Source organism: Streptococcus suis YS56 (genome assembly GCF_000440115.1).
GTDB classification, from domain to species: Bacteria; Bacillota; Bacilli; order Lactobacillales; family Streptococcaceae; genus Streptococcus; species Streptococcus suis_L.
The window spans coordinates 1-56,391 of sequence record NZ_ALMY01000052.1 but is presented as its reverse complement, the minus strand read 5'-3'; the positions used below and the strand labels follow the sequence as shown (position 1 = coordinate 56,391).

The following is a 56,391-nucleotide window of genomic DNA, read 5'->3' as shown; positions in this document are numbered from 1 at the left end:
TTTTCAGCCTGTTACTTGAAAATATGAAAAGTAACAGAGTTCTATCTGCACTATAGAGACACGAACGTTGTTCGCTCTATTTCCAACCTCCAAAGGTTCCCCAAACCTTTGGAGCTAGCCTGATTTTGATTTTCATTGAGTAGTAGTCCTAAGGAGTTAAATTATGAATCTGTTTCCTTCAGTATTTCAATCTGTTTTTAAAAGACGTGATGTGAATATTCTTTTAGCCTTCACCTTCCTGCCCTTGTTGGTAACTAGCTTGTCTGGGATAGGAGACGCTCAAATCAACACAGATGTGACAAGTAGTTGGCTTTCCTTTATCGTGTCGGCTTTGGAGTTGCAATTCCAGATGGTCTTACCTGCCTTAATCATGGGCTTTATCGTATCGTCGGTCTTTCGTGATGAGATTGGTTCAGGAATCCTGTTTCTTTACAAGGATATCAAGAAATCTAGCATTCTTCATGCCAAGTTACTCAGTCTCTTTGCTGTCTATGTGATTTACTTTTTTGGGACAGTCCTTATCGCTAGCCTGACCTATGTCCTTTCCATTGCTCCCCAGTATGGTTTCCACTGGTTTCCTGCTCATCAAGTTGCTTATAGTTGGCTTTATATCTTGACGATGATTGGCTTAAATCTGATTTTAATCAGTCTGGTAGCGGCAGTATCCATCAAGCGAACAACCATACTGGCTGTCTTGACTGGGGTACTTTTTAACCTTTTTGCTCAAATCGCTCCACTTTTAAATGGTTTTCGCTATACTTTCCCACAGACCTATGCGACCAAACTGGCTGGACAGTTTCCATTTGGAGTTGCCTTTGCTATTAGCCTAGGTTTGCTCCTGCTATATTTTGGATTGGCCTATCGTTCGGCACGCAAGAATTTTGAAAAAATTGAATATTAAAAGATACCTAAGAAAGAGAGAATAACTATGCTTACAATCAAGAACCTATCAAAACAATTTGCTGGAAATGACTTTTACTCATTAAAAGATGTGAGTTTGGAGATTAAAAAAGGCGAAATCGTCGGCTTGATCGGTAAAAACGGTGCTGGGAAATCAACTCTGATGAAATTGATGGCCAAATCCCTCAAGCCGACAACAGGAACCATTACTTATAATGGTGTGGATATTCATACGGCAGATAACTTGCTCAAGGATTTTGGGATTATGATTGACCCTGTTTTCTATCCAGAGATGTCGGTTATTGATAATTTGAAGTTTTATCTGACTTTGCACGGTAGGACAGAGATGTTTCAAAATATTGAAAAGACCCTCAAGCTCTTAGACTTGTGGGAGGCTCGCAACCGTAAGCCAAAAGGGTTCTCATTTGGTATGAAACAGCGGACGGCCTTGGCTATTGCGATGGTAGCAGAGCCAGACTTCCTTATCTTAGATGAGCCCTTTGTGGGCTTGGACCCTGTCGGTGTTCAACAGTTGATCGATATTCTCAAGTCTTGGTCACAGGAGCGCAATATCTCTATGCTGATTTCCAGTCACCAGCTTGGCGAGTTGGAAGCTCTCTGTGAGCGTTATGTCTATATCGAAAAAGGTCAGTTGGCAGATGAGTTTGCTGGGCAGTCAGCTCCGAGTGTCTTGGTAGAGGTCAATGGCAGAGCAGATAAGGAAGCTCTCTCAGCCTATCTGACAGAAGCGATTACTCTGGATGGGGATGTGCTAGAGATTTCCACTCAGGCAAATAGCGGAGAACTCAATGCTGTCCTAGCCTACCTAGCTAGTCAAAACTTGATCAGCAAGCTCCATGTAAAAGAAAACCACTTGAAAGAAATTTTTAGTCGAGGTGAATAGTATGTTAGCAATTTTTAAACCTGTTTTTGCCAGTGTTTGGAAGAGGAAGGAAACCAAGATTTTCCTTGCCTTTGCCTTCCTCTTTCCGACCCTTTTTCTGGCTTCAACCTTTTTACCAAAAGGTTCCAACTTCATGGTACCTGGTGCAAGTGACGGCTATCTTTATTCATTTGTAGCTTTGACTGGTAGTTTATTTAAGTCTTCAAATGACTTTACTCTACCTATCCTTGCCCTTTTCTATCTAACCTATACAGTCTTCAAGGGTGAGGCGGATAGTCATACTATGTTTCTCTATAAGGACATCAAGCGTCAGGACATCTTTTGGGCCAAGGTCTTGAGTCTGGTGACGATTGTCCTTATTTATACAGGAATCTTCCTATTGGTGATGGTGCCTTATTACTACACACGTATTGGTCATCTGGACTATGCGACCTTGACTTTCTTGGATTATCTGGCGGATGAAAATGCAGGATTTGCTCAAAGTATCCTTGGCGGCATGCTAGATATGTTGGTCTGTGTCTTGCTGGCTGCTTGTGTTTCCTTGTACTCAGGAGTTGGAGCAACCATGGCAGTTGCCTTTGGTTACTCACTTGGGTCAAGTATTTTAGCAGTATTTGGTTTAGCTAGTTTCTTTCCAACTGGTAACATTAATGCCTTGTATGAAGGAGCAAGTCTGTTTTCAACATTAGGAACATCTGTTTTGGTTACCTTGGTTTATTCGACAGTATTAGCCTATCTGACCTTGAAGTATTTTAAAAAGATGGAATTTTAAGGTCTTATCCCCTTTCTAGTGATTAGAAAGGGGATTTGTTTTGCTCTGCTATTTTCAATAATAGGAAAAAAGTTGAAATCGTGCTATAATATCTCTAAGACTAAAGTGAAGGAACTAGATAGATGAAACGTATTGCAGTAGATGCTATGGGTGGGGACCATGCCCCTCAGGCAGTGGTAGAAGGTGTTAATCAAGCCCTGACTGCCTTTCCAGATATTGAGATTCAACTTTATGGTGATGAGGCTAAAATCAAGCAGTATTTGACAGCGACAGAGCGTGTCAGCATCGTCCATACGAAGGAGAAAATCAATTCAGATGATGAGCCTGTTAAGGCTATTCGTCGGAAAAAAGAGGCTTCTATGGTCCTAGCGACCAAGGCTGTCAAGGATGGTCAGGCAGATGCGGTCTTGTCGGCTGGAAATACAGGTGCTCTTTTGGCGGCAGGTGTCTTTGTAGTCGGTCGTATCAAGAACATTGATCGTCCTGGTTTGATGTCCACTTTACCGACTATGGACGGTAAGGGATTTGATATGATGGACTTGGGGGCAAATGCTGAAAATACAGCTCATCACCTCTATCAGTATGGTATTCTTGGCTCATTTTACGCGGAGCACGTGCGTGGTGTCAAACAACCTCGTGTGGGACTTTTGAACAACGGTACGGAAGATACCAAGGGCACGCCAGTTCACCAAGAAGCCTATAAACTCTTGGCGGAAGACAAGTCGATCAACTTCATCGGGAATGTGGAGGCGCGCGAGTTGCTTAACAGCGTGGCGGATGTGGTCGTGACGGATGGTTTCACGGGAAACGCTGTGCTGAAAACAGTTGAAGGGACTGCAAAATCCATCGTCGGTCAGTTGACGGGCTCAATCAAGAATGGTGGTCTGCGTGCTAAATTGGGTGGTCTCTTGGTCAAGCCAACCTTGAAAAAGGCCTTGGGGGCTATGGACTATAAAACTGCTGGCGGTGCTGTCTTGCTTGGTCTGAAGGCACCTGTTATCAAGGCTCATGGGTCTAGCGATGCTCAGTCGATTTTCTATACGATCAAGCAGACACGTTCCGTTTTGGAGGCTGGCATTGTCGAAAAATCGGTTGCCAAATTTTCAGTAGTGGAGGAAAGTCATGACTAGAGAGCAGGTCTATCAGCGGGTTGTTGAATTGATTCAGGATGAGAAGGGGGAAGACTTCCACGTTCAACCTGAGTCAACTTTGGCAGATAATATTGCTGCAGATTCGGTGGAAATCATGGAATTTGTCCTAACCTTAGAGGATGAGTTCGGAGTAGATGTGCCGGATGCGGCCATTGAACGCTTTGAAACCCTATCTGATATTGTGGATTTTATTTATGAAGAATTACAAAAACGTTCGTAGTTTACGGGCGTTTTTCTTTGTTTTTCGATGAAATACCGCGAAAATCTTGTATAGACGAATGTTCTGTGATAGAATAAACAAAAAGACTAGAATATTTTATGAAAGGCGAACATTCTCATGAAAACAGACCTTCTCTATTCAGGAAAAGCCAAAGACATCTACGCAACGGCTGACCGCGACCAGATTGTTGCGGTTTACAAGGATCAGGCGACGGCTTTTAATGGTGGTAAGAAAGAACAGATTATAGGCAAGGGCCGGCTGAACAATCTGATTTCATCTTTGATTTTTGAAAAGTTGAATAAAGCGGGAGTCCAAACACATTTCATCAAGCGCTTGTCGGATACGGAGCAGTTGAATAAGAAGGTGGAGATTATTCCTCTTGAGGTGGTTTTGCGAAATGTGACAGCTGGTTCTTTCTCAAAACGCTTTGGGGTGGAAGAAGGGATTGCCTTATCTACTCCTATCGTGGAATTTTACTATAAAAAAGATGAGTTGGACGATCCTTTTATCAACGATGAACATATTGCCTTTCTTAATCTAGCTAGTTCAGAAGAAATTGCCTATATCAAGGAAGAAACAAGACGAATCAATGGGTTCTTGAAGGACTTGTTTGCACAGATTGGGCTGACTTTGGTGGACTTCAAGTTAGAATTTGGGGTTGACTCGTCTGGTCAGATTTTATTGGCGGATGAGTTTTCTCCTGATAATTGTCGTTTGTGGGATACGGATGGCAATCATCTGGACAAGGATGTTTTCCGTCGGGGTCTCGGGGAGTTGACCGAGGTTTACGAGGTCGTATTGGCAAAGTTACAAGAAGTGAAGTAAGGATTGGAAAAAATGGCGAAGCGGATTTTTGTTGAGAAGAAGGCGGATTTTCAGATTAAGGCGGAGGCTCTTCGCAAGGAGTTGACACATAATTTACAGTTGACAAGTCTGTCAAGTTTGCGTTTGGTGCAGGTTTACGATGTTTTCAATCTTGAGGAGGACTTACTGGAGCAGGCGATTAAGCACATCTTTACCGAGCAGGTGACGGACAAGGTCTTGTCAGAAGCTGAGCTTGACTTGGAGGGGGCTGCTTATTTTGCGATTGAGGCTCTTCCTGGGCAGTTTGATCAGCGGGCGGCCAGCAGTCAGGAGGCCCTTCTCTTATTGGGCAGTCGTCAGGAGGTGCGTGTCAATACAGGTCAGCTCTATATCTTGAATGGCAATGTGCAGGAAGAAGAGTTAGCTGCTATCAAGAACTATTTGCTGAACCCTGTGGATTCGCGTTTCAAGGACTTGGATGCTCCTTTGGTGGCTCAGGAGTTTTCGGTGTCAGATGCGACTATTCCAAACTTGGATTTCTTTGCTAGTTATGGGGCGGAAGAATTTGCGGCTTATAAGCAAGAAGCTGGCTTGGCTATGGAAGTGGAAGACCTGCTCTTTATTCGGGACTATTTCAAGTCAATCGGGCGAGTGCCAACTGAAACAGAGCTCAAGGTCTTGGATACTTATTGGAGTGATCACTGCCGTCATACGACTTTTGAAACAGAACTGAGGTCTATTGACTTTTCAGCTTCAAAATTCCACAAGCAATTGCAGGCGACTTATGACAAGTACTTGGCGATGCGGACAGAATTAGGTCGGACAGATAAGCCGCAGACGCTTATGGATATGGCGACCATTTTTGGTCGTTACGAGCGGGCAAACGGTTGTCTGGATGACATGGAAGTGTCGGATGAAATCAATGCCTGCTCGGTGGAGATTGAAGTGGATGTGGACGGCGTGAAAGAGCCGTGGCTCCTCATGTTCAAGAATGAAACCCATAATCACCCAACAGAAATCGAGCCTTTCGGTGGAGCCGCAACCTGTATCGGTGGAGCCATTCGTGATCCTTTGTCAGGTCGTTCTTATGTTTATCAGGCCATGCGGATTTCAGGTGCAGGCGATATTACCCAACCTCTGACAGCTACTCGCTCAGGGAAATTGCCACAGCAAATCATTTCTAAAACGGCAGCACATGGTTATTCTTCGTACGGTAACCAAATCGGTCTTGCGACCACCTATGTGCGTGAATATTTCCACCCAGGATTTGTCGCAAAACGTATGGAACTAGGTGCCGTAGTCGGAGCTGCTCCTAAGGAAAATGTGGTCCGTGAAAAGCCGGTCGCAGGTGATGTGGTCATCTTACTGGGTGGCAAAACAGGGCGTGATGGTATCGGCGGTGCAACCGGCTCGTCCAAGGTACAGACAGTTGAGTCTGTCGAAACAGCTGGTGCGGAAGTCCAAAAAGGAAATGCTATTGAAGAACGCAAAATCCAACGCTTGTTCCGCAATGGTGATGTGACTCGCTTGATTAAAAAATCAAATGACTTCGGTGCAGGTGGTGTCTGCGTAGCTATTGGGGAACTAGCAGACGGTTTAGAAATCGACTTGGACAAGGTTCCACTCAAGTATGCAGGTTTGAATGGAACGGAAATTGCTATTTCGGAATCACAAGAGCGGATGAGCGTGGTTATCCGTCTGGAAGACGTAGACGCCTTCATCGAAGCCTGCCGTCAGGAAAATATCCATGCGGTTGTCGTAGCCAAAGTGACGGAAAAACCAAACCTAGTCATGACTTGGAATGGACAAACCATTGTTGATTTGGAACGTTCCTTCCTTGATACCAACGGTGTGCGTGTAGTCGTTGATGCCAAGGTAGTTGACAGTCCTGTCAACTTGCCAGAAACACGTAGAACTTCCGCTGAAACGCTACAGGAGGACTTGAAAGAACTTCTATCAGACCTCAACCATTCTAGTCAAAAAGGTTTGCAGACGATTTTCGACTCATCTGTTGGTCGTTCAACCGTCAACCAGCCACTCGGAGGTCGTCACCAGTTGACTCCGACAGAAAGTTCGGTACAAAAGTTGCCTGTCCAACACGGTGTGACCACAACGGCTTCTGTCATGGCTCAGGGCTATCATCCTTATCTGGCAGACTGGTCACCTTACCACGGTGCTGTCTATGCGGTCATTGAAGCGACAGCTCGCTTGGTGGCAACAGGTGCCAACTGGTCCAAGGCTCGTTTTTCTTATCAAGAATACTTCCAACGCATGGACAAGCAGGCAGAACGTTTCGGTCAGCCAGTAGCAGCACTTCTGGGCTCTATCGAGGCTCAAACTCAGCTTGGTCTGCCTTCTATCGGTGGCAAGGACTCCATGTCGGGTACCTTTGAGGACTTGACCGTTCCGCCGACCCTGGTTGCCTTTGGTGTGACCACGGCTGACAGTTGCAAGGCCCTCTCGCCTGAGTTCAAGGCGGCTGGCGAGTACATTTACTACTTACCAGGTCAGATTTTGTCTGAAGATATTGATTTTGCCTTGATCAAGTCTAATTTTGAGGCTTTTGAAAAATGGCAGAGCGATTATGCGATTACGGCTGCGAGTGCAGTCAAGTACGGCGGTGTCTTAGAAAGCCTAGCCCTCATGTCCTTTGGTAACCAATTCGGAGCAAGAGTCGAACTTGCAGACCTTGAAACCAGCTTGACAGGTCAGCTTGGCGGATTTGTCTTTACATCGAAAGAAGACATTCCAGATGCTGTGAAAATTGGACAAACCACTGCTGACTTTACACTGCTTGTCAACGGTGTCAACCTAGCTGGGGAGGACTTGCAAGCAGCCTTTGAAGGTAAGTTAGAAGAAGTTTACCCAACAGAATTTGAACAGGCAACAGAGTTGCAGGATGTTCCGGCAGTCACAAGTTCAGCGGTTATAAAAGCAAAAGAATCCGTTGAGGTGCCTGTAGTTTACATTCCAGTCTTCCCAGGTACCAACTCAGAATATGATTCTGCCAAGGCCTTTGAACAGGCTGGTGCAAAAGTCAATCTGGTTCCGTTTGTGACCTTGGATGCAGAGAGTATTGAAAAATCGGTTGACACTATGGTTGACAATATTACCAAGGCACATATTCTTTTCTTCGCAGGTGGCTTCTCAGCTGCGGATGAGCCAGACGGGTCTGCTAAGTTTATCGTGACCATCTTACGAAACGCCAAGGTCCGCTCTGCTATTGACCAATTTATAGAAAAAGGTGGCCTCATCATCGGTATCTGTAACGGCTTCCAGGCCCTTGTAAAATCGGGCTTGTTGCCGTATGGAAACTTTGAGGAAGCAGGTGAAAGCAGTCCGACCCTCTTCTACAACGATGCCAACCAGCACGTTGCCAAAATGGTGGAAACGCGGATTGCCAATGTCAATTCTCCATGGTTGGCGGGTGTCCAAGTCGGCGATATTCACGCTATTCCAGTTTCTCATGGGGAAGGAAAATTTGTGGTGACCGATGAAGAGTTTGCCATCTTGCGGGATAATGGTCAAATTTTCAGCCAATACGTTGACTTTACTGGTCAACCAAGTATGGATTCTAAGTACAATCCAAATGGATCCAGTCATGCCATTGAAGGTATTACCAGCCGCAACGGTCAAATTATCGGGAAAATGGGGCATTCGGAGCGGTACGAGGACGGTCTTTTCCAAAACATTCCAGGTAAGAAAGACCAAGGGCTCTTTGTTTCAGCAGTTCGCTATTTTACAGGAAAATAAATATGACATACGAAGTTAAATCACTCAACGAAGAATGCGGTGTTTTCGGTATTTGGGGACACCCACAAGCTGCTCAGGTTACTTATTTTGGTCTCCATAGTTTGCAGCACCGTGGGCAAGAAGGGGCAGGGATTTTAGCCAATGATGGTGGGCATTTGCGTCGCCATCGCGGAACAGGCCTGATTGCAGAAGTCTTCAAAAATCCAGCAGATTTAGAAGCCTTGACAGGAAGGGCTGCCATTGGCCATGTCCGCTATGCAACTTCTGGCTCTGCTTCTATCAATAATATCCAGCCCTTCCTCTTTGATTTTGCAGATATGCAGGTGGGTTTGGCACACAATGGGAATTTGACCAATGCGGTTAGTTTGAAGGCTGAACTTGAAAAAAATGGTTCCATTTTCTCTTCTTCTTCTGACACTGAAATTCTCATGCACTTGATTCGCCGCAGTCATAATCCAGACTTTATGGGCAAAATCAAGGAAGCCCTCAATACTGTTAAAGGTGGCTTTGCCTACCTGATTATGTTGGAAGACAAGCTGGTCGCAGCTCTGGATCCAAATGGCTTCCGACCACTTTCAATAGGCAAAATGAAAAATGGTGCCTGGGTTGTTGCTAGTGAAACCTGTGCTTTTGAAGTAGTGGGGGCTGAATGGGTGCGAGATGTGGAGCCTGGTGAAATTGTCATCATTGATGATTCAGGGATTCAATATGATAGCTATACACGAGATACGCAACTGGCAGTTTGTTCTATGGAGTATGTCTATTTTGCTCGCCCAGATTCGGTGATTCATGGGGTCAATGTCCACACGGCTCGTAAAAATATGGGACGTCGTTTGGCCCAGGAATTTCAACAGGAAGCAGATATTGTTGTCGGCGTGCCAAACTCCTCTCTATCTGCGGCTATGGGATTTGCAGAGGAATCTGGTTTGCCAAATGAAATGGGGCTGATTAAAAACCAATATACCCAGCGGACCTTTATTCAACCGACACAGGAATTGCGGGAGCAGGGTGTGCGCATGAAGTTGTCAGCCGTTTCAAGTGTTGTCAAAGGCAAGCGCGTGGTCATGATTGACGACTCAATTGTTCGCGGCACAACTAGCCGCCGCATTGTCCAGCTTCTTCGTGATGCAGGGGCAAAAGAAGTCCATGTGGCTATCGGTAGCCCAGAACTCAAGTACCCGTGTTTCTATGGCATTGATATTCAGACCCGTCGTGAACTGATTTCAGCCAACCATACTGCTGAGGAAGTTTGTGAGATTATCGGGGCAGACAGTCTGACCTACCTTTCTCTTGAGGGGATGATTGAAGCCATCGGCATCGAAACCGATGCACCAAAAGGCGGGCTCTGTGTGGCTTACTTCGACGGAGAATTTCCAACGCCTCTCTATGACTATGAGGAAGAATACCTCCGTAGCCTAGAAGAGAAAACGAGTTTCTACATTGAAAATGTCAAGTAAGTGACAGAGGTGTCAATGTTACTTGACAGACCTGTAAACTGTTGAAAGGAATCAAAATGACAAATAAAAATGCCTACGCCCAGTCGGGCGTTGACGTCGAAGCGGGATATGAAGTTGTCGAACGCATCAAGAAACATGTGGCTAGGACAGAACGCTTGGGTGTTATGGGAGCCCTCGGTGGTTTTGGCGGGATGTTTGACCTGACCAAACTGGATGTCAAAGAACCAGTCTTGGTATCAGGAACAGACGGAGTCGGCACCAAGCTTATGCTGGCTATCCAGTACGACAAGCACGACACCATTGGCCAGGATTGCGTGGCCATGTGTGTCAACGACATCATCGCAGCAGGTGCGGAGCCACTTTACTTCCTTGACTACATCGCGACAGGAAAAAATGAGCCAGCCAAGCTAGAGCAGGTTGTGGCCGGTGTGGCGGAAGGCTGCGTCCAAGCTGGTTGCGGCCTGATTGGCGGTGAAACGGCTGAAATGCCTGGTATGTACGGAGAGGATGACTATGACCTGGCTGGCTTTGCTGTCGGCATTGCGGAGAAGTCTCAGATTATCGACGGCAGTAAGGTCCAGGAGGGCGACATTCTCCTCGGCCTAGCGTCCAGCGGCATCCACTCCAACGGCTATTCCTTGGTCCGCCGCGTTTTTGCAGAGGTTTCTGGCGACGCTCTGTTGCCAGAGCTCAATGGCAGAGCTCTGAAGGATGTCCTCTTAGAGCCGACACGTATCTATGTCCAGCAGGTATTGCCTCTGGTAAAAGCAGGGCTGGTCAATGGTATTGCCCATATCACAGGCGGTGGCTTTATCGAAAATATTCCCCGTATGTTTGCTGATAACCTAGCAGCTGAAATTGAAGAGGAAAAGATTCCAGTCCTCCCAATCTTTACGGCCCTTGAAAAATACGGCCATATCAAGCATGAAGAAATGTTTGAAATCTTCAATATGGGTATCGGATTGGTCCTGGCTGTCAGTCCAGACAAGGTTGACAGTGTCTGTCAACTAGTTGATGAGGAAGTTTACACTATTGGCCGCATCATCGCCAAGGAAGACAAGAGCGTGGTCATCAAATGAAACAAATAGCAGTGTTTGCATCAGGCAACGGCTCCAATTTCCAAGTCATCGCAGAGCAGTTTGAAGTAGCCTTTGTCTTTTCAGACCGCAGAAATGCCTATGTCTTAGAACGAGCTGAAAAACTAGGTGTGCCAGCCTTTGCTTTTGAACTAAAAGAGTTTGCGGATAAGCAAGCTTACGAAGAAGCTATCATCCAACTATTAGACCAGCACCAGATTGACTTGGTGGTCTTGGCAGGCTATATGAAGATTGTGGGACCAACCCTGCTGGCTCAGTACGAAGGTCGGATCATCAATATCCACCCCGCCTACTTGCCAGAATTTCCTGGTGCTCATGGGATTGAAGATGCCTGGCAGGCAGGTGTATCTGAAAGTGGCGTAACAGTCCACTGGGTTGACAGTGGCGTTGACACTGGACAAATTATCAAACAAGTCCGAGTACCAAGGCTGGCTGAGGATACCCTAGAAACCTTTGAAGCCAGAATACATGAAGCGGAATATCAGCTTTATCCAGAAGTTATTCGCTCTCTTATCTAAATAAAAAGATATATAAAAATAGAATGCTACAGGAGGAGGTTACATGCCAGTTAATGACTATGGTCAAACTATTGGAGACTTGGTTGAGGACTTTTCAGGAGGGAGTATTCCAAAGATTACAGAACTGCTAGGTAAGACTGTTAAAGTGGAAAAATTAAGTGACAAGCACATTGCTTCGCTTTATGAGGTTTATGGACCGAACTCTCCAAAAGAAAATTGGACCTATTTACCAATTGAGCGTTTTGAATCTTTTACAAATTACCAAGAGTTTATTGGAGAGAAAATTGATTCACAAGACCCTTATTATTTAGCTATCGTTGATCTGAAAACGAATCAAGCATTGGGGACATTTGCGTTAATGCGTAATGACCAAGTGAATGGCGTGATTGAGATGGGCTGGGTAATCTATTCTAACCAACTTCAAAGAACACGTATGGCTACTGAAGCGCAGTTTTTAGTGATGAGATATGTTTTTGAAACGATGGGGTATCGTCGTTATGAATGGAAATGTGATCATTTGAATAGACCATCTCATCAAGCTGCACGACGTTTAGGGTTTACTTATGAAGGAACTTTTAGACAAGCACTCATTAATAAAGGTCGAAATCGTGATACCGATTGGTTTTCGCTGTTAGATAGTGAGTGGAAAGTAAATAAATTAAGACTTGAAAAATGGTTATCTGATGATAATTTTACAGCAGATGGTCGACAGATTGTTTCGTTACAAGATATTCATGTATGAAAGGAAAAATAAATGACTAAACGCGCACTGATTAGCGTATCAGACAAGGTGGGCATTGTGGAGTTTGCCCAGGAACTGACCAAACTCGGTTGGGAAATTATCTCCACCGGTGGTACCAAGGTTGCCTTGGATCAGGCTGGTGTAACTACCATCGCCATTGATGATGTGACAGGTTTTCCAGAGATGATGGATGGTCGTGTCAAGACTCTTCATCCGAAAATTCACGGTGGTTTGTTGGCACGTCGGGATTTGGACAGCCATTTGCAAGCTGCCAGCGACCATGAAATTGACTTGATTGATTTGGTGGTAGTCAACCTTTATCCATTCAAAGAAACAATTCTTTGCCCGGATGTAACCTATGATTTGGCAGTGGAGAACATTGACATTGGTGGTCCATCTATGTTGCGCTCAGCGGCCAAGAATCATGCCAGTGTGACAGTTGTGGTAGACCCGGCAGATTATCCAACAGTTTTAGGAGAAATAGCAGAGCGGGGGGAAACTAGCTACTCAACGCGTCAGCGATTAGCAGCGAAAGTCTTTCGTCATACCGCAGCTTACGACGCTTTAATAGCTGATTATTTCACTAAGCAAGTAGGTGAAGAGAAACCTGAGAAACTTACTCTTACTTATGACCTTAATCAGCCAATGCGCTATGGAGAAAATCCACAACAAAATGCGGATTTCTATCAAAACGCACTTCCGACTGCATATTCCATTGCATCTGCTAAGCAGTTAAACGGGAAGGAACTATCCTTCAATAACATTCGTGATGCGGATGCCGCTATTCGTATTATCCGTGATTTCAAGGACCGTCCAACTGTTGTAGCTCTTAAACATATGAATCCTTGTGGTATCGGACAAGCAGATACTATTGAAAATGCGTGGGATTATGCTTATGAGGCTGATCCAGTATCGATTTTCGGAGGAATCGTTGTACTCAACAGGGAAGTAGATGCTGCGACTGCTGAAAAGATGCATCCGATTTTCTTAGAGATCATCATCGCACCGAGCTACTCGGCAGAAGCGTTGGCAATTTTGACCAATAAAAAGAAAAATCTTCGCATTTTGGAATTGGCTTTTGATGCTCAAGATGCTAGTGAAGTAGAAAAGGAATTCACAGGCGTTGTTGGTGGTCTCTTGGTGCAGGATCAGGACGTGGTGGTGGAAAACCCAGCGGACTGGCAGGTTGTGACTGAGCGTCAACCGTCCGAGCAAGAGTGGGCGGCCATGGAGTTCGCTTGGAAGTCCTCCAAGTATGTCAAGTCCAATGGCATCATCATCACCAATGACAAGATGACCTTGGGAGTGGGACCAGGGCAAACCAACCGTGTGGCTTCCGTCCGTATCGCCATCGAGCAGGCTAAGGACCGTTTGGAAGGAGCCGTTTTAGCGTCGGATGCCTTCTTCCCATTTGCTGATAACGTGGAAGAAATCGTTGCGGCAGGCATTAAAGCTATCATTCAGCCGGGTGGCTCTGTCCGTGACCAAGATTCCATTGACATGGCCAACAAGTATGGCTTGACCATGGTCTTTACGGGAGTAAGACATTTTAGACATTGAGAATTTGGAGAAAGAGGAACACCCCAGCTGGAGAAGTTGGGGTGGTTTTTGGTATAATGAACTTAATAATCGGTAGTATCTTAGATGGAGGGAATATTGGATTTACAGCTTAATATAGATTTGGTTTCAGGTTACCACAGTAACAGTCAAAAAGCTAGAGTTTTGACGGAGAATTGGGTAAACCAAAATAGTTACTGTCCACATTGTGGGCAGAAGCCATTAGTTCATTTTGAAAATAATAGACCAGTTGCTGATTTTTTCTGCAAAGCGTGTTCAGAAGAGTTCGAGTTAAAGAGTAAGAAAGGGAACTTTTCTTCCATCATCAGTGATGGTGCTTACGAAAGTATGATAGAGCGTGTTCAAGCAGATAACAATCCTAACTTTTTCTTTCTAACCTATTCAAAAGAGTTTGCAGTTACGAATTTTTTAGTTTTGCCTAAACAGTTCATTACGGTGGATACAATTATCAGACGTAAACCACTTGCTCCTACTGCCAAGAGAGCAGGTTGGGTGGGATGCAATATTGATTTATCACAGGTTCCATCATACGGTCGTATTTTTTTAGTGAAAAATGGCCATGTTAGAGAACCTGATCTTGTTTCCAAGGAATTTTCAGAAACATTGTTTATTCGAAAGCAAAGTATTGCGACGAGAGGCTGGTTATTAGAAATTTTAAAATGTTTAGATAAAATTGAAGAAAAAGAGTTTACATTGGAGAGATTTTACCAGTTTGAAAATGATTTGAAACAGAAGTTTCCAAATAATAAACATATCAAAGATAAAATTCGTCAGCAGTTGCAAATTTTACGTGACAAAGGTGTCATAGAATTTTTAGCAAGAGGAAGGTATAGAAAGCTATAATCAGATTTACGTGGAGAATTGCAGTAAGAAGTAGAATATGGTTTAAAATTGATGTAATAGCACTGAAAGGATGGTCAATGTGAAGGTATATGAAATCGTTTTTACTGAAACCTTGTCAAAAGTAATCAAGATTGAAGCGAAAAATCTTGAGGAGGCACTGCAAGTAGCTCATAGTATGTATATGTCGGAAGAAATTATTCTAGATGCGAATGATTTCCAAGAATATAGTTATGGACTTTTGAAGCAAAAATGTTGAAAGAAGATAATACTATGTGGACTTGACGCTATGTTTTCAATCTCGACATGCTAAAACAAGGTTACTTATATGATTTGTTTAGATAATCAAGTTTGCTCACCTCGGGGAGCTTTTTCTATTCCCGAACATTCTTCTATTCTTTCTGTCAAAATCCGTCTGTTTTTGCTATACTGTTTATAGAAAATCCGTTTTTGAGGTATAATAAATGAAACTTTTGGTTGTTGGCTCTGGTGGTCGTGAACACGCTATAGCAAAGAAATTGTTAGAGTCTGATCAGGTAGAAAAGGTCTTTGTCGCTCCTGGAAATGATGGAATGCTTTTAGATGGGATTGAATTGGTAAATATCGGTATTTCCGAACATTCTGCTCTCATCAACTTTGCTAAGAAAAATGACATTGCCTGGACTTTTGTTGGTCCAGACGATGCTTTGGCAGCAGGTATTGTCGATGATTTTGAACAGGCAGGATTAAAAGCCTTTGGTCCTAAAAAGTTAGCCGCGGAGTTAGAGTGGTCAAAAGACTTTGCCAAGGAAATCATGGTCAAGTACGATGTTCCAACAGCAGCCTATGGCACATTTTCAGATTTCGAAGAAGCCAAAGCCTATATCGAAGAGCAAGGCGCACCAATTGTGGTGAAGGCAGATGGCCTAGCGCTAGGAAAAGGCGTAGTGGTTGCAGAAACTGTTGAGCAAGCGGTCGATGCAACGCGTGATATGCTTTTAGACAACAAATTCGGCGACTCAGGTGCGCGCGTGGTCATCGAGGAGTTCTTGGCAGGTGAGGAGTTCTCTCTCTTTGCCTTTGTCAACGGTGACAAGTTCTACGTTATGCCGACTGCTCAAGATCACAAACGTGCCTTTGACGGTGACAAGGGACCAAACACAGGTGGTATGGGAGCTTATGCGCCAGTTCCTCATCTTCCTCAAAGTGTGGTGGACACGGCAGTTGACACCATCATCAAGCCTGTTCTTAATGGGATGATCGCAGAAGGTCGTCCCTACCTTGGGATTCTTTATGCGGGCTTGATTCTGACGGAGCAAGGACCTAAAGTTATCGAGTTTAACGCTCGCTTTGGGGATCCTGAAACCCAAATTATCTTGCCGCGTTTGACATCAGACTTTGCCCAAAACATCACTGATATTTTAGAAGGTAGAGAGCCACAGATTACTTGGTTAGATGGTGGCGTGACGCTTGGCGTAGTTGTAGCTTCAAACGGCTATCCTCTGGACTACGAAAAAGGCGTAGAGTTGCCAGCAAAGACCGAGGGCGACATCACGACCTACTATGCAGGGGCGCGTTTTGCGGAAAATAGCAGAGCACTGCTGTCAAACGGCGGTCGAGTTTACATGTTAGTCACCACAGCAGATACCGTCCAAGAAGCACAAGAAACTATTTATGCTGAACTGAAAACTCAAGATACGACAGGTCTCTTTTATCGGACAGATATTGGAAGTAAGGCCGTAAAATAAGGTATAAAGAAAAGGAAGTACAAACATGAACATTCCAATTTCCATCATCATGGGTTCTAGTTCCGACTGGAAAACCATGAAAAAAGCAGCCGATGTGCTGGACAAATTTGGCGTAGCCTATGAAAAGAAAGTAGTCTCTGCCCACCGCACCCCAGACCTCATGTTCCGTCACACCGAAGAAGCTCGTGGCCGTGGCATCAAGGTCATCATCGCAGGTGCGGGTGGTGCGGCTCATTTGCCAGGTATGGTAGCAGCCAAGACCACCCTGCCTGTTATCGGTGTTCCTGTTCAATCTCGTGCCCTCAGCGGTGTGGATTCGCTCTACTCTATCGTGCAGATGCCGGGCGGTGTGCCTGTTGCGACTATGGCTATTGGTGAAGCAGGTGCGACCAATGCGGCTCTGACAGCCCTTCGGATTCTCTCCATTGAAGACCAAACCATTGCGGCTCAGCTGACAGACTTTGCCAAGGAGCAGGAAAAAATTGCGGAGGCGATGACAGATGACCTCATCTAAGACAATCGGAATTATCGGCGGCGGTCAGCTGGGGCAGATGATGGCTATTTCCGCTATTTACATGGGCCACAAGGTTATCACGCTGGATCCTGCGGCGGACTGCCCAGCCTCCAAGGTCAGCGAGGTCATCGTCGCTCCCTATCACGATGTGGCAGCCCTCAAACAGTTGGCGGCGCGGTGCGATGTCCTGACCTACGAGTTTGAAAATGTCGATGCCGACGGACTGGACACGGTCATCAAGGATGGCCAGCTCCCTCAAGGCACAGACCTCCTCCGCATTTCCCAGAACCGCATTTTTGAGAAGGATTTTTTGGCAAAAAAAGCTGGCGTGCAAGTCGCCCCCTACAAAGTCGTCACATCTAGCCTAGATTTAGAAGGTCTGGACCTCAGCAAAAACTACGTCTTGAAAACAGCCACTGGGGGCTATGATGGACATGGCCAGAAGGTCATTCGAGAAGAGGCGGACTTGGTAGAGGCTAGTCAGTTAGCCAACTCTGCCGAGTGTATTTTGGAAGAATTTGTGAATTTTGACCTGGAAATCTCCGTCCTTGTGTCTGGCAATGGCTCCGACTACACCGTCTTTCCTGTACAGGAAAATATCCACCGCAATAATATTCTTTACAAGACTATCGTGCCTGCTCGTATTTCTGACGACCTAGCTGAAAAAGCCAAAACCATGGCCCTGCAAATCGCCGACAAGCTCCATTTAGCAGGCACCCTCTGTGTTGAAATGTTTGTGGCAGGTCAGGATATTCTGGTCAACGAAATTGCTCCTCGACCACACAATTCAGGGCATTATTCCATTGAGGCCTGTGATTTCTCACAGTTTGATACCCATATCCGAGGCATTCTAGGGGAGCCTTTACCTGCTATCCGCCTGCTTTCACCAGCAGTTATGATTAACGTTTTGGGACAAGACATGGAAACAGTTCAAACCTTTCTTCAAGAAAATCCTACCGCCCATCCCCACTTTTATGGTAAACTAGAAGCGAAGCACAATCGCAAAATGGGACACGTGACGGTGTTGACGGATGACGTTGAGGTGGAGTTTGGAAAGGATAGACTAGTGTGTATGAAATAGTTACAATTTTTATTTTTTTGCTTATTATTTCGAGTTATATAGTTTATAAACAAAAAAAGAATGATAAGTATAATAACTCTCCCATAAATTTATTGATTGAGAGAGCGTATTCTATTTGGTATTCTAATAGTGGTAGAATCATTAATAAAAAGTATTCAACTGTTTTTGAATTTGATAAGGTTCAATTAGAACTTAAAGAAGATTTAGTGAGCAAGGGAATAACAATCGAAGATATTAAAAAGTATTTGGAATTCTTAAAAAATGGAACAGGAAGTTACTTTACTTCACGAGATTGGCTGGTTACACTTATCAGTGGAATTGGAAGCTTAGGCTTGACTTCTATTTTTAAAGAATTATTCCCAGAATTTCAATTACCTACCATGGATAAAATGGTTGAATTATTTTCTGATAAAGAGGTAGTAACTAATGTAAAGTTAGGATTTTTATTTGTGCTTTCAATAGCAATAATAATAATGTTTTTGTGGGTAATGATCAAAATTTCGAAAATTGATGTTATTTATAAAGATAAGCAACGAGTGTTTTTATTAGAAAGATTGATAGAAATATGGTCATTTGGAGTTAATGAAGAAGTCGGTACACTGGAAGAGATTTTAGAACTAGAGAAAACTAAAGATAGAAGAGATACTGTTTATAAAAAAATGGCATTTACTCAAACTAAACTGGAAAAACTGCAAGTAGAAGCCTTGGGTGAGACGCTAAGAGATAATTTCCTATTTATTTCAGAAATACTAAAGATTAGTTTACTAAGAAGGAAGATTAAACAGTGTTTGAAATTTATTTTGAGTTATACGGTATCTTTTTTACTAGTGGCAGGTATAGTATGTCTAGAGCTGTCTATCCGACATTTGAATATATTTTTTTATGTAGCTTACATTATTGTTGGAATGTTACTATGTATTCTCTGGATTCCATTTTATTTTTCACAAATGGATATGTATACCGATGATTTAACTGCTTTAAAAACAATCTGGTCTGTCAGAGGATTTAATCTTGTGTTGTTAAAAAGAGGTTGGCTAGCAAGCTGTATTCCAATTGTTTATACTATCCCATTTATTTTTAATTGGTTTATATCAAGAGAAAATTTTGCGATTGTAAGTTTTGTGGTAGTTATACTGCTCGGGATATTGGGACTATTTTGTAGGATTGAAAGGCATAATGTAAATCCTTAGTTCGATAACTAGCAATCAGGAAATATAAATTACTTTAACATATTAATTATAAGGAGAAACAATGATCAATCGTTATTCCCGTCCAGAGATGGCGGCTATTTGGAGTGAAGAGAACAAGTACAAGGCTTGGTTGGAGGTGGAAATCCTCGCGGATGAGGCTTGGGCTGAGTTGGGTGAGATTCCCAAGGAAGATGTGGCCTTGATTCGTGAGAAGGCGACTTTTGACATCGACCGCATTTTAGAGATTGAAGAGGAAACTCGTCACGATGTGGTGGCTTTCACGCGTGCGGTTTCGGAAAGTCTTGGTGACGAACGCAAGTGGGTCCACTATGGTCTGACATCGACCGATGTGGTGGATACGGCTTACGGTTACCTCTACAAGCAGGCCAACGACATCATCCGTCGTGACCTTGAAAACTTTACAAACATTATCGCTGACAAGGCTCGTGAGCACAAGTACACCATTATGATGGGTCGGACCCACGGTGTCCATGCGGAGCCAACGACCTTCGGTCTTAAATTAGCGACTTGGTATAGCGAAATGAAACGCAATATGGAGCGTTTTGATGTGGCGGCTAAGGGTGTTGAAGCTGGTAAAATTTCGGGTGCAGTTGGAAACTTTGCCAACATTCCTCCATTTGTGGAAGAGTATGTTTGTGACAAATTGGGCATTCGTCCGCAGGAAATTTCGACCCAGGTCCTTCCTCGTGACCTCCACGCAGAATATTTCTCAGCCCTAGCCTTGATTGCAACGTCTATCGAACGTATGGCGACAGAAATCCGTGGGCTACAAAAATCTGAGCAACGTGAAGTCGAAGAGTATTTCGCCAAAGGCCAAAAGGGCAGCTCTGCTATGCCCCATAAACGCAACCCTATCGGCTCTGAAAATATGACCGGTCTGGCTCGTGTGGTGCGTGGTCACTTGGTGACGGCTTTTGAGAATGTGGCTCTCTGGCACGAACGTGATATTTCTCACTCGTCAGCGGAGCGGATTATCACGCCGGATACGACTATCCTTATTAACTACATGCTCAATCGTTTTGGCAATATTGTTAAGAATTTGACGGTCTTCCCTGAGAATATGAAACGCAATATGGAGTCGACTTTTGGCTTGATTTACAGCCAGCGTGTGATGCTCAGCTTGATTGAAAAAGGCATGACCCGTGAGGAAGCCTATGACTTGGTGCAACCAAAAACTGCGCAGTCTTGGGATAATCAAGTGGACTTCAAGCCCCTTCTCGAAGCGGATGAGCGTGTGACAGCCAAACTCAGCCAGGAAGAAATCGATGAACTCTTCAACCCAGACTACTATGCTAAGCGGGTGGATGACATCTTTGAACGACTTGGATTATAAAAAAATTAAAATTCTTTGGATTTTCCAGAGAATTTTTTGTTTACTTGCGAATAAATAGGTGAAGGGGAAAACAAGCTCCTTACGCTAGACAATCATTCGTGAGTAAAAATAAATTATTTTTTACAAAAGTTTACGAATAGATAAGTGTAGGGAAGCCAGCTCACAACTTATTCAAAAAAATAACATTTTTTCAAAAAATGACAACGATTTGCGAATAAGTAAGTGAGAGGGAAAATTCCCCTCAAGGAGATACACACTTGAAAAAATAAATCATTTTCCAAATGATTTACGAATAAACAAGTGTAGGAAAAATGAAAGGAGAAGAAGGATGATTATAGCACCAGTTTTATGGATTTTATCATGGTGGAAAAAATAAGTTTGTTTTAATTTAGGGGAGTAGAGATGATAACAGTTCAACATATCCATAAACAGTTTGGAGACAAGGTTGCCTTAGACAACATTAGCTTTGACATTCAAAAAGGACAAATCTTTGGATTCTTGGGTCCCTCTGGCTCGGGAAAGACAACCATGATTAAGATTATTACCGGGCAGCTACCAGCAGATAGCGGAAAATCTTATCTACTAGGTAAAGAATCGACCCTATTGTCGCCAGAGGACTTTGAAGCAATGGGGTTGGTCAGTGATTCAAGTGGTTTCTTCGAGAAGATGACCTTGGAAAATAATTTGTTGTTCTATGCAAAATTCTTTGGTGTCAGTTCGAAAGAAGTAGAGGTTATTCTACAAAAAGTAGGATTGCTGGATAGTAAAAAGACAATTGCAGAAAAACTATCTACAGGCATGAAGCAACGAATGTTGCTTGCAAGAGCCTTAATCAATTCACCAAAAGTATTGTTTCTTGATGAGCCGACAAGCGGTCTAGATCCTACAACTTCAAAGCGGATTCATGAACTCTTATTGGAGCTAAAGGGTAAGGGGACGACGATCTTCTTGACCACGCATGATATGGCAGAAGCGACATTCTTATGTGATCAATTGGTTCTATTGAATCAAGGAAATTTGGTTGAAAAGGGAAGTCCGCAGGATTTGATTCATAAGTATAATGTCACTAAAAAAGTGAGGGTTACTTTTGAGGACGGTAGTGATCATGAGCTATTGTTTAGTGAATTGACACCTGAAAAGTTAGCTCAGGCGACAACTATTCACTCTTGTGAGCCAACTTTGGAAGATATTTTTATTCAACAGACAGGAGCAACCTTAAATGTATAAACGATTTTTAGCCTTACTTTGGCTTCGAACACAAGTCTTGGTGACCAATAAGAACATTCTATTGCCAGTATTGATGCCCTATTTCATGTTACTACTGTTTAAGTTTGTGATGAAAACAGATGATACCAAGGCAATGGATTTAATGGGAATTTGTTTTTCAATGGCTATTGGTATGTCAGTAGGAAGTCCTATATCAGCAATGATTTCTGAAGAAAAGGAAAAGAATAATCTGTCTACCTTGTTACTGACAGGTGTTCGCCCGAGTGAATATGTGCTGTCTATTTTGTGTTATCCTGTTGTCATTAGCTTTGTCAACCTCATTCTATTTCCAGCTATCACACAGGCTGATGTATCAGGATATATTTTTAGTTATTCGGTTATCATGCTTTTGACATCACTGGCTTCCATTTTAATCAATCTTTTAATCGGGGCAACTTCCCAATCTCAATCCAAGTCACAGGTTACCTCGATGCTTATCACAATGGCAGTGTCTATGGGACCTAGCCTGTCTTTGATGAATGAGACAGTGGGGCAGATTTTGAAATATAGTTTTCTAGGAGCTTATATTGAATTTTTCAAAAATCCCCATTCTGAACTTTGGAATCAGGAACTCTATTACCTATTGGGGTGGATTGTCCTGATTAGTTTGGCCTTGATTCTCTACTTGGGAAATTGGCGGAAATATTTTAGGAACTCCCTATCAGGAATAAAAGAAAAAATCCAATATTCTTTATAATATGAGTAAATTAGAAAGGAGAAATTTATGGTACCAGCATTCATTATCGGTGTCGGTGTAGGAATTATTGTTTATTGTATTCAAAACTAATAGGAAATTGAAGAAAGAGTATTATATTATGAAGGAGGAGAATTATATGTTAGTAGCTGCAGTTGCAGGTTTCGTTGTAGGATATGTGGCGGCACATTATTTGAGACCATAATTGGTAGTGAGATGATAAGAATTTAAATTCTTTGGATTTTCCAGAGAATTTTTTTGCTTTCCTTAAATGTGGTGAATCGGTTGTTTTTCTATAAATTGATAAAAAGTCTTGACTCACCCCTAGGGGAATGGTGTATGCTAGGACTATCAAAGCAGATGGAGGTTGCTTATGCAGGTCAAGGATGTGGAGAAGTTGACAGGCTTGTCAACCAAGGCGATACGCCTGTATGAAGAAAAGGGCTTGATTGAAGTGGCGAGAAATCCACTCAACGACTACCGTGATTATTCAGAGGAAAATGTGCAGCAGCTCCGCTTGATTAAGTTGCTCCGCTATTTTGAATGTTCTCTAGCAGAGATTCAAGGACTTCTAACCTTGTCGGAGGAGGAATTGCAATCAGCCCTGCGTGAGAAACAGCAAGAAATCAATCAGCAAGCAGAAGAGTTGGCAGATAAGGTTGACTTGCTGGATCAGGTTGTCAAGGACATAGGCAAGAAAGATGACTGGCTAGAAGAAGCTCAGGACTCCATTGCTTTTGTGGAAAGCGGTGAGTTCCAAGACTTAAAACAAGACCTAGAAAATGCCTTGTTACCAAGCATATGGATGACCCTCATGCAGACCATGATGTTATTAGGTCCAATTCTCTGGTTGTTTACTCGAATACAACAAGGCCGTCAGGAAAATCTTTTCCTACTAGCCGTGGTTTCCCTACTAGCCACTGCTTGGATCACACTCCTCTGGCGAGATTACCTCGTGACTTGGTGGAAACATCGGGACAAGGTCCGCCAGAAAAACCGCAGTCAAGCTTGGTGGATTCCAATCGGTCTAATCTCCCTTGTGGGTGGAATTAGCTACTTTATCTTCGTCGGCTGGCTGACAGAAACCTTCTTCCTACCAAGCGACTGGCTCTTCTATGAGTATTCGATTGGTCTGTTCAAGGTTTCCATGGTATTTATTATGGCTTTTCTCGTTTTTCTTTTGGGAAAACTGGCGAGGCTGGTGAAACTTCCTTGGAAATATGGCTTGGGTCTGGCAGGTGGCTGTATCTTGTTGACCGCTTTGCTAATTTCTACAACAACAGTAGTAACAGATAGCCAGATTATCGACATCAATCTGTTGGCACCGTCCAAGGAATATCTTTACAGTGATGTCAAGTCTGTCTGGGCAGGATTTGGGATCAAGGTGTTTACCCTAGATGAAACTAAAAAGCAGGGACAGTTTAGCTACCGTATTCAGCTTGACGGAAAGGAAATTGTGTTTATGCAGCCGACTGTTAATCAGGATTTAGTGCCAGATGACACCTACATTGAACTCGAGGAATTTGATCAGCGACTGATGAATCTGGGCATTCCCAAAGAAAGTTCAGCAGAAGGCAGTCAGTACAACGATTTAGATGCATACTATCTAGAGCGATTTTTACGAATAGTGGAAAATAAATAAAATGTATTCTGTTTTAGTTTCCCTTAAGTTTGGCGCGCTATACTATATCCAAGCTAGAAATAGCGAAACATTTACTGAATGATTTTCAGTATCGTCATCCGTAAGAGCTAAAGCTCAAACGGCTGGCATATCTTTTCACCTAAAGGTATCCCTAGCTCTAAGTCGCAAGCGACAAGAGCTAGGGATCATATAATCTCCTGAGAATACTGGACTCACTGAGTCTGGTATTTTCATTTTGTGCTATAATAGTCCCATGACTAGAATTTTAGATATGGAACAAATGCAGGACGAGGAATACGTTGAGCGTACCCTGCGTCCGCAGAAATTAAATGAATACATCGGTCAGGACAAGGTCAAGGACCAGTTGAAAATCTTTATCGAGGCGGCCAAACTCCGTGATGAAGCCTTGGACCATACCCTTCTGTTTGGCCCTCCGGGTCTGGGTAAGACCACCATGGCCTTTGTTATTGCCAACGAGTTGGGGGTCAATATCAAGCAGACCAGTGGGCCTGTCATTGAAAAGGCAGGCGATTTGGTAGCCCTGCTCAATGATTTGGAACCTGGCGACGTCCTCTTTATTGACGAGATCCACCGTATGCCCATGGCGGTTGAAGAAATTCTCTACTCTGCCATGGAAGACTTCTACATCGACATCATGATTGGAGCAGGGGAAGCCAGCCGCTCTGTGCATTTGGAGTTGCCGCCTTTTACCCTGATAGGAGCGACCACTCGTGCGGGTATGCTGTCCAATCCCCTGCGGGCTCGTTTTGGTATCACCGGTCACATGGAGTATTACCAACTGGCTGATTTGACCGAGATTGTCGAGCGGACAGCGGACATCTTTGACATGGAGATTACCCATGAAGCAGCGATCGAGCTGGCTCGTCGTTCTCGGGGGACTCCTCGTATCGCCAACCGCCTGCTCAAGCGGGTGCGGGATTTTGCACAGATTATGGGCGACGGCCTGATTGATGATAGCATTACGGACAAGGCCCTGACCATGCTGGACGTGGACCGTGAGGGGCTGGACTATGTGGACCAGAAGATTCTCCGTACCATGATTGAGATGTACGGCGGCGGTCCCGTCGGCCTCAACACCCTGTCGGTCAATATCGCCGAGGAGCGTGAAACGGTGGAGGACATGTACGAGCCCTACCTGATTCAGCAGGGCTTCCTTATGCGGACACGGACGGGGCGGGTCGCGACAGCCAAGGCCTACGAGCACTTGGGTTATCCCTATACGGAAAAATAATGGCAGAGCAGATGAGACGAGTAGCCAGTTTATTTGGAGATTGGCCTGAGGCAATTATTTGGACCTGTTTAGAAGGCAGAATGGGACAGATTCATGTTGATGACAGCCAGTCACCCCAGTCAGCCCTAGCTCTCTATGGACGGCAGAGCTTCTTTGGTTTTTTGGTCGGAAAACCAAATGTGGACTTGCTAAAAATGTGTGAGGGAAAGGATATTATTTTAGTACCTCAAAACCAAGCCTGGTCAGACTTGATAGAAGGGACTTACGGAGACAATATCCGGTCTTTTACCCGTTATGCTACGAAAAAAGATACTAGTTTTGACCTTTGGCATTTGCAGAAACTGATTGACGCCCTACCTGAAGAGTTTGACCTGAAAGTGATTGACTGTAATCTGTATGATGCCTGTCTGGTGGAAGACTGGTCACGCGATTTGGTGGGCAATTATGCTGATGTGGAGCAGTTTTTAGACTTGGGTCTAGGCTATGTCATCTTGCATAAGGAACAGGTGGTGTCAGGTGCCTCGTCCTATGCCAGTTATTCAGGTGGGATTGAGATAGAAGTGGATACTAGGGAAGACTATCGAGGTTTGGGTTTGGCTAGAGCTTGTGCTGCTCAGTTAATCTTAGCTTGTTTAGACCGTAATCTCTATCCTAGCTGGGATGCCCATACTCTGACTTCCTTGAAACTGGCTGAAAAATTGGGTTACCAATTGGACAAGCCCTATCAAGCATATGAATGGAGATAAGATGACACCGACATTTATTTGGGATTTGGATGGAACCCTTTTGGATTCCTATGAGGCGATTTTGGCTGGAATTCAGGAAACCTATGAACAATATGATCTCCCTTTTGACCGTGAGGAAGTAAGAAATTTCATTCTTCGCTATTCTGTCAAGGATTTGCTGGTGCGTGATACGGACAAATACGGTCTAGATAGCGATGAACTCAATTGTGTGCGTGCGACTTCCTTGAAGGAGAAAAATACGCAGATTCCCTTGATGGCTGGTGCGCGTGAAATTCTGGACTGGACAGCAGAGAAAGGTATTCAAAATTTCGTCTATACACACAAGAGTGACAATGCTTTTCAGGTTTTGGAGGATTTGGGTGTCCGTCACCATTTCACAGAAATCTTGACCAGCGATTCTGGTTTTGCCCGCAAACCAAGTCCAGAAGCTCTGCTATTTCTCATCAAAAAATACGGACTGGACAAGGAAAATACCTACTATATCGGCGACCGTTTGCTTGATGTAGAAACAGCTATCAACGCAGGGATTCATAGCATCAACCTGCAAATTGATGGTGTGGAGAAGAATTGGAAGATTGTTTCTTTATTGGACATAAAACAAATATTAACTGATGAATATAAACAAAAACAAACGTAAAATCGTTTGTTTTTGTTTATATAATCAGAAAAGTATGGAATTTGAGTATTGATTTTGCTATAATATACAAAAGAATATTTGGAGGTGTTTTATGAACGATAAGGAATTTGGACAACGTGTGCGCCAGCTGCGAGAATCAGCCAGTATGACGCGTGAACAGTTTTGTGATGATGAACTGGAGCTCTCCGTCCGCCAATTAACCCGTATCGAAGCTGGTACCTCTAAGCCAACTTTTTCAAAGATTCAGTATATTGCGACTCGATTAGGGATGGGACTATATGAGCTTATGCCAGATTATGTGTCTCTACCTGAACGATATTCCAAACTGAAATTTGATGTCCTCCGTACACCGACTTATGAAAATGAGGAATTGATGGAAAAACGGGCAGATATGATGATGGAAATCTATGATGACTATTATGATGACTTGCCTGAAGAAGAGAAAATAGCGATAGATGCTATTCAATCTACAATTGATGTACTTGAAACGAGGACTGCAGAATTTGGTCAAGATATTCTAAATGACTATTTTGAGCAGATACAAAGAAAAAAACAATTTTCAGCCAATGATTTATTAATCATTCGATTATTTTTAATGAATTTAAGGATGGAAGTCAAACAGGATAATGACTTTCAACGCTTCTTAGAGTTGGTTGAAAAATTTCCAGGTCAAATAGAATTAGTTGAGTCTGGGGATTTATTTATTTTAAGGGATGTGATGATAACTTCTGTTGGACTTTTAGGACAAAATGAGGAATATCGTTATATTCCATCCCTCTTTGATGCACTTGATAAGTTAATGCAGAAGACCCAAGATTTTCAAAAGAAACCCATTCTCAATCTGCTTAAGTGGAAATATGAGTTGTTAATAAATAAAGATAAGGTTGCAGCTACTGCCTTGTATGAAGAAGCGCTTCTTTTTGCAAGATTAATTGGCAATGCGCACCTAATAGATAAATTGGAAGAAGATTGGAAGAAAGATAGTCAATTATAGGACATTTTTGTCCTGTTGGAAAAAGTTCACAAGTTGTAAAATAGTTTTATCAAATGAAGGAGATAAAACAATGTTTGCAATTTTTACAAAAATTTTTCCACTTGGAGATTTTTCAACACACTGGTGGAACCAATAATTTTCCATCACACAATAATAAAAAGCCAACATCTGTTAGGCTTTTTTGTTATACTAGACAGTATGTAGGAGGTGGCTATGTTAGAAAATTGGTTAAACACCAAGCAAGGTCAGGTGTTTCATTACAAGATGGAAAAGATTGAGTATGCCCTAGAACAGCTAGGAAATCCCCAGTTTGCAGTGCCAGTCATTCATGTCGCTGGGACCAATGGCAAGGGATCGACCATTGCCTTTATGCGCCAGCTATTTCAGGCACATGGCTTGCGTGTCGGCAGCTTCGTGTCACCCCATATGGTGAGCGTACACGACAGGATTTGTATTGACAGCCAGCCCATTTCTGCCCCTGATTTTCAGCACTACTTACAGAAAGTCTATGACTTGGAGCAGGAAGTCGCCACTCGTTATGAACCCTTCCGCTATTTTGAGGTCATGGTGCTCATCATGTTCCTCTATTTCCAGAACCAGCAGCCTCATGTGGCACTAGTAGAGGTGGGCATCGGAGGGCTTTTGGATACGACCAATGTCGTGGCACCAACCCTAAGCGTGATTACCTCCATCGGCATGGACCATCAGGATTTACTAGGCTCGACTTTAGGGGAAATAGCAGAGCAGAAAGCAGGGATTATCAAGGAAAGCGTGCCTGTCGTCCTAGGACCACTTTGTCCAGAAACCACAGCCATCTGTCGCCAAATTGCCCTCGAAAAACAAGCACCAGTCTACCAATTTGGTCAGGAATTCACCTATAAAGCAGGACAGTTCAGCAATGCGGACATAGACCTGTCAGAATTAGTTCTGGGTCTGGCAGGTCCTCACCAAGAAGAGAATGCGGCCGTAGCCCTACAAACTTTTTTGCTTTATATGGCAAGTATTCAAGAGGCGACCTTTCCTCCGTTAATTAAAAATGCCCTTGCCCAAACCAGCTGGCCGGGTCGTTTGGAATTGGTTGCCCAAGAGACAACAATCTATTTGGATGGAGCCCATAATGTCCCTGCTATTGAACGATTGATTGAATTTATTAAGGAACAAGAAGAGCCGGTCACCATTCTTTTTTCTGCCCTTCGACGCAAGGATTTTCAAGAAATGCTGGAATTATTGGAAGAAAAGTTACCGCATACTCCTCTTGTATTAACCAGCTTTGCTTATGACGGTGCCTTGTCCGAGGAAAACCGACAAGGACGAGATTTTGTTGAGAACTATCAGCAGTTTATAGAAGACTGGCAATCTAGCGAGCAAGGGATTTTGATTGTCACAGGTTCTCTTTACTTTATCTCAGAAGTTCGTCGGATTTTTAAAAAATGACAATTATTTTGCGAATAAATAGGTATGACACATGCAGAAAAAATAGCATTTCTAAAGGAATTTGAAAAGCTCAAACGCCATACCTTTCGCCAATTAGAACAGTTTGCAAAAATTTCTAGAACTCCCGATAGGAAATGACATCGGGAGTGCTTTTTGATATAATAAGGAAAGCAAATCCAAGGAGAAGAAAATGACAGAATTAGATGTAGTTTCGGACGTAGTTACTCATCCTGAGGAAACTTATCGGCGTAGTCGTAGAGCATCACGCAGACAGCAAGTGCAACTGAATGGTGAATTTCATGAAAGAGTATTAAAGACAAAGTATTGGCCAGCTCTTGTTTGGAGCTTAGTTTTAAGTGTTTTTAGCGTAGCCAATCCACTGCTAATGCCATTTGCAACCAATATACAAACTCAAAATTTATATGCAGGGATGGCAATGGCAAATGGACAAATCCCTTATGGTGATTTCTTTGGTACAAGCGGGTTATTATTCTACTTACTTGCTTTCTTAGGTCATCTGGGAGGGACTTTCATTATCTTTGGAATCCTCCAGTTTATAGCGTTACTGATAGCGGGAATTTATTTCTATAAGATTGTAGCTTATTTTAGTCAGTCAGAACACCTAGCGACAAGTTCTAGTCATTGGTTCTATGTATTTATTTTTGCACTTGGTTTTGGAGGGATGTATGCAGAAATGTTTGCTCTTCCGTTTCTTTTGACTAGTGTGTGGTTTCTGGTCCGCTATTTTGAAAATGCAGTGCGTGATGAGGCATTTATCCTCTACGGAATCGATGCGGCATTGGTATTTTTAATTTACCCAAAAAGTCTGATTCTTTGGTTAGTTGCGGGTCTAGTTTTATTTATTTTTAATATCCAACACCGCCAAGTTACTCGAGGAATCTATCAATTATTAGCGACCATTTTTGGTTTTCTTCTGATTCTATATGCGGTAGGTTATTATGCTTTTGAGGCGCAGATTCTGGGGACAGCTATTCAACAAACTTTCCTTTATAACTTACAGTTAGACTTTCACCATTCCTATCTATATTTAGCCTTGGCGATTGTGTCTGTATTTTTACTCTTATCTGGATTCTTTAAAAGTTTCATCCAAATGGTGTTTTCTTTCAAACAAGGAAGATATACCTATATCAAAGTTCTCCTATTACTGACTTTCTTAGTTCAATGTGTCTTTATTATTGGGAATGCAAACTTTCAATGGAGCCAACTCATTCTTCTTTTACCGTATGGTTTTGCGATGTCAGTCGTTTACCTGCGTGATGAGGATGTAGAAGATCATCGTGGATATTTGCGTCGTCAATTCTTCCTTCCATTAGCTATTTGCTTGGGTATTATCGCTCAACCTGCTTATCTTTATTTGGTACAGGGAGATTTGAGAACAGACCGTGAACAAGTTGCCAATTACATTGGTGAACAAACGAAAGATTCAGATAAGATTTATGTTTGGGATAATAGCGCAAGTATCTATCTTTCAAGTCAACGTTTATCTGCCGCAACGATTACTACAGCAGAACCCTATCTGAATACTGATGGCAATAAAAATAGCTTGATTTATGACCTCAATAAAAATGAGGCGAGGATTGTAGTGGTCAACAAAAACTTGCCAATTTTAGATGATGTCAAGGCAAATCTGGAAGTTCAGTACAAGTCTGTACAGACAACTGACCACTTTGTTATTTATCAAAAGAATGAATGATTGCTCAGGCAGTCATTTTTTCATTGGCTTGGGAAAATGGGGAAGACTAGGATGTGTGGTATAATGGAACAATAAGTAAACAGGAACAGAATGTCTAAAGAAATGTAGGGAAAAGTATGGCACAAATTATTGAATTACCAGAAATTTTAGCCAACCAGATTGCAGCGGGCGAGGTGATTGAACGTCCAGCCAGCGTGGTCAAGGAGTTGGTGGAGAATTCTATTGATGCAGGGGCTAGTCAGATTGAAATTAGTGTTGAAGAGGCTGGTCTTAAAATGATTCAAATCACGGATAACGGTGAGGGGATTGCCCCTGATGAAGTAGCGCTTGCCCTCCGCCGTCACGCCACCAGTAAGATAAAAAGTCAATCGGATTTGTTTCGTATTCGCACCCTCGGTTTTCGTGGAGAAGCTCTGCCTTCCATTGCTTCTGTCAGTCATATGGTCATTGAGACAGCTACGGCAGACTCTACACACGGACTTCATTTGGAGGCCAAAGGCGGTGTCATCGAGAAAGAGGAGCCCGTTAGTCGTCCAGTTGGTACGCAGATTACTGTTTCGGATTTATTTTACAATACCCCTGCTCGTCTCAAATACGTTCGCAGTCAACAGGCTGAATTATCACATATTGTTGATGTTGTAAATCGATTGAGTCTAGCTCATCCGGAAATAGCTTTTGCCTTAGTAAACGAAGGACGAGAATTAATTAGAACTGCAGGGACAGGGAAACTTCGTCAGGCAATTTCAGGGATTTATGGGATTGCTTCTGCCAAAAAAATGGTGGAGATTGAGGCGGAAGACTTGGATTTTCATGTTTCGGGTTACGTTTCCTTGCCAGAATTGACCCGTGCCAACCGCAACTACATTTCCATTTTCATCAATGGTCGCTATATCAAGAATTTTTTGCTTAATCGAGCGATTTTGGAAGGTTATGGTAGTAAGTTGATGGTTGGACGCTTTCCGCTGGCGGTGATTTCTATTGAGATTGATCCTTATTTGGCTGATGTCAATGTGCATCCGACCAAGCAGGAAGTTCGCATTTCCAAGGAAAAGGAACTCATGACCTTGATTCGAGAGGCGATTAGTCAAGCGCTTAAAGAGCAGGACTTGATACCAGATGCTCTTGAGAATTTAGCTCAGTCAAGTACTCGACCAAAAGTAAAAGCAGAGCAAGGCACCTTACCACTCAAAGAGCCAAAAATCTATTATGATACGATTAAGCAAGACTTCTTCTTAAAACCAGACGTGGTCGCTGAGGATGTCAAACCTCTCGAAGAGGATAGGCAAGAGATTGTTGAGTCGCCTGTCGAAAATAAACCTACATCCGTTCAATTTGCAGAACGTCAGTCGGTGGAATCAGAAGATCAGGAGCATCCTAATCTAAGTGCAAAAGAATTGGCCAAATTAGCAGACAAACTGGACCAAGAAGAAACCTCCACCTTCCCAGAATTAGAATATTTCGGTCAGATGCACGGGACTTATCTGTTTGCACAGGGGAAAACAGGGCTCTATATCATTGATCAGCACGCCGCACAGGAGCGGGTCAAATATGAATATTATCGTGAAAAGATTGGTCAGGTAGATAACTCTGCCCAGCAACTCTTGGTGCCTTATATCTTTGAATTTCCTCAAAATGATGCCCTCAACTTAGCACATAAGATGGATGCCCTCCGTCAAGTTGGTGTCAACTTGGAAGAGTATGGTGTCAACCAATTCATCTTGCGTGAACATCCTATTTGGATGAAGGAAGAGGAGATTGAGTCTGGCATTTATGAGATGTGCGATATGCTACTCTTGACGGATCAGGTGTCTATCAAACAGTATCGGGCAGAATTGGCCATCATGATGTCTTGTAAACGGTCAATCAAGGCCAACCATGCTTTGGATGATTATTCGGCGCGTGATTTACTACGGCAATTATCTCATTGTCAAAATCCTTATAACTGCCCGCACGGTCGTCCAGTCTTAGTGCATTTTAGCAAGTCGGACATGGAAAAGATGTTCCGTCGCATTCAAGAAAATCATACGAGTTTGCGTGAATTGGGCAAGTATTAAGGAATTTAACACCCGTGTAAAAGCATTTGGACTAGCTATTTTTACCGCCAACTTGTAAAGTAAAGGAGGAAACATGACTCATCTTGGACAGCTTATTCACATGGAGCGAACAAAACGACAGGAATCTCAAGAAACCTTGGCAAAAGCAATCGGAGTGTCACGGCAAACAGTCTTAAACTGGGAAAAAGGTCGCACCTTACCTGATAGTACCAGTCTAGTTAGCATTGCCCAACGTTATCACCTATCTTTTGACCAGCTGATTGGCTTACAAGTCAAGGCTAAGAAAAGGCGGGTCTGGATAAATTACCTGATTCTCCTAATCCTATTCAGTCTTGGTATATTTGTCGGTGGTAATGCCATGCTCTTGTTCCCCTTCCTCATCGTTTTCCTTATCCAAGAATTCATGTTGACCAAATCTTTATAAAGCGAGGTCATCGTATGGTCCGAAAAAATCGGCTATTTATTGCATTTATTGTTCTTGGCGTACTCCATCTGCTAGTCAAGCTTCACCGCTATTTAGGATTTAGTCCGACTTATAGTCTTTACTACCAGCTTGCTAGTTTTATCTTGCTATTTGCACTTGGCATATACTACTATAAAGAGCTTCTTTGGACTGATTTTGGAAAAATGCGGAGCTGGAAACTGCTTTATCAATTCCCCTTGTTTTATCTCGCAGACTTTTTGGTCATGTATGGCGGAAGCTTTTTCCAATACATGCTAATGAAATCACTTCATATCTCAGAAGGTATAGGTAACGTTACAGCAGTTGACAAGATCAACCAAATCTTCCCACTTCCAATCTTTTTATTGATAGTGGGAATCATCGGTCCGATTGTTGAAGAACTTTTTTATCGAAAAGTTTTACAGGATTTTCTGAAAAATGTTGTGAGCCCATGGCTGGCTATTGTCTTGCAAGGTCTCATTTTTGGGTTAGGACATGCTAGATCTCTGGACAGTTCAGAAATTATCAGTACAATTCCTCAGATTTGTTCAGGTATTTACTTGGGCTATCTCTATCATAGAACAGATAATCTTTGCTACCCAATGTTCGTTCATTGCTTAGGTAACCTATCCATCGGATATTGAAACCCAGCTTCGCTATCAATAGCGAGGCTTTTTATGGTACAATGGAAAGACATAAATTATCATCGATAAAGGAAGTATATGTACGACTATATCAAAGGAATTTTAACGAAAATCACTGCAAAGTATATTGTAGTAGAAACGCATGGAGTTGGTTATCTTTTACAGGTAGCCAATCCCTACGCTTACTCTGGGAAGATCCAACAAGAAGTGACGGTCTATACCCATCAGGTGATCCGAGAAGATGCCCATTTGCTCTACGGATTTATGACAGAAGCTGAAAAATCTGTTTTTCTCAGCCTGATTTCAGTATCAGGTATTGGTCCGACAACGGCTCTAGCAATTATTGCCGTTGACGATAATGACGGTCTGGTGCGTGCTATTGAGCAAAAGAATATTACCTATCTGACCAAGTTTCCAAAGATTGGCAAAAAAACAGCCCAGCAGATGATTTTGGACTTGGAAGGCAAGTTTGTCATGAGCGAAGAAGCGAGTCCTGTTCAACAAGTAGCACCATCCAGTGAAAATATCGCTCTTGATGAAGCTATGGAAGCCATGGAAGCCCTTGGCTACCGACCAGCCGAACTCAAGAAAATCAAGAAATTCTTCGACGGCACCAACGACACCGCCGAAAACTACATCAAGTCAGCCCTCAAAATGTTGATGAAGTAATAAGATACAAAGGACGTAAAGGACAAAGAGAAAATAGGAAACCTAACGCAGAGCCTTTAGGCTCTAGGCAGGTTTATCTTTTTCTCACAGTCCGTAGTCCGTGTTCAATTACCAATACCAGTATGATGGTTGCTGAATCAAGTAGCTAAAAGTATTAAGTAAACCATATGTGAGAAGGAGTGTCTATGTCCCGTTGTGCGTGGGTTAATCCCAACAATCCACTCTATATTGCCTACCATGATGAAGAATGGGGCAAGCCGCTTCATGATGAGTGGGCTCTGTTTGAGTTGCTCTGCTTGGAGTCTTACCAAGCAGGACTTTCCTGGGAAATTGTTCTCAATAAACGCCAGGCTTTTCGCTCTGCTTTTTTCAACTATGATATTCAAAGGGTTGCTACTATGACAGATAGCGAGTTAGACGATCTTCTTGCCAATCCCAACATCATTCGCCACAAGGCAAAGCTGTACGCAACCCGCGCCAATGCCCAGGCTTTTCTTCGAGTACAGGAGGAATTCGGTACGTTTGATACGTATCTTTGGGAATGGGTGAACGGTGCAACAATTGACAACCCTGTCAAGTCCTTCCGAGAATTGCCGACTAAGAACGACTTGTCTGAGCAAATTTCAAAAGATTTGAAAAAGCGAGGTTTCAAATTTGTAGGTCCTGTCTGTATTTATTCTTATTTGCAGGCGGCGGGTCTTTTAAATGAACACGAAGAATCTTGTGATTTTCGAAAACCATTACGAACTAATTAGATGAGCGAGCAATCGCACCCTAGATAGAGGAGGAATATGAAAGCAGAACTAATCGCGGTTGGAACGGAAATCCTGACAGGCCAAATCGTTAATACCAATGCTCAGTTCCTTTCGGAGAAATGTGCAGAGCTGGGAATTGATGTTTATTTCCACACAGCTGTTGGAGATAATGGAAACAGGCTTCTGTCTGTACTGGAGATAGCCAGCAAACGCAGTGATGTGGTTATCCTGTGTGGAGGTTTAGGTCCAACGGAAGATGATTTGACCAAGCAGACCCTGGCGACCTTCTTAGGTAGAAAATTGGTCTTTGATGATGGAGCCATGGCAAAATTAGACCGTTTCTTTGCTAGTCGTCCAGGTCGTGTCCGTACACCAAATAATGAACGTCAGGCACAGATTGTGGAGGGAAGTCAGGCGCTACAGAATCCAGCTGGTTTAGCTGTTGGTGGTATGATTGAGCAAGATGGGGTGACCTATATTGTTTTGCCTGGCCCACCAAGTGAGCTCAAGGCCATGTTTTCTGAGAGTCTCTTGCCTTTATTGCCCCAATCTCAGCAGCAACTTTATTCGCGTGTCCTACGCTTTTTTGGCATTGGTGAAAGCCAGTTGGTGACTGTTTTGGCGGACTTGATTGACAAGCAGACAGACCCAACTCTGGCACCCTATGCTAAGGTTGGAGAGGTGACTTTACGTTTGTCCACCAAGGCGACCAACCAAGAAGAAGCAAATCTACGTTTGAATCAGTTGGAAGAAGAAATCTTACAACATGACAAATTGGCAGACTATTTCTATGCCTACGGAGAGGACAATAGTTTGGCTCAAACGGTAGCGACTCGTTTGGTGGAGAAAAAACAAACCATTGCTATCGTCGAACAGGGGACAGGTGGTCTCTTGCAAGCTGAATTGAGCCTGGCTTTGGCTGATCAGCCGTATTTTAGCGGAGGGAAAGTCATCGGTCAGAAGGGAATAGAATCGGGCTGGCTATCAGAAGATGCAGGTCGCATTCGACAGGAGCTGCAAGCTGATTTAGGGCTGGCTGTGTCGGTGCTTATCAAGCCTGAATCAACAAAGGACAACGTACTTGCAAAAGTATATCTCACTTTGGCTACGACCTCGGGTATTTCCCAAAAAGAGATAGATTTAGGTGGTTATTCGTGGCAACACATCCGTCAGTTAGCTTGCTTACAGGCTTTAGATTTTGTACGAAACACTTTGTGAAATAGCAGATATTTGCTATAATAGTTTGATTAAGAAAAGAGGAGAACAGCATTGGCTAAGAAACCTACGAAAAAATTAGAAGAAATTACAAAGAAATTTGGAGATGAGCGTAAAAAAGCACTTGACGATGCCCTTAAATCCATTGAAAAAGATTTTGGTAAGGGTGCAGTAATGCGCTTGGGAGAGCGTGCAGAACAGAAGGTTCAGGTTATGAGTTCGGGTAGCTTGTCTATTGATATCGCCTTAGGTGCGGGTGGCTATCCGAAGGGGCGTATCATTGAGATTTACGGTCCAGAGAGCTCAGGTAAGACAACTGTTGCCCTTCATGCAGTAGCTCAAGCCCAGAAAGATGGCGGTATTGCTGCCTTTATCGATGCGGAGCATGCCTTGGATCCAGCCTATGCAGCAGCTCTTGGTGTCAATATTGATGAGTTGCTCTTGTCACAGCCAGACTCAGGGGAACAAGGTCTTGAAATTGCTGGTAAGTTGATTGACTCTGGTGCGGTTGACTTGGTTGTTGTTGACTCGGTTGCAGCCCTTGTACCACGTGCAGAAATTGACGGTGATATTGGTGATAGCCACGTTGGTTTGCAGGCTCGTATGATGAGTCAGGCCATGCGCAAACTCGGTGCATCCATCAACAAGACAAAAACAGTAGCCATTTTCATTAACCAGTTGCGTGAAAAAGTCGGTGTCATGTTTGGTAACCCTGAAACAACACCTGGTGGACGTGCGCTTAAATTCTATGCATCTGTCCGTATGGATGTTCGTGGAAACACACAAATCAAAGGAACAGGCGACAAGAAAGATCAAAACGTTGGTAAGGAAACCAAGGTGAAGATTGTGAAAAACAAGGTGGCGCCACCATTTAAAGAAGCTGTTGTTGAAATCATGTACGGTGAAGGAATTTCTCGCACAGGTGAATTGATTGAGATTGGTAGCAACCTCGGCATCATCCAAAAAGCAGGTGCTTGGTATTCATATAATGGAGAAAAAATTGGCCAAGGTTCTGAAAATGCTAAGAAATTCTTAGCAGATAATCCAGCAATCTTTGATGAAATTGACCGCAAGATTCGTATTCATTATGGCTTGATTGAAGCAGATGGAGTTGAAGAGGTTGTGACCGAACAAGCCCCAGTTGCTGCGGAAGAGATCCAAGATGTTATCCTAGATCTTGATGGCGGTATTGAATTAGAAGATTAATTCCTAACAAAATAGATTTAATATTGAACTATTTCCACCTATATTTTATAGGTGTGTGCGAAGTTGCTTAGTATAAGCACGAAAAAGTCTGGAGATTCCAGGCTTTTTTCTAATAAAAACCGAATTTTTACCCCAAAATTTAAAGTTTTTTTAAAAAATAGGTCTGCAGACCGAGGGAATTTATGATATAATAGTCTATAATGTGCTTAATAAAATGTAGCAAAGGAGTGACTACATGATTAAAATTTATACTGTATCTAGTTGTACTTCTTGTAAGAAAGCGAAAAATTGGTTAAATGCTCACCAATTATCTTATAATGAGCATAATCTTGCGAAGGAAGCCATTACTAAGGAAGAAATCCTAAACATCTTAACAAAAACAGAGAATGGTATTGCAAGTATCGTATCGTCAAAAAACCGTTATGCAAAGAGTCTGGACTTTGATATTGAAGAGTTGAGTGTGAATGAGGTCATTGATTTAATTACCTCTAACCCACGTATTTTGAAGAGTCCAATCTTGATTGACGAGAAACGACTTCAAGTGGGCTATAAAGAAGATGATATACGCGCTTTCTTGCCACGTGCAGTGCGCAATGTTGAAAATGCTCAAGCTCGTATGAGAGCAGCTCTATAAGATGTACAAAAGGACTCTTTTGGGGTTCTTTTTGCGCATTTTTTGAGAATAATTAAAATTTGTGATATAATGTAAAAAATAGGGAAAGAAGGTGTAAGTATGGGATTTACCGAAGAAACCGTTCGTTTTCGCCTAGATGACACAGATAAACAAGAAATCAGCAAAACATTGACTAGTGTTTATCGTTCGCTAGAGGAAAAGGGCTATAATCCGATTAACCAAATCATTGGCTATGTATTAAGTGGGGACCCTGCTTATATTCCTCGCTATAATGATGCCCGCAATCAGATTCGTAAGCATGAACGAGATGAAATCATTGAAGAATTGGTGCGCTACTATTTGAAAGGGAATGGGATTGACCTCTAATGAGAATAATGGGATTAGACGTCGGTTCCAAGACAGTTGGTGTAGCCATTTCAGATCCGTTAGGTTTCACGGCCCAAGGGTTGGAAATCATCCCAATCGATGAAGAAAAGGGCGAATTCGGTCTGGAGCGTTTGACCGAACTTGTAGAACAGTACAAGGTTGATAAATTTGTTGTAGGCTTGCCGAAGAATATGAATAATACTAGTGGTCCACGTGTGGAAGCTAGTCAAGCTTACGGTGATTTATTGACTGAGCGTTATAAACTTCCAGTTGATTATCAGGATGAACGTTTAACAACTGTTGCAGCAGAACGGATGCTGATTGAGCAAGCGGATATCAGCCGAGGAAAACGCAAGAAAGTTATTGATAAATTAGCAGCTCAGCTGATTTTACAAAATTATTTAGATAGAACATTTTAAAGGAGATTCTAATGGCACATCATCATGACCATGAACACGACCACAACCACGACGAACGTGAATTGATTACTTTGGTAGACGACCAAGGTAACGAAACACTTTTTGAAATCTTATTGACGATTGATGGTCAAGAAGAGTTTGGTAAGAACTATGTTCTCTTGATTCCTGCAAGTGCAGAAGAAGATGAGAACGGAGAAGTTGAAATCCAAGCTTACTCATACATTGAGAATGAGAATGGCACAGAAGGCGATTTGCAACCTATCCCAGAAGACGCAACAGCAGAGTGGGATATGATTGAAGAAGTCTTTAACAGCTTTATGGAAGAGGAATAAAAAGGTCCAGTGGACCTTTTTATCATGAGCCTGAAAACAAGAAAGCGAATTAAGGTCCACTGGACCTTTTTATCATGAGTTGAAAATCAAAGAGCGAATTGAGGTTCGGTGGAGTGAAACAGTCTGGGGAGAAATGAATCATGAGCCAGAAAATCAAAAGGGAGGCCAGATGAAAGATAGTTTTACAGAAAGAAGTAAGAGGCTGAGTGAGGAATTAGAGAGGCATCTACTGGCTGATAAAAATATTTTGGTCATATTAGACATAATGGATAGAAGTAATGAAGAATCCTGAAATAAAAGTTTTGGGATTTTTTAAATTTTTAAGTAAAAACTCTTGCAATGAGAAATATAATCTGATAGAATGTTCTAGTGCCGTAAAAATTACGGCTATAGCTTTGATGCAAGAGGTTGCGACACGCTCGGTTGCATTGCCACGCGACTCGTGTTGGTTTTCTTGTGGAGCTAGCCTATTATGTTAAATAGACGAAAAGGAGAAAAAGATGGCAAACAAAAAAATCCGCATCCGCTTGAAAGCGTACGAACACCGTACACTTGATACAGCAGCTGCAAAAATCGTTGAAACTGCAACACGTACAGGTGCTCAAGTAGCAGGTCCAGTTCCACTTCCAACAGAACGTAGCCTCTACACAATCATCCGTGCGACTCACAAGTATAAAGATTCTCGTGAGCAGTTCGAAATGCGTACACACAAACGTTTGATCGACATCATCAACCCAACTCAAAAAACAGTTGACGCTTTGATGAAATTGGATCTTCCAAGTGGTGTAAACGTAGAAATCAAACTTTAATTGATTTTGAGCATGAAAAACGCTCGTTAAAAACTTTTTAATACAAAATAAGAAAAGGAATATTTTTCTCATGACAAAAGGAATCTTAGGGAAAAAAGTGGGAATGACTCAAATCTTCACTGAATCTGGTGAATTTATCCCTGTTACTGTCATCGAAGCAACTCCAAACGTTGTTCTTCAAGTGAAAACAGTTGAAACTGATGGTTATGCAGCAGTTCAAGTTGGTTTTGATGACAAACGTGAAGTATTGAGCAACAAACCTGCCAAAGGCCATGTAGCTAAAGCTAACACAGCTCCTAAGCGCTTCATTCGTGAATTCAAAAACATTGAAGGCTTGGAAGTTGGACAAGAAATTACAGTTGAAACTTTCGCAGCTGGCGATGTTGTTGATGTAACGGGTACCTCTAAAGGTAAAGGTTTCCAAGGTGTTATCAAACGCCATGGTCAATCACGTGGTCCTATGGCTCACGGTTCTCGTTACCACCGTCGTCCAGGTTCTATGGGTCCTGTTGCACCTAACCGTGTATTCAAAGGTAAAAACCTTGCAGGTCGCATGGGTGGCAACCGTGTAACAATTCAAAACCTTGAAGTTGTACAAGTTGTTCCAGAAAAGAACGTTATCCTTATCAAAGGTAACGTACCAGGTGCTAAGAAATCTCTTATCACTATCAAGTCAGCAGTTAAAGCTGGTAAATAATAAGGAAAGGGGAAATCAGTCGAAATGGCAAACGTAACATTATTTGACCAAACTGGTAAACAAGCTGGTGAAGTAGTTCTTAACGATGCGATTTTTGGTATCGAGCCAAACCAAGCAGTTGTATTTGATGTGATTATCAGCCAACGTGCTAGCCTTCGTCAAGGTACTCACGCAGTTAAAAACCGTTCAGCAGTCTCAGGTGGCGGACGCAAACCATGGCGTCAAAAAGGAACTGGACGTGCTCGTCAAGGTTCTATCCGTTCACCACAATGGCGTGGCGGTGGTGTAGTCTTCGGACCAACTCCGCGTTCATACGCGTACAAACTTCCACAAAAAGTTCGTCGCTTGGCACTTAAATCTGTTTACTCAGAAAAAGTTGCTGAAAACAAATTTGTAGCTGTTAACTCACTTGAATTCACAGCTCCAAAAACTGCTGAATTTGCAAAAGTACTTGCAGCATTGAGCATTGATTCTAAAGTCCTTGTTATTCTTGAAGAAGGCAACGAATTCGCAGCTCTTTCTGCTCGTAACATCCCAGGAGTTAAAGTTGCAACTGCAACAACTGCAAGCGTACTTGACATCGCAAATGCAGACAAACTTCTTGTAACTCAAGCAGCTATCTCTAAAATTGAGGAGGTTCTTGCATAATGAATTTGTATGATGTTATCAAAAAACCTGTCATCACAGAAAGCTCAATGGGCCAACTCGAAGCAGGCAAGTATGTATTTGAAGTTGACACTCGTGCACACAAACTCTTGATCAAGCAAGCTGTTGAAGCTGCATTTGAGGGTGTTAAAGTTGCAAATGTTAACACAATCAACGTGAAACCTAAAACAAAACGCGTAGGTCGTTATGTAGGTCGCACAAACAAAGTGAAAAAAGCAATCATCACATTGGCTGCTGATTCAAAAGCGATCGAATTGTTCGCTACAGCTGACGCTGAATAATCAAAGGAGGAATTAACGTGGGTATTAAAGTTTATAAACCAACGACAAATGGCCGTCGTAACATGACTTCTTTGGACTTCGCTGAAATCACAACAAGCACTCCAGAAAAAAGCTTGCTTGTTGCTTTGAAGAGCAAAGCTGGTCGTAACAACAACGGTCGCATCACTGTTCGTCACCAAGGTGGCGGTCACAAACGTTTCTACCGTTTGGTAGACTTCAAACGTAACAAAGATGGCGTTGAAGCAATCGTTAAAACTATCGAGTACGATCCAAACCGTTCAGCAAACATCGCTCTTGTACACTACACAGACGGTGTTAAAGCTTACATCATTGCTCCTAAAGGTCTTGAAGTTGGTCAACGCATCGTTTCAGGCCCAGAAGCAGATATCAAAGTTGGTAACGCACTTCCACTTGCAAACATCCCAGTCGGTACTGTTGTTCACAACATCGAGTTGAAACCAGGTCGCGGTGGTGAGTTGGTTCGTGCTGCTGGTGCATCTGCACAGGTTCTTGGTCAAGAAGGTAAATACGTTCTTGTTCGCCTTCAATCAGGTGAAGTTCGTATGATCCTTGGTACTTGCCGTGCTACTGTTGGTACTGTAGGTAACGAACAACATGGCCTTGTTAACCTTGGTAAAGCAGGTCGTAGCCGTTGGAAAGGTATCCGTCCAACAGTTCGCGGTTCTGTAATGAACCCTAACGATCACCCACACGGTGGTGGTGAAGGTAAAGCACCAGTTGGTCGTAAAGCACCATCTACACCATGGGGTAAACCAGCTCTTGGTTTGAAAACTCGTAACAAGAAAGCTAAATCTGACAAACTTATCGTTCGTCGTCGCAACCAAAAATAATCTATTCTTAGTTGCTTAGCATTCTATATCATCCGCCAACTCGGTAGTCCGCTATTTTGCGGACAAGCCGCTGTGGTACATATTTTAAAGGAGAACACACTAAAATGGGACGTAGTCTTAAAAAAGGACCTTTCGTCGATGAGCATTTGATGAAAAAAGTTGAAGCTCAAGCAAACGACGAAAAGAAAAAAGTAATTAAAACTTGGTCACGTCGTTCAACGATCTTCCCAAGTTTCATCGGTTATACAATCGCAGTTTACGATGGACGTAAACACGTACCTGTATACATTCAAGAAGACATGGTAGGTCACAAACTTGGTGAATTTGCACCAACTCGTACTTACAAAGGTCATGCTGCTGACGACAAGAAAACTCGTCGTAAATAATTTAGGAGGAAAACACAATGGCAGAAATTACTTCAGCTAAAGCAACTGCTCGCACAGTACGTGTTTCACCTCGTAAATCACGTCTTGTCTTGGATAACATCCGTGGCAAAAGCGTAGCAGACGCAATCGCAATCTTGAAATTCACACCAAACAAAGCTGCAGGCATTATCGAGGGAGTTTTGAACTCAGCAATCGCTAACGCTGAAAACAACTTTGGTTTGGAGAAAGCTAACTTGGTAGTCAGCGAAGCATTCGCAAACGAAGGACCAACGTTGAAACGTTTCCGTCCACGTGCGAAAGGCTCTGCTTCACCAATCAACAAACGCACAGCTCACATCACTGTAGTTGTGGCAGAGAAATAAGGAGGTAAAAACGTGGGTCAAAAAGTACATCCAATTGGTATGCGTGTTGGCATCATCCGTGATTGGGATGCTAAATGGTATGCTGAAAAAGAATACGCGGATTACCTTCATGAAGATCTTGCAATCCGCAACTTTATCAAAAAAGAATTGGCTGATGCGTCAACATCAACAATCGAAATCGAACGTGCTGTAAACAAAGTAATCGTTTCTATCCACACTGCTAAGCCAGGTATGGTTATCGGTAAAGCTGGTAGCAACGTTGATGCACTTCGTGCTCAATTGAACAAATTGACTGGTAAACAAGTACACATCAACATCATCGAAATCAAACAACCTGATTTGGATGCACACCTTGTTGGTGAGTCAATCGCTCGTCAATTGGAGCAACGTGTGGCATTCCGCCGTGCTCAAAAACAGGCTATCCAACGTGCAATGCGCGCTGGTGCAAAAGGTATCAAAACACAAGTTTCAGGTCGTTTGAACGGTGCTGATATTGCCCGTGCAGAAGGCTACTCAGAAGGAACTGTTCCTCTTCATACACTTCGTGCGGATATCGACTACGCTTGGGAAGAAGCTTTGACAACTTACGGTAAACTTGGTGTTAAAGTATGGATCTACCGTGGTGAAGTTCTTCCAGCTCGTAAAAACACTAAAGGAGGTAAATAACAAATGTTAGTACCTAAACGTGTAAAACACCGTCGTGAATTCCGTGGAAAAATGCGCGGTGAAGCTAAAGGTGGAAAACAAGTAGACTTTGGTCAATACGGTCTTCAAGCAACTACTAGCTCATGGATTACAAACCGCCAAATCGAAGCTGCCCGTATCGCTATGACGCGTTACATGAAACGTGGTGGTAAAGTTTGGATCAAAATCTTCCCACACAAATCATACACTGCTAAAGCTATCGGTGTACGTATGGGTTCTGGTAAAGGTGCTCCTGAAGGTTGGGTAGCTCCAGTTAAACGCGGTAAGGTTATGTTTGAAGTAGCTGGCGTTTCTGAAGAAATTGCACGCGAAGCATTCCGCCTTGCTGGTCACAAATTGCCAGTTAAAGTTAAATTCGTAAAACGTGAAGCAGAATAAGGAGAAGACATGAAACTTCAAGAAATTAAAGATTTTGTAAAAGAACTTCGTGGCCTTTCTCAAGAAGAACTTGCTAAGAAAGAAAACGAATTGAAGAAAGAACTCTTCGAACTTCGTTTCCAAGCTGCTGCTGGTCAACTTGAGCAAACTGCTCGTTTGAACGAAGTGAAGAAACAAATTGCACGTATCAAAACTGTGCAATCTGAAACTAAATAATAGATTGGGAAAGGAGAATTTCAATGGAACGCAATAATCGTAAAGTTCTTGTTGGACGCGTAGTATCTGACAAAATGGACAAAACAATCACAGTTGTAGTTGAAACTAAACGTAACCACCCAGTCTATGGTAAACGTATTAACTACTCTAAAAAGTACAAAGCTCATGATGAAAACAATGTTGCTAAAGAAGGCGATATCGTTCGTATCATGGAAACTCGCCCACTTTCAGCTACAAAACGTTTCCGTCTTGTAGAAGTTGTGGAAGAGGCAGTTATCATTTAATCAACCTGAAAGGAGAAAATTGACATGATTCAAACAGAAACTCGTTTGAAAGTTGCTGACAACAGTGGCGCACGTGAAATCTTGACAATCAAAGTTCTTGGTGGTTCAGGACGTAAATTCGCGAACATCGGCGACATCATCGTTGCTTCAGTAAAACAAGCTACTCCTGGTGGTGCGGTTAAAAAAGGTGACGTTGTTAAAGCCGTTATCGTTCGTACTAAGACAGGTGCTCGTCGTGCTGATGGTTCATACATCAAATTCGATGAGAATGCTGCAGTTATCATCCGTGAAGACAAAAACCCTCGCGGAACTCGTATCTTTGGCCCAGTGGCGCGCGAATTGCGTGATGGCGGTTTCATGAAAATCGTTTCATTGGCACCAGAAGTACTTTAATCTAACAAACTAAGTCCCCTGTTATCTCACCAGAGTAACAGGGTGCCCGTTAGGGCGTAAGAAATTATAGGAGAAATCAAATGTTTGTAAAAAAAGGCGATAAAGTTCGCGTAATCGCTGGTAAAGACAAAGGCGTTGAAGCAGTTGTCGTAACAGCACTTCCAAAAGTAAACAAAGTTATTGTTGAAGGTGTTAACATCGTTAAGAAACACCAAAAACCAAATAGCGAAAACCCTCAAGGCGCTATCGTTGAAAAAGAAGCTCCAATCCATGTGTCAAACGTTCAAGTTCTTGACAAAAATGGTGTTGCAGGACGCGTTGGTTACAAGTTTGTAGACGGCAAAAAAGTTCGCTACAACAAAAAATCAGGCGAAGTGCTTGATTAATCACGAAGGAAAGGAGAAGTATAATGGCAAATCGTTTAAAAGAAAAATATCTTAATGAAGTAGTTCCTGCTTTGACTGAACAGTTTAACTATTCTTCAGTTATGGCTGTGCCAAAAGTTGATAAGATCGTTTTGAACATGGGTGTTGGTGACGCTGTTTCTAACGCTAAAAACCTTGAGAAAGCTGCTCAAGAATTGGCTTTGATCTCAGGTCAAAAACCACTTATCACTAAAGCTAAGAAATCAATCGCCGGCTTCCGTCTTCGTGAGGGTGTTGCGATCGGTGCGAAAGTAACTCTTCGTGGCGAACGTATGTATGAGTTCTTGGACAAATTGGTTACAGTTTCACTTCCACGTGTACGTGACTTCCACGGTGTACCAACTAAGTCATTTGACGGACGTGGTAACTACACACTTGGTGTGAAAGAGCAATTGATCTTCCCAGAAATCAACTTCGACGATGTTGATAAGACTCGCGGTATGGATATCGTTATCGTTACAACTGCTAACACTGACGAAGAATCACGTGCATTGCTTACTGGCCTTGGTATGCCGTTTGCAAAATAAGAGGGAGAGAATAAATGGCTAAAAAATCAATGATCGCTAAGAACAAACGCCCAGCTAAGTTCTCTACACAAGCTTACACACGCTGTGAAAAATGTGGACGTCCACACTCAGTTTACCGCAAATTCAAATTGTGCCGTGTATGCTTCCGCGACTTGGCTTACCTTGGACAAATTCCTGGCGTAACAAAAGCTTCTTGGTAAGATAAGATGTGAGAGCGTTTAGCAACCAACGCAAAGATAGGAGATTTGACGACGAAGTCCACTTCTAGAAAAATCTATCTTCTTTGCTAAGGTTGTAGCTCGAACTCAATTGTATAAATAAACCCGATACAAAGTTTGCTTGTCAATTTGAACACGGGCGAAAGCCTGTGTGAAAAAAGAGACGCAGTCGTTTCAGCCTTGGCTGAATTACGAATGTGGCTACCATTAGGTGCAAACTTTCCTAGAAACGAGGTTTCTTCGTCAAGTTTTCTATTTTCACTTTGGCTTTTAGCGCCCTTTGTATCATGAATTAACTAGCAAGTGATTCAATCAAACTGCTAGTAAGAGGAGAAACAACAAATGGTTATGACTGACCCAATTGCAGATTTTTTGACACGTATTCGTAACGCTAACCAAGCAAAACACGAAGTGCTTGAAGTACCTGCATCAAATATCAAAAAAGGTATTGCTACAATCCTTAAAAACGAAGGTTTTGTAAAAAACGTTGAATTCATCGAAGATGACAAACAAGGCATCATCCGCGTATTCTTGAAATACGGACCAAACGGTGAAAAAGTTATCACTAACTTGAAACGCGTTTCAAAACCAGGTCTTCGTGTTTACTCAAAACGTGAAGATATTCCAAAAGTTCTTAACGGACTTGGTATCGCAATCATCTCAACATCAGAAGGTCTTTTGACTGACAAACAAGCTCGTCAAAAGAACGTTGGTGGTGAGGTTATCGCATACGTTTGGTAATTGGATGATACCAAGAGCGTAGTGACCCAAGTGAAAATAGGAAATCAAACGAAGAATACTTGCATTCAAGTTTGATTTATCTTTTTCACACAGGTCACAGCTCGGGTTCAAATCTAATAATCTGATTTGAAGGTATTATGAAACCAAACTAGAACAAGATTCACTAATTGAACACGCCTACAACTCTTTGAAAAAAGATAAACTCTCCTTAGATGCTCAAGCATCAGCAGTCGAGTTTCCTATTTTTCTTCGAGTTGCTTAACGGCTTTGTATCTTGTTCACCCCGTGAAAACTAGTCGCTAGACGGCTTGATAATTTAACAGGAGAATTAAAAAATATGTCACGTATTGGTAATAAAGTAATTACATTGCCTGCTGGTGTTGAGCTTGCTCAAAACAACGGCGTGGTAACTGTAAAAGGACCTAAAGGGGAATTGACTCGTGAATTCCCAACTGCTATTGAAATCCGTGTGGAAGGCACAGAAGTTACTCTTCACCGTCCAAACGATTCAAAAGAAATGAAGACTATTCACGGTACTAGCCGTGCTAACCTCAACAACATGGTTGTTGGTGTTTCTGAAGGCTTCAAAAAAGAACTTGAAATGCGTGGTGTCGGTTACCGTGCTCAATTAGCTGGTAACAAATTGACACTTGCTGTTGGTAAATCACATCCAGACGAAGTGGTTGCACCAGAAGGTATCACATTTGAAGTTCCAACACCAACACAAATCGTCGTGTCTGGTATCAACAAAGAAGTTGTTGGTCAAACAGCAGCTTACATCCGTAGCCTTCGTGCTCCTGAGCCATACAAAGGTAAAGGTATCCGCTACGTTGGTGAATTCGTTCGCCGTAAAGAAGGTAAAACAGGTAAATAATAGCTTGCTGAGGTGGCTTAGCCACCTGGCTGACTATTTCTCAAATTGTTTCGTAAGAAACAGAATCATACATTAAGAGGTGAATATTGTGATTTCAAAACCAGATAAAAACAAAATCCGCCAAAAACGCCACCGTCGCGTTCGCGGTAAAATCTCTGGAACTGCTGCTCGCCCACGTTTGAACATTTTCCGTTCTAATACAGGCATCTACGCTCAAGTGATTGATGACGTAGCGGGTGTAACGCTCGCAAGCGCTTCTACTCTTGATAAAGAAGTTTCAAAAGGTACTAAGACAGAACAAGCTGTTGTTGTAGGTAAACTCGTTGCTGAACGCGCGGTAGCTAAAGGTATTTCTGAAGTGGTCTTTGACCGCGGTGGATATCTCTATCACGGACGTGTGAAAGCTTTGGCTGAATCAGCTCGTGAAAACGGATTGAAATTCTAATAGGGAGGACACTAAGAAATGGCATTCAAAGATAACGCAGTTGAAATTGAAGAACGCGTAGTAGCCATCAACCGTGTTACAAAAGTTGTTAAAGGTGGACGTCGTCTTCGTTTTGCAGCTCTTGTGGTTGTTGGTGACCGTAACGGTCGCGTGGGTTTCGGTACTGGTAAAGCTCAAGAAGTACCAGAAGCTATCCGTAAAGCAGTTGAATCTGCTAAGAAAAACATGATTGAAGTACCAATGGTTGGTACAACAATCCCTCACGAAGTTCGCTCAGAATTTGGCGGCGCTCGTGTATTGTTGAAACCTGCTTCAGAAGGTTCTGGGGTTGCTGCCGGTGGTGCAACTCGTGCCGTAATCGAATTGGCAGGTATTGCAGATGTGACTTCTAAGTCACTTGGTTCAAACACACCAATCAACATCGTTCGCGCAACAGTTGAAGGTTTGAAACAATTGAAACGTGCTGAAGAAGTGGCTGCACTTCGTGGCATCTCAGTTTCTGATTTAGCATAAGAAAGGAGATACTCATGGCTCAAATTAAAATCACTTTGACTAAGTCTCCAATCGGTCGCAAACCAGAACAACGTAAAACAGTTGTTGCACTTGGACTTGGTAAATTGAACTCTTCAGTTGTTAAAGAAGATAACCCAGCTATTCTTGGAATGGTTAACGCTATCTCTCACTTGGTAACTGTAGAAGAAGTTAAATAATCTAACAAATAGACTAAGTCGCATAGAGAAATCTTTGCGACTTCTAGTCCATTTTACATATTTACATATAGCGAGTTTGTGGAGGAAGACTCTTGTACTTCACAGGCGCTAGCATATAAAAGAGGAGAAATAATAATGAAACTTCATGAATTGCAACCTGCTACAGGTTCTCGTAAAGTCCGCAACCGTGTAGGTCGTGGTACATCATCAGGTAACGGTAAAACATCTGGCCGTGGTCAAAAAGGTCAAAAAGCTCGTAGCGGTGGCGGTGTTCGCCCAGGTTTTGAAGGTGGACAAACTCCATTGTTCCGTCGTCTTCCAAAACGTGGATTTACAAATATCAACGCTAAAGAGTACGCAATCGTTAACCTTGATCAATTGAACGCTTTTGAAGATGGTGCAGAAGTAACACCAGTTGTGCTTATCGAAGCTGGAATCGTTAAAGCTGAAAAATCAGGAATTAAAATTCTTGGTAACGGTGAATTGACGAAGAAATTGACAGTTAAAGCTGCTAAATTCTCTAAATCAGCTGAAGAAGCAATCACTTCTAAAGGTGGCTCAGTAGAAGTCATCTAAGAGGTGACAGCCTATGTTTTTTAAACTTTTAAAAGATGCCTTAAAGGTAAAATTGGTACGTAGTAAAATTCTATTTACTATCTTTATCCTTTTTGTCTTCCGCGTAGGAACCCACATTACAGTACCAGGAGTAAACGCAAAGAGTCTTGAAGCCTTGTCAAATGTTCCATTTTTGAACATGTTGAGCTTGGTTTCGGGAAATGCTATGCGTAATTTCTCAGTTTTCGCACTAGGGGTTAGTCCTTATATTACAGCTTCCATCATTGTTCAACTTTTGCAAATGGATATTTTACCTAAATTTGTTGAATGGGGTAAGCAAGGTGAAGTTGGTCGTCGTAAACTGAATCAGGCAACACGCTACATTTCTTTGGTACTGGCATTTGTTCAATCTATTGGTATTACAGCAGGCTTTAATGCCTTGTCTGGTGCAAAATTGACCAATATGCCATTAAATTGGCAAACATATTTGTTGATTGGATCAATTTTGACAACAGGTTCGATTATTGTAACCTGGTTGGGGGAACAAATTTCTGAAAAGGGCTATGGTAATGGTACATCAATGATCATCTTTGCGGGTATCATTTCATCACTACCAGGGACTTTTCACGAGATTTACATTGATCGCTTTGTTAATATTGAATCAAGTCGTTTGGGGGAGTCAGCAATCTTTGTTGCTGCACTCGTCGTATTAATATTCTTTGTTGTGTATTTTACAACTTTTGTACAACAAGCAGAATATAAATTACCAATTCAATATACAAAACGTGCACAAGGAGCACCTTCTAGCTCATATTTACCGTTGAAATTGAATCCAGCAGGAGTTATTCCCGTAATCTTTGCAGGCTCAATCACTGCAGTTCCAACTTCTTTGATTCAATATTTCGCAAGTCAAAATAAGAGTGCCGGGTGGTTATTGACGGTTCAGGAATACTTTGATTATTCAACTGCTAAAGGTATGATTGTATATGCAGGTTTAATTATTGCCTTTACGTTCTTCTACACCTTTGTTCAAGTAAATCCTGAGAAGACTGCAGAAAGCCTTCAGAAAAGTGCAGCCTATATCCATGGAGTTCGTCCTGGTAATGGCACTGAACAGTTTTTGTCAAAATTATTGACAAGATTGGCAGTAATCGGTGCACTCTTCTTGAGTTTTGTAGCTTTGTTGCCTATCCTTGCGCAAAATCTCTTTGGGCTTTCTTCAAGCATTGCGTTCCTTGGTACAAGTTTGATTATCGTAATCTCTACAAGTATCGAAGGCATCAAGCAATTAGAAGGCTACCTTCTTAAGAGAAAATATGTAGGTTTCTTAGAAATTACAGAATAGAATATAGGTTGACCTAGTCAACCTTCTATTTTGTTTTTAGATAAGTTTGTCAATAATGGCAAATTTATGTGAAAACAAAATAAGGAGTTTGTCATGAATCTTTTAATTATGGGTTTACCAGGTGCTGGTAAAGGGACACAAGCGGCCAAGATTGTTGAGAAATTCAATGTTGCTCATATTTCAACAGGAGATATGTTCCGTGCAGCAATGGTCAATCAGACTGAAATGGGTATTCTTGCCAAGTCGTACATCGATAAGGGGGACCTCGTTCCCGATGAAGTTACTAATGGCATTGTCAAAGAACGGTTGGTTCAGGACGACATCAAGGAAAAAGGCTTTTTGCTAGATGGCTATCCTCGTACGATTGAACAAGCTCATGCCTTGGATGAAAATTTGGCTGACTTAGGAATTGAGTTGCAAGGTGTTATCAATATTGAGATTGATCCTTCAAAATTGGTAGAGCGTCTCAGCGGTCGTATTATTCATAAAGAAACCGGAGAGACTTTCCACAAAGTATTCAATCCACCTGTTGGAGACTACAAAGAGGAAGACTTCTATCAACGTGAAGATGACAAGCCAGAATCTGTCAAACGTCGTTTAGAGGTCAATATCGCACAAGGACAGCCAATCATTGATCATTATCGTGCAAAAGGGCTGGTCCATGATATTGAAGGTGACCAAGACATTGACCTTGTTTTCCAAGCAATTGATACAGTACTATCAAAATTGCAATAAACTAATAGATTTGGCTTGCATTTTTTATACAAAGATGATAAAATAGCCTAGTCTGACTTATAATTGTTACCTCTGTGTTCAGAGGACATCAAATCGATATTTAGAGAGGGGTTACTTTTGCATGGCAAAAGAAGATGTGATTGAAATTGAAGGCAAAGTAGTCGATACAATGCCAAATGCTATGTTTACTGTTGAGTTGGAGAACGGACACCAAGTCCTTGCAACTGTTTCAGGTAAAATCCGTAAAAACTACATTCGTATTTTGGTCGGTGACCGCGTAACTGTTGAGCTTAGTCCATACGACTTGACACGTGGACGTATCACATACCGCTTTAAATAGTCGAAATACTTGGAGGGATTAAACATGAAAGTAAGACCATCGGTCAAACCAATTTGCGAATACTGCAAAGTTATTCGTCGTAATGGTCGTGTTATGGTGATTTGCCCAGCAAACCCTAAACACAAGCAACGTCAAGGTTAAGAAATAGAAAGGAGAAAACATGGCTCGTATTGCTGGAGTTGACATTCCAAATGACAAACGTGTAGTTATTTCATTAACTTATGTTTATGGTATCGGTCTTGCAACATCTAAAAAAATTCTTGCAGCTGCAGGTATTTCAGAAGATGTACGCGTGAAAGATTTGACATCAGATCAAGAAGATGCTATTCGTCGTGAAGTTGATGCAATCAAAGTTGAAGGTGACCTCCGTCGTGAAGTTAACTTGAACATCAAACGTTTGATGGAAATCGGTTCATACCGTGGTATCCGTCACCGTCGTGGACTTCCTGTCCGTGGACAAAACACTAAAAACAATGCCCGCACTCGTAAAGGTAAAGCTGTTGCGATTGCAGGTAAGAAAAAATAATATAGGAGGTAGAAAAATTGGCTAAACCAACACGTAAACGTCGTGTGAAAAAGAATATCGAATCTGGTATTGCTCATATTCACGCTACATTTAATAACACTATTGTTATGATTACTGATGTGCATGGTAACGCTATTGCTTGGTCATCAGCTGGTGCTCTTGGTTTCAAAGGTTCTCGTAAATCTACACCATTCGCAGCTCAAATGGCTTCAGAAGCAGCTGCTAAATCTGCACAAGAACACGGTCTTAAAACAGTTGAAGTTACCGTTAAAGGCCCAGGTTCAGGTCGTGAGTCTGCTATCCGCGCTCTTGCTGCCGCTGGTCTTGAAGTAACAGCAATTCGTGATGTGACTCCTGTACCACACAATGGTGCTCGTCCTCCAAAACGTCGCCGTGTATAATCATACATTCCATACACAGCTTTTCGTTTAAGAGGGAGTAAGAAATGATTGAGTTTGAAAAACCAACAATAACAAAAATTGATGAAAATAAAGATTACGGCAGATTTGTGATCGAACCATTAGAACGTGGTTACGGTACAACTCTTGGTAACTCTCTTCGTCGTGTACTTCTTGCCTCACTTCCAGGTGCTGCAGTAACATCAATTAAAATTGATGGTGTACTCCACGAATTCGACACAGTTCCAGGTGTTCGTGAAGATGTTATGCAAATTATTCTTAACATCAAAGGCATTGCTGTAAAATCTTATGTCGAAGACGAAAAGAAAATTGAACTTGATGTAGTAGGTCCAGCTGAAGTAACAGCAGGAGACATTCTTACAGATAGTGACATTGAAATTGTAAACCCTGACCATTATCTCTTTACCATTGCTGATGGTGCCACTTTTAAAGCTGTTTTGACTGTCAATTCAGGTCGTGGTTATGTACCAGCTGAGGGTAATAAGAAAGATGATGCACCAGTGGGAACACTTGCTGTAGATTCTATCTATACGCCAGTGAAGAAAGTCAATTATCAAGTTGAACCAGCTCGAGTTGGTAGCAACGATGGTTTTGACAAATTAACACTTGAAATCAACACAAATGGCACCATTATTCCAGAAGATGCTTTAGGTCTTTCTGCACGCATTTTGATGGAGCACTTAGGTCTCTTCACTGACTTGACTGAAGTTGCAAAATCTGCAGAAGTGATGAAAGAAGCTGAAGTGGCTTCAGATGATCGTATGCTTGATCGTACGATTGAAGAATTGGATCTATCTGTTCGCTCATATAACTGTCTGAAACGTGCAGGCATTAACACTGTATTCGACTTGACAGAGAAAACTGAGCCAGAAATGATGAAAGTGCGCAATCTTGGTCGCAAGAGTCTTGAAGAAGTTAAAGTTAAATTGACTGATCTTGGTCTAGGATTGAAAAAAGATAAATAATATAGGAGGGAATCATGGCATACCGTAAACTAGGACGCACTAGCTCACAACGTAAAGCAATGTTGCGCGATTTGACAACTGACCTTTTGATCAACGAATCAATCGTTACAACTGAAGCTCGTGCTAAAGAAATCCGTAAAACAGTTGAAAAAATGATCACACTTGGTAAACGTGGTGATTTGCACGCACGTCGTCAAGCAGCAGCATTTGTTCGTAACGAAATTGCATCTGAAAACTATGATGAAGCAACTGATAAGTACACTTCTACTACAGCACTTCAAAAATTGTTCTCTGAAATTGCACCTCGTTATGCAGAACGTAATGGTGGATATACTCGTATCCTCAAAACTGAACCACGTCGTGGCGATGCTGCACCAATGGCAATTATTGAACTTGTATAAGATCATCAATTTTGTTGAGTGTTATGATGATGGAATCCTATTCTGATTCTTAGTCTAGCTCTGGTCTACCGCTGAGCTTGTCTCAGCGGTAACACTCATCATGTTGATTGGACGCTTGTTTACGAAATTACTCTAAGATAGAATAATTTCGTAAGCAGGCGTTTTTATTTTACTCAAAAATTTTGATATACTTATAAAATGAATAGAGAAGATAGAATATCCATAGGCAATTGTTTTGAAGAATACTATTTTGCTAACATTAAAGAAAAGCCAGAATTGTTTATAGGTGTAGAATTAGAATATCCGATAGTTAATATCTCAGGGAAAGCAACTTCTATTCAAGTCGCTACAGATATGATGCGACACATTTCTAATCAAAATGGATTTACAATCATCAAAAGAGATGATAGAGGAAATCCGATAGAACTCCAGCACGAGTCGGGAGACCTCATACTATTTGAAGTCACGTATAATACACTAGAATTTGCATTCGCAAAAGCAAAAAATATTGGTAGTGTAGAAGAGCCCATAAAGAATATCTAGCGAATATTCAATATTATTTGCGCCAAAATGGACATGAATTGCAGGGGTTAGGGATAAATCCCAATTGGGAAAATAATGACAATAGACCGGTAGATATGGGCCGATATAGGATGTTGATGAACTATCTCAAGCTAGGAGAAGGCAAACCTAATATGCATCCCTATACTAGATATGCTGGCTTTATTTGCGGAAATCAAGTGCAGTTTGATGTGGGTCGAAAATCCTTTTTACGAGTCATTAATGCGTTTAACAAAATTGAGGCAGCGAAGGCGTTTTTGTTTGCAAATTCACCATTCGACCAGATAGATGATATGGCCCTTACTAGGGATTATTTTTGGGAATATTCAATGCATGGCCTCTTAAAGAATAACGTTGGTATCTACTCAGAGGAATTTCATACTGAGGCAGAATATCGTCAATACCAAGAAGAGTCCGCAATGTTTTATGTCATCAGGGATAACTGTTATAGTTGTTTAGTTTTTATTTAATATATGATAAAATAGACTTATGACTTACGGAATTGATTTTAGAAAACGCGTTATTGCCTATGTCCAATCAGGACACACAAAAAAGGAAACCTGTGACCTATTTGGTATTGGAACCGATACCTTGTACCGTTGGGAGACACAGCTGAAAAATGAAGGACATCTGAATCGTAAACCACGAGCTCGTAGTCCTCGCAAACTTCCGCATGACCGCTTGAAAGCCTATGTCAAGGAACATCCAGATGCTTTCTTAAGGGAAAATGCAGAGCATTTTAACTGCAGTATTCCATCTGTTTGGGCAGCCCTAAAAAAGTGAATATCACTTTAAAAAAAGACCACAACCTATAAAGAACAAGATAGCGAAAAGGTGAGACGCTATCTTGATGTTTTAG

Annotated in this window: 72 protein-coding genes; all 72 read left to right on the top strand. The window is 42.3% G+C overall.

The features are described from left to right. Positions 1-163: 163 nt before the first annotated feature. Positions 164-901: a hypothetical protein gene (locus SST62_RS0106035; RefSeq protein ID WP_029186660.1), complete on the top strand. Its 738-nt coding sequence runs from the start codon at positions 164-166 to the stop codon at positions 899-901. Positions 902-928: 27 nt separating this feature from the next. Beyond that, on the top strand, positions 929-1,804 hold the full coding sequence (locus SST62_RS0106030; protein WP_029186659.1) for an ABC transporter ATP-binding protein: 876 nt from the start codon (positions 929-931) through the stop codon (positions 1,802-1,804). 1 nt (position 1,805) lies between these two features. Continuing rightward, entirely contained in the window at positions 1,806-2,576 is a 771-nt protein-coding gene (locus SST62_RS0106025; protein ID WP_029186658.1) for a hypothetical protein, read from the top strand. Positions 2,577-2,698: 122 nt separating this feature from the next. Continuing rightward, positions 2,699-3,706: a phosphate acyltransferase PlsX gene (gene plsX / locus SST62_RS0106020; protein ID WP_029186657.1), complete on the top strand. Its 1,008-nt coding sequence runs from the start codon at positions 2,699-2,701 to the stop codon at positions 3,704-3,706. Beyond that, on the top strand, positions 3,699-3,947 hold the full coding sequence (locus SST62_RS0106015; RefSeq protein ID WP_029186656.1) for a phosphopantetheine-binding protein: 249 nt from the start codon (positions 3,699-3,701) through the stop codon (positions 3,945-3,947). The genes plsX and SST62_RS0106015 overlap by 8 nt, the downstream gene beginning before the upstream one ends. Before the next feature lie 117 nt (positions 3,948-4,064). Further along, positions 4,065-4,772: a phosphoribosylaminoimidazolesuccinocarboxamide synthase gene (purC, locus tag SST62_RS1000000112615; protein WP_029186655.1), complete on the top strand. Its 708-nt coding sequence runs from the start codon at positions 4,065-4,067 to the stop codon at positions 4,770-4,772. A 12-nt stretch (positions 4,773-4,784) separates the two neighbouring features. Continuing rightward, positions 4,785-8,504, top strand: a complete 3,720-nt coding sequence (locus tag SST62_RS0106005; protein WP_029186654.1) for a phosphoribosylformylglycinamidine synthase — start codon at positions 4,785-4,787, stop codon at positions 8,502-8,504. Between the two features lie 2 nt (positions 8,505-8,506). Next, complete coding sequence (purF, locus tag SST62_RS0106000; RefSeq protein ID WP_029186653.1) at positions 8,507-9,961, top strand: amidophosphoribosyltransferase; 1,455 nt, start codon at positions 8,507-8,509, stop codon at positions 9,959-9,961. A 56-nt stretch (positions 9,962-10,017) separates the two neighbouring features. Then, a complete protein-coding gene (purM, locus tag SST62_RS0105995) occupies positions 10,018-11,040 on the top strand; it encodes a phosphoribosylformylglycinamidine cyclo-ligase (RefSeq protein WP_029186652.1) in 1,023 nt (340 codons plus the stop codon). Beyond that, positions 11,037-11,576, top strand: coding sequence for a phosphoribosylglycinamide formyltransferase (gene purN, locus SST62_RS0105990; RefSeq protein WP_029942651.1), 540 nt, complete (start codon positions 11,037-11,039; stop codon positions 11,574-11,576). Before purM ends, purN begins: the two co-directional genes overlap by 4 nt. A gap of 43 nt (positions 11,577-11,619) precedes the next feature. Further along, positions 11,620-12,318: a GNAT family N-acetyltransferase gene (locus SST62_RS0105985; protein WP_032499362.1), complete on the top strand. Its 699-nt coding sequence runs from the start codon at positions 11,620-11,622 to the stop codon at positions 12,316-12,318. A gap of 12 nt (positions 12,319-12,330) precedes the next feature. After that, positions 12,331-13,878, top strand: coding sequence for a bifunctional phosphoribosylaminoimidazolecarboxamide formyltransferase/IMP cyclohydrolase (gene purH, locus SST62_RS0105980; RefSeq protein ID WP_029186650.1), 1,548 nt, complete (start codon positions 12,331-12,333; stop codon positions 13,876-13,878). Between the two features lie 84 nt (positions 13,879-13,962). Beyond that, on the top strand, positions 13,963-14,739 hold the full coding sequence (locus SST62_RS0105975; RefSeq protein WP_408551785.1) for a DpnI domain-containing protein: 777 nt from the start codon (positions 13,963-13,965) through the stop codon (positions 14,737-14,739). A 79-nt stretch (positions 14,740-14,818) separates the two neighbouring features. Further along, a complete protein-coding gene (locus SST62_RS1000000112220) occupies positions 14,819-14,995 on the top strand; it encodes a DpnD/PcfM family protein (RefSeq protein ID WP_228376850.1) in 177 nt (58 codons plus the stop codon). A 205-nt stretch (positions 14,996-15,200) separates the two neighbouring features. Beyond that, the gene (purD, locus tag SST62_RS0105965) at positions 15,201-16,463 is read left to right on the top strand and encodes a phosphoribosylamine--glycine ligase (protein WP_029186648.1); all 1,263 of its coding nucleotides are present in this window, start codon (positions 15,201-15,203) and stop codon (positions 16,461-16,463) included. 25 nt (positions 16,464-16,488) lie between these two features. Beyond that, a complete protein-coding gene (gene purE, locus SST62_RS0105960; RefSeq protein WP_029186647.1) occupies positions 16,489-16,977 on the top strand; it encodes a 5-(carboxyamino)imidazole ribonucleotide mutase in 489 nt (162 codons plus the stop codon). Further along, the gene (purK, locus tag SST62_RS0105955; protein WP_029186646.1) at positions 16,964-18,058 is read left to right on the top strand and encodes a 5-(carboxyamino)imidazole ribonucleotide synthase; all 1,095 of its coding nucleotides are present in this window, start codon (positions 16,964-16,966) and stop codon (positions 18,056-18,058) included. The genes purE and purK overlap by 14 nt, the downstream gene beginning before the upstream one ends. Next, a complete protein-coding gene (locus tag SST62_RS0105950) occupies positions 18,046-19,248 on the top strand; it encodes a hypothetical protein (protein ID WP_029186645.1) in 1,203 nt (400 codons plus the stop codon). The genes purK and SST62_RS0105950 overlap by 13 nt, the downstream gene beginning before the upstream one ends. A gap of 61 nt (positions 19,249-19,309) precedes the next feature. Further along, on the top strand, positions 19,310-20,602 hold the full coding sequence (gene purB / locus SST62_RS0105945; protein ID WP_029186644.1) for an adenylosuccinate lyase: 1,293 nt from the start codon (positions 19,310-19,312) through the stop codon (positions 20,600-20,602). A gap of 402 nt (positions 20,603-21,004) precedes the next feature. Beyond that, a complete protein-coding gene (locus SST62_RS0105940) occupies positions 21,005-21,829 on the top strand; it encodes an ABC transporter ATP-binding protein (protein WP_029186643.1) in 825 nt (274 codons plus the stop codon). Further along, on the top strand, positions 21,822-22,565 hold the full coding sequence (locus SST62_RS0105935) for an ABC transporter permease (protein WP_029186642.1): 744 nt from the start codon (positions 21,822-21,824) through the stop codon (positions 22,563-22,565). The genes SST62_RS0105940 and SST62_RS0105935 overlap by 8 nt, the downstream gene beginning before the upstream one ends. Positions 22,566-22,935: 370 nt before the next feature. Further along, positions 22,936-24,204 (top strand): MerR family transcriptional regulator, encoded by a 1,269-nt coding sequence (locus SST62_RS1000000111905; protein WP_029186641.1) that lies wholly within the window; start codon positions 22,936-22,938, stop codon positions 24,202-24,204. A 253-nt stretch (positions 24,205-24,457) separates the two neighbouring features. After that, on the top strand, positions 24,458-25,456 hold the full coding sequence (gene ruvB / locus SST62_RS0105925; RefSeq protein WP_029186640.1) for a Holliday junction branch migration DNA helicase RuvB: 999 nt from the start codon (positions 24,458-24,460) through the stop codon (positions 25,454-25,456). Then, entirely contained in the window at positions 25,456-26,202 is a 747-nt protein-coding gene (locus tag SST62_RS0105920; RefSeq protein ID WP_029942649.1) for a GNAT family N-acetyltransferase, read from the top strand. Before ruvB ends, SST62_RS0105920 begins: the two co-directional genes overlap by 1 nt. 1 nt (position 26,203) lies before the next feature. Continuing rightward, the gene (locus SST62_RS0105915) at positions 26,204-26,839 is read left to right on the top strand and encodes an HAD-IA family hydrolase (RefSeq protein ID WP_029186638.1); all 636 of its coding nucleotides are present in this window, start codon (positions 26,204-26,206) and stop codon (positions 26,837-26,839) included. 91 nt (positions 26,840-26,930) lie between these two features. Then, positions 26,931-27,833 carry a helix-turn-helix domain-containing protein gene (locus tag SST62_RS0105910; protein WP_029186637.1) on the top strand — a complete coding sequence of 301 codons (903 nt, stop codon included), beginning with the start codon at positions 26,931-26,933 and terminating at the stop codon, positions 27,831-27,833. Between the two features lie 213 nt (positions 27,834-28,046). After that, positions 28,047-29,267, top strand: coding sequence for a bifunctional folylpolyglutamate synthase/dihydrofolate synthase (locus SST62_RS0105900; protein WP_029186636.1), 1,221 nt, complete (start codon positions 28,047-28,049; stop codon positions 29,265-29,267). Between the two features lie 190 nt (positions 29,268-29,457). Next, complete coding sequence (locus SST62_RS0105895) at positions 29,458-30,981, top strand: quinol oxidase (protein WP_029186635.1); 1,524 nt, start codon at positions 29,458-29,460, stop codon at positions 30,979-30,981. A 116-nt stretch (positions 30,982-31,097) separates the two neighbouring features. Further along, positions 31,098-33,035 carry a DNA mismatch repair endonuclease MutL gene (mutL, locus tag SST62_RS0105890; RefSeq protein ID WP_029186634.1) on the top strand — a complete coding sequence of 646 codons (1,938 nt, stop codon included), beginning with the start codon at positions 31,098-31,100 and terminating at the stop codon, positions 33,033-33,035. A gap of 73 nt (positions 33,036-33,108) precedes the next feature. Continuing rightward, positions 33,109-33,459, top strand: a complete 351-nt coding sequence (locus tag SST62_RS1000000111900; RefSeq protein WP_029186633.1) for a helix-turn-helix domain-containing protein — start codon at positions 33,109-33,111, stop codon at positions 33,457-33,459. 14 nt (positions 33,460-33,473) lie between these two features. Further along, the gene (locus tag SST62_RS1000000111895) at positions 33,474-34,121 is read left to right on the top strand and encodes a CPBP family intramembrane glutamic endopeptidase (protein WP_029186632.1); all 648 of its coding nucleotides are present in this window, start codon (positions 33,474-33,476) and stop codon (positions 34,119-34,121) included. 78 nt (positions 34,122-34,199) lie between these two features. Then, entirely contained in the window at positions 34,200-34,790 is a 591-nt protein-coding gene (gene ruvA, locus SST62_RS0105875; protein ID WP_029186631.1) for a Holliday junction branch migration protein RuvA, read from the top strand. A gap of 185 nt (positions 34,791-34,975) precedes the next feature. Next, positions 34,976-35,545 (top strand): DNA-3-methyladenine glycosylase I, encoded by a 570-nt coding sequence (locus SST62_RS0105870; protein WP_029186630.1) that lies wholly within the window; start codon positions 34,976-34,978, stop codon positions 35,543-35,545. 36 nt (positions 35,546-35,581) lie between these two features. After that, positions 35,582-36,763, top strand: coding sequence for a competence/damage-inducible protein A (locus SST62_RS0105865; RefSeq protein WP_029186629.1), 1,182 nt, complete (start codon positions 35,582-35,584; stop codon positions 36,761-36,763). A 51-nt stretch (positions 36,764-36,814) separates the two neighbouring features. Continuing rightward, entirely contained in the window at positions 36,815-37,966 is a 1,152-nt protein-coding gene (gene recA, locus SST62_RS0105860) for a recombinase RecA (RefSeq protein WP_029186628.1), read from the top strand. A 235-nt stretch (positions 37,967-38,201) separates the two neighbouring features. Continuing rightward, positions 38,202-38,600, top strand: coding sequence for a transcriptional regulator Spx (gene spx / locus SST62_RS0105855; RefSeq protein WP_002939362.1), 399 nt, complete (start codon positions 38,202-38,204; stop codon positions 38,598-38,600). Positions 38,601-38,699: 99 nt separating this feature from the next. After that, a complete protein-coding gene (locus tag SST62_RS0105850) occupies positions 38,700-38,966 on the top strand; it encodes an IreB family regulatory phosphoprotein (RefSeq protein WP_002939360.1) in 267 nt (88 codons plus the stop codon). Continuing rightward, positions 38,966-39,385, top strand: coding sequence for a Holliday junction resolvase RuvX (gene ruvX / locus SST62_RS0105845; protein ID WP_002939356.1), 420 nt, complete (start codon positions 38,966-38,968; stop codon positions 39,383-39,385). The genes SST62_RS0105850 and ruvX overlap by 1 nt, the downstream gene beginning before the upstream one ends. A gap of 11 nt (positions 39,386-39,396) precedes the next feature. Next, the gene (locus SST62_RS0105840; protein ID WP_002939343.1) at positions 39,397-39,717 is read left to right on the top strand and encodes a DUF1292 domain-containing protein; all 321 of its coding nucleotides are present in this window, start codon (positions 39,397-39,399) and stop codon (positions 39,715-39,717) included. A 169-nt stretch (positions 39,718-39,886) separates the two neighbouring features. Beyond that, positions 39,887-40,009: a hypothetical protein gene (locus SST62_RS1000000113015; protein WP_266578202.1), complete on the top strand. Its 123-nt coding sequence runs from the start codon at positions 39,887-39,889 to the stop codon at positions 40,007-40,009. Between the two features lie 208 nt (positions 40,010-40,217). Beyond that, a complete protein-coding gene (gene rpsJ / locus SST62_RS0105830; RefSeq protein WP_002939332.1) occupies positions 40,218-40,526 on the top strand; it encodes a 30S ribosomal protein S10 in 309 nt (102 codons plus the stop codon). A 70-nt stretch (positions 40,527-40,596) separates the two neighbouring features. Next, complete coding sequence (rplC, locus tag SST62_RS0105825; RefSeq protein WP_011921686.1) at positions 40,597-41,223, top strand: 50S ribosomal protein L3; 627 nt, start codon at positions 40,597-40,599, stop codon at positions 41,221-41,223. Between the two features lie 24 nt (positions 41,224-41,247). Continuing rightward, positions 41,248-41,871, top strand: coding sequence for a 50S ribosomal protein L4 (rplD, locus tag SST62_RS0105820; protein ID WP_004195490.1), 624 nt, complete (start codon positions 41,248-41,250; stop codon positions 41,869-41,871). Continuing rightward, positions 41,871-42,170, top strand: coding sequence for a 50S ribosomal protein L23 (locus tag SST62_RS0105815; RefSeq protein ID WP_004195491.1), 300 nt, complete (start codon positions 41,871-41,873; stop codon positions 42,168-42,170). The genes rplD and SST62_RS0105815 overlap by 1 nt, the downstream gene beginning before the upstream one ends. A 17-nt stretch (positions 42,171-42,187) precedes the next feature. Next, positions 42,188-43,021, top strand: a complete 834-nt coding sequence (gene rplB / locus SST62_RS0105810) for a 50S ribosomal protein L2 (RefSeq protein WP_002936663.1) — start codon at positions 42,188-42,190, stop codon at positions 43,019-43,021. Positions 43,022-43,125: 104 nt separating this feature from the next. Next, positions 43,126-43,407, top strand: coding sequence for a 30S ribosomal protein S19 (gene rpsS / locus SST62_RS0105805; RefSeq protein ID WP_000533766.1), 282 nt, complete (start codon positions 43,126-43,128; stop codon positions 43,405-43,407). 17 nt (positions 43,408-43,424) lie between these two features. Continuing rightward, positions 43,425-43,769, top strand: a complete 345-nt coding sequence (gene rplV, locus SST62_RS0105800) for a 50S ribosomal protein L22 (protein ID WP_002936662.1) — start codon at positions 43,425-43,427, stop codon at positions 43,767-43,769. 12 nt (positions 43,770-43,781) lie between these two features. Next, positions 43,782-44,435: a 30S ribosomal protein S3 gene (gene rpsC / locus SST62_RS0105795; RefSeq protein ID WP_002936661.1), complete on the top strand. Its 654-nt coding sequence runs from the start codon at positions 43,782-43,784 to the stop codon at positions 44,433-44,435. A gap of 3 nt (positions 44,436-44,438) precedes the next feature. Further along, on the top strand, positions 44,439-44,852 hold the full coding sequence (gene rplP / locus SST62_RS0105790) for a 50S ribosomal protein L16 (RefSeq protein ID WP_002936660.1): 414 nt from the start codon (positions 44,439-44,441) through the stop codon (positions 44,850-44,852). 9 nt (positions 44,853-44,861) lie between these two features. Beyond that, positions 44,862-45,068: a 50S ribosomal protein L29 gene (gene rpmC / locus SST62_RS0105785; protein ID WP_002936659.1), complete on the top strand. Its 207-nt coding sequence runs from the start codon at positions 44,862-44,864 to the stop codon at positions 45,066-45,068. 23 nt (positions 45,069-45,091) lie between these two features. Then, positions 45,092-45,352 (top strand): 30S ribosomal protein S17, encoded by a 261-nt coding sequence (gene rpsQ / locus SST62_RS0105780; RefSeq protein ID WP_000440801.1) that lies wholly within the window; start codon positions 45,092-45,094, stop codon positions 45,350-45,352. Between the two features lie 24 nt (positions 45,353-45,376). Further along, positions 45,377-45,745: a 50S ribosomal protein L14 gene (gene rplN / locus SST62_RS0105775; protein WP_002936658.1), complete on the top strand. Its 369-nt coding sequence runs from the start codon at positions 45,377-45,379 to the stop codon at positions 45,743-45,745. A gap of 80 nt (positions 45,746-45,825) precedes the next feature. Next, positions 45,826-46,131 (top strand): 50S ribosomal protein L24, encoded by a 306-nt coding sequence (gene rplX, locus SST62_RS0105770; protein ID WP_002936656.1) that lies wholly within the window; start codon positions 45,826-45,828, stop codon positions 46,129-46,131. 23 nt (positions 46,132-46,154) lie between these two features. Continuing rightward, positions 46,155-46,697: a 50S ribosomal protein L5 gene (gene rplE / locus SST62_RS0105765; protein ID WP_002936653.1), complete on the top strand. Its 543-nt coding sequence runs from the start codon at positions 46,155-46,157 to the stop codon at positions 46,695-46,697. A 14-nt stretch (positions 46,698-46,711) separates the two neighbouring features. After that, complete coding sequence (locus tag SST62_RS0105760) at positions 46,712-46,897, top strand: type Z 30S ribosomal protein S14 (protein ID WP_002936651.1); 186 nt, start codon at positions 46,712-46,714, stop codon at positions 46,895-46,897. A 360-nt stretch (positions 46,898-47,257) separates the two neighbouring features. Then, positions 47,258-47,656: a 30S ribosomal protein S8 gene (gene rpsH / locus SST62_RS0105755; protein WP_002936647.1), complete on the top strand. Its 399-nt coding sequence runs from the start codon at positions 47,258-47,260 to the stop codon at positions 47,654-47,656. Positions 47,657-47,993: 337 nt separating this feature from the next. Continuing rightward, positions 47,994-48,530, top strand: a complete 537-nt coding sequence (gene rplF, locus SST62_RS0105750; protein WP_002936644.1) for a 50S ribosomal protein L6 — start codon at positions 47,994-47,996, stop codon at positions 48,528-48,530. Positions 48,531-48,618: 88 nt separating this feature from the next. Next, positions 48,619-48,975, top strand: coding sequence for a 50S ribosomal protein L18 (gene rplR / locus SST62_RS0105745; protein WP_002936641.1), 357 nt, complete (start codon positions 48,619-48,621; stop codon positions 48,973-48,975). An 18-nt stretch (positions 48,976-48,993) separates the two neighbouring features. Continuing rightward, a complete protein-coding gene (gene rpsE / locus SST62_RS0105740) occupies positions 48,994-49,488 on the top strand; it encodes a 30S ribosomal protein S5 (protein ID WP_002936639.1) in 495 nt (164 codons plus the stop codon). A gap of 14 nt (positions 49,489-49,502) precedes the next feature. Then, positions 49,503-49,685: a 50S ribosomal protein L30 gene (rpmD, locus tag SST62_RS0105735; RefSeq protein WP_002936638.1), complete on the top strand. Its 183-nt coding sequence runs from the start codon at positions 49,503-49,505 to the stop codon at positions 49,683-49,685. 135 nt (positions 49,686-49,820) lie between these two features. Then, a complete protein-coding gene (gene rplO, locus SST62_RS0105730; protein WP_002936637.1) occupies positions 49,821-50,261 on the top strand; it encodes a 50S ribosomal protein L15 in 441 nt (146 codons plus the stop codon). A 13-nt stretch (positions 50,262-50,274) separates the two neighbouring features. Next, positions 50,275-51,585: a preprotein translocase subunit SecY gene (gene secY / locus SST62_RS0105725; RefSeq protein WP_014637293.1), complete on the top strand. Its 1,311-nt coding sequence runs from the start codon at positions 50,275-50,277 to the stop codon at positions 51,583-51,585. A gap of 93 nt (positions 51,586-51,678) precedes the next feature. Continuing rightward, the gene (locus tag SST62_RS0105720; RefSeq protein ID WP_029186627.1) at positions 51,679-52,320 is read left to right on the top strand and encodes an adenylate kinase; all 642 of its coding nucleotides are present in this window, start codon (positions 51,679-51,681) and stop codon (positions 52,318-52,320) included. Between the two features lie 121 nt (positions 52,321-52,441). Next, complete coding sequence (gene infA, locus SST62_RS0105715) at positions 52,442-52,660, top strand: translation initiation factor IF-1 (RefSeq protein ID WP_002936627.1); 219 nt, start codon at positions 52,442-52,444, stop codon at positions 52,658-52,660. Between the two features lie 24 nt (positions 52,661-52,684). Further along, positions 52,685-52,801: a 50S ribosomal protein L36 gene (rpmJ, locus tag SST62_RS01000000111555; RefSeq protein WP_001808836.1), complete on the top strand. Its 117-nt coding sequence runs from the start codon at positions 52,685-52,687 to the stop codon at positions 52,799-52,801. A gap of 19 nt (positions 52,802-52,820) precedes the next feature. Further along, positions 52,821-53,186, top strand: coding sequence for a 30S ribosomal protein S13 (rpsM, locus tag SST62_RS0105710; protein WP_002936622.1), 366 nt, complete (start codon positions 52,821-52,823; stop codon positions 53,184-53,186). Positions 53,187-53,203: 17 nt separating this feature from the next. Continuing rightward, entirely contained in the window at positions 53,204-53,587 is a 384-nt protein-coding gene (rpsK, locus tag SST62_RS0105705; RefSeq protein WP_004195509.1) for a 30S ribosomal protein S11, read from the top strand. Between the two features lie 44 nt (positions 53,588-53,631). Further along, a complete protein-coding gene (locus SST62_RS0105700; RefSeq protein WP_029186626.1) occupies positions 53,632-54,570 on the top strand; it encodes a DNA-directed RNA polymerase subunit alpha in 939 nt (312 codons plus the stop codon). A gap of 14 nt (positions 54,571-54,584) precedes the next feature. Further along, entirely contained in the window at positions 54,585-54,971 is a 387-nt protein-coding gene (gene rplQ / locus SST62_RS0105695) for a 50S ribosomal protein L17 (RefSeq protein WP_000331493.1), read from the top strand. Between the two features lie 198 nt (positions 54,972-55,169). Then, positions 55,170-55,514, top strand: a complete 345-nt coding sequence (locus SST62_RS1000000111885) for a hypothetical protein (RefSeq protein ID WP_029186625.1) — start codon at positions 55,170-55,172, stop codon at positions 55,512-55,514. A gap of 17 nt (positions 55,515-55,531) precedes the next feature. Then, positions 55,532-56,002, top strand: coding sequence for a hypothetical protein (locus SST62_RS1000000111880; protein WP_194283585.1), 471 nt, complete (start codon positions 55,532-55,534; stop codon positions 56,000-56,002). Positions 56,003-56,021: 19 nt separating this feature from the next. Then, positions 56,022-56,315 carry an IS630 transposase-related protein gene (locus SST62_RS0105685; RefSeq protein WP_029186623.1) on the top strand — a complete coding sequence of 98 codons (294 nt, stop codon included), beginning with the start codon at positions 56,022-56,024 and terminating at the stop codon, positions 56,313-56,315. Positions 56,316-56,391 lie beyond the last annotated feature (76 nt).

Coding starts and splice junctions, on each gene's coding strand:
- SST62_RS0106035 (WP_029186660.1), top strand. CDS start 164: ATGAATCTGTTTCCTTCAGTATTTCAATCTGTTTTTAAAAGACGTGAT.
- SST62_RS0106030 (WP_029186659.1), top strand. CDS start 929: ATGCTTACAATCAAGAACCTATCAAAACAATTTGCTGGAAATGACTTT.
- SST62_RS0106025 (WP_029186658.1), top strand. CDS start 1,806: ATGTTAGCAATTTTTAAACCTGTTTTTGCCAGTGTTTGGAAGAGGAAG.
- plsX (WP_029186657.1), top strand. CDS start 2,699: ATGAAACGTATTGCAGTAGATGCTATGGGTGGGGACCATGCCCCTCAG.
- SST62_RS0106015 (WP_029186656.1), top strand. CDS start 3,699: ATGACTAGAGAGCAGGTCTATCAGCGGGTTGTTGAATTGATTCAGGAT.
- purC (WP_029186655.1), top strand. CDS start 4,065: ATGAAAACAGACCTTCTCTATTCAGGAAAAGCCAAAGACATCTACGCA.
- SST62_RS0106005 (WP_029186654.1), top strand. CDS start 4,785: ATGGCGAAGCGGATTTTTGTTGAGAAGAAGGCGGATTTTCAGATTAAG.
- purF (WP_029186653.1), top strand. CDS start 8,507: ATGACATACGAAGTTAAATCACTCAACGAAGAATGCGGTGTTTTCGGT.
- purM (WP_029186652.1), top strand. CDS start 10,018: ATGACAAATAAAAATGCCTACGCCCAGTCGGGCGTTGACGTCGAAGCG.
- purN (WP_029942651.1), top strand. CDS start 11,037: ATGAAACAAATAGCAGTGTTTGCATCAGGCAACGGCTCCAATTTCCAA.
- SST62_RS0105985 (WP_032499362.1), top strand. CDS start 11,620: ATGCCAGTTAATGACTATGGTCAAACTATTGGAGACTTGGTTGAGGAC.
- purH (WP_029186650.1), top strand. CDS start 12,331: ATGACTAAACGCGCACTGATTAGCGTATCAGACAAGGTGGGCATTGTG.
- SST62_RS0105975 (WP_408551785.1), top strand. CDS start 13,963: ATGGAGGGAATATTGGATTTACAGCTTAATATAGATTTGGTTTCAGGT.
- purD (WP_029186648.1), top strand. CDS start 15,201: ATGAAACTTTTGGTTGTTGGCTCTGGTGGTCGTGAACACGCTATAGCA.
- purE (WP_029186647.1), top strand. CDS start 16,489: ATGAACATTCCAATTTCCATCATCATGGGTTCTAGTTCCGACTGGAAA.
- purK (WP_029186646.1), top strand. CDS start 16,964: ATGACCTCATCTAAGACAATCGGAATTATCGGCGGCGGTCAGCTGGGG.
- purB (WP_029186644.1), top strand. CDS start 19,310: ATGATCAATCGTTATTCCCGTCCAGAGATGGCGGCTATTTGGAGTGAA.
- SST62_RS0105940 (WP_029186643.1), top strand. CDS start 21,005: ATGATAACAGTTCAACATATCCATAAACAGTTTGGAGACAAGGTTGCC.
- SST62_RS0105935 (WP_029186642.1), top strand. CDS start 21,822: ATGTATAAACGATTTTTAGCCTTACTTTGGCTTCGAACACAAGTCTTG.
- SST62_RS1000000111905 (WP_029186641.1), top strand. CDS start 22,936: ATGCAGGTCAAGGATGTGGAGAAGTTGACAGGCTTGTCAACCAAGGCG.
- ruvB (WP_029186640.1), top strand. CDS start 24,458: ATGACTAGAATTTTAGATATGGAACAAATGCAGGACGAGGAATACGTT.
- SST62_RS0105920 (WP_029942649.1), top strand. CDS start 25,456: ATGGCAGAGCAGATGAGACGAGTAGCCAGTTTATTTGGAGATTGGCCT.
- SST62_RS0105915 (WP_029186638.1), top strand. CDS start 26,204: ATGACACCGACATTTATTTGGGATTTGGATGGAACCCTTTTGGATTCC.
- SST62_RS0105910 (WP_029186637.1), top strand. CDS start 26,931: ATGAACGATAAGGAATTTGGACAACGTGTGCGCCAGCTGCGAGAATCA.
- SST62_RS0105900 (WP_029186636.1), top strand. CDS start 28,047: ATGTTAGAAAATTGGTTAAACACCAAGCAAGGTCAGGTGTTTCATTAC.
- SST62_RS0105895 (WP_029186635.1), top strand. CDS start 29,458: ATGACAGAATTAGATGTAGTTTCGGACGTAGTTACTCATCCTGAGGAA.
- mutL (WP_029186634.1), top strand. CDS start 31,098: ATGGCACAAATTATTGAATTACCAGAAATTTTAGCCAACCAGATTGCA.
- SST62_RS1000000111900 (WP_029186633.1), top strand. CDS start 33,109: ATGACTCATCTTGGACAGCTTATTCACATGGAGCGAACAAAACGACAG.
- SST62_RS1000000111895 (WP_029186632.1), top strand. CDS start 33,474: ATGGTCCGAAAAAATCGGCTATTTATTGCATTTATTGTTCTTGGCGTA.
- ruvA (WP_029186631.1), top strand. CDS start 34,200: ATGTACGACTATATCAAAGGAATTTTAACGAAAATCACTGCAAAGTAT.
- SST62_RS0105870 (WP_029186630.1), top strand. CDS start 34,976: ATGTCCCGTTGTGCGTGGGTTAATCCCAACAATCCACTCTATATTGCC.
- SST62_RS0105865 (WP_029186629.1), top strand. CDS start 35,582: ATGAAAGCAGAACTAATCGCGGTTGGAACGGAAATCCTGACAGGCCAA.
- spx (WP_002939362.1), top strand. CDS start 38,202: ATGATTAAAATTTATACTGTATCTAGTTGTACTTCTTGTAAGAAAGCG.
- SST62_RS0105850 (WP_002939360.1), top strand. CDS start 38,700: ATGGGATTTACCGAAGAAACCGTTCGTTTTCGCCTAGATGACACAGAT.
- ruvX (WP_002939356.1), top strand. CDS start 38,966: ATGAGAATAATGGGATTAGACGTCGGTTCCAAGACAGTTGGTGTAGCC.
- SST62_RS0105840 (WP_002939343.1), top strand. CDS start 39,397: ATGGCACATCATCATGACCATGAACACGACCACAACCACGACGAACGT.
- SST62_RS1000000113015 (WP_266578202.1), top strand. CDS start 39,887: ATGAAAGATAGTTTTACAGAAAGAAGTAAGAGGCTGAGTGAGGAATTA.
- rpsJ (WP_002939332.1), top strand. CDS start 40,218: ATGGCAAACAAAAAAATCCGCATCCGCTTGAAAGCGTACGAACACCGT.
- rplC (WP_011921686.1), top strand. CDS start 40,597: ATGACAAAAGGAATCTTAGGGAAAAAAGTGGGAATGACTCAAATCTTC.
- rplD (WP_004195490.1), top strand. CDS start 41,248: ATGGCAAACGTAACATTATTTGACCAAACTGGTAAACAAGCTGGTGAA.
- SST62_RS0105815 (WP_004195491.1), top strand. CDS start 41,871: ATGAATTTGTATGATGTTATCAAAAAACCTGTCATCACAGAAAGCTCA.
- rpsS (WP_000533766.1), top strand. CDS start 43,126: ATGGGACGTAGTCTTAAAAAAGGACCTTTCGTCGATGAGCATTTGATG.
- rplV (WP_002936662.1), top strand. CDS start 43,425: ATGGCAGAAATTACTTCAGCTAAAGCAACTGCTCGCACAGTACGTGTT.
- rplP (WP_002936660.1), top strand. CDS start 44,439: ATGTTAGTACCTAAACGTGTAAAACACCGTCGTGAATTCCGTGGAAAA.
- rpmC (WP_002936659.1), top strand. CDS start 44,862: ATGAAACTTCAAGAAATTAAAGATTTTGTAAAAGAACTTCGTGGCCTT.
- rpsQ (WP_000440801.1), top strand. CDS start 45,092: ATGGAACGCAATAATCGTAAAGTTCTTGTTGGACGCGTAGTATCTGAC.
- rplN (WP_002936658.1), top strand. CDS start 45,377: ATGATTCAAACAGAAACTCGTTTGAAAGTTGCTGACAACAGTGGCGCA.
- rplX (WP_002936656.1), top strand. CDS start 45,826: ATGTTTGTAAAAAAAGGCGATAAAGTTCGCGTAATCGCTGGTAAAGAC.
- rplE (WP_002936653.1), top strand. CDS start 46,155: ATGGCAAATCGTTTAAAAGAAAAATATCTTAATGAAGTAGTTCCTGCT.
- SST62_RS0105760 (WP_002936651.1), top strand. CDS start 46,712: ATGGCTAAAAAATCAATGATCGCTAAGAACAAACGCCCAGCTAAGTTC.
- rpsH (WP_002936647.1), top strand. CDS start 47,258: ATGGTTATGACTGACCCAATTGCAGATTTTTTGACACGTATTCGTAAC.
- rplF (WP_002936644.1), top strand. CDS start 47,994: ATGTCACGTATTGGTAATAAAGTAATTACATTGCCTGCTGGTGTTGAG.
- rpsE (WP_002936639.1), top strand. CDS start 48,994: ATGGCATTCAAAGATAACGCAGTTGAAATTGAAGAACGCGTAGTAGCC.
- rpmD (WP_002936638.1), top strand. CDS start 49,503: ATGGCTCAAATTAAAATCACTTTGACTAAGTCTCCAATCGGTCGCAAA.
- rplO (WP_002936637.1), top strand. CDS start 49,821: ATGAAACTTCATGAATTGCAACCTGCTACAGGTTCTCGTAAAGTCCGC.
- secY (WP_014637293.1), top strand. CDS start 50,275: ATGTTTTTTAAACTTTTAAAAGATGCCTTAAAGGTAAAATTGGTACGT.
- SST62_RS0105720 (WP_029186627.1), top strand. CDS start 51,679: ATGAATCTTTTAATTATGGGTTTACCAGGTGCTGGTAAAGGGACACAA.
- infA (WP_002936627.1), top strand. CDS start 52,442: ATGGCAAAAGAAGATGTGATTGAAATTGAAGGCAAAGTAGTCGATACA.
- rpmJ (WP_001808836.1), top strand. CDS start 52,685: ATGAAAGTAAGACCATCGGTCAAACCAATTTGCGAATACTGCAAAGTT.
- rpsM (WP_002936622.1), top strand. CDS start 52,821: ATGGCTCGTATTGCTGGAGTTGACATTCCAAATGACAAACGTGTAGTT.
- SST62_RS0105700 (WP_029186626.1), top strand. CDS start 53,632: ATGATTGAGTTTGAAAAACCAACAATAACAAAAATTGATGAAAATAAA.
- rplQ (WP_000331493.1), top strand. CDS start 54,585: ATGGCATACCGTAAACTAGGACGCACTAGCTCACAACGTAAAGCAATG.
- SST62_RS1000000111885 (WP_029186625.1), top strand. CDS start 55,170: ATGAATAGAGAAGATAGAATATCCATAGGCAATTGTTTTGAAGAATAC.
- SST62_RS0105685 (WP_029186623.1), top strand. CDS start 56,022: ATGACTTACGGAATTGATTTTAGAAAACGCGTTATTGCCTATGTCCAA.